This is a genomic window from Mycobacterium sp. PTI7, assembly GCF_056679845.1.
The window spans coordinates 2,501,784-2,558,587 of record NZ_CM155252.1 but is presented as its reverse complement, the minus strand read 5'-3'; the positions used below and the strand labels follow the sequence as shown (position 1 = coordinate 2,558,587).

Annotated in this window: 53 protein-coding genes and 2 tRNA genes (2 of these 55 cut by a window edge); 31 read left to right on the top strand and 24 right to left on the bottom strand. The window is 70.3% G+C overall.

What is annotated here, in order from left to right; translation table 11 throughout:
• The 3 genes from AC1MEY_RS12330 to AC1MEY_RS12320 all read left to right on the top strand — a co-directional run.
• On the top strand, positions 1-137 hold the final stretch of the coding sequence (locus AC1MEY_RS12330; protein ID WP_480230895.1) for a deoxyguanosinetriphosphate triphosphohydrolase. The gene continues 1,138 nt to the left of window position 1, outside the view; 137 of the gene's 1,275 nt are visible here — the last part of the coding sequence; its start codon lies off the left edge, out of view; it ends in the stop codon at positions 135-137.
• A 4-nt stretch (positions 138-141) separates the two neighbouring features.
• On the top strand, positions 142-2,046 hold the full coding sequence (gene dnaG / locus AC1MEY_RS12325) for a DNA primase (protein ID WP_480230894.1): 1,905 nt from the start codon (positions 142-144) through the stop codon (positions 2,044-2,046).
• Positions 2,047-2,111: 65 nt separating this feature from the next.
• Positions 2,112-2,426, top strand: coding sequence for a DUF7155 family protein (locus AC1MEY_RS12320; RefSeq protein ID WP_480230893.1), 315 nt, complete (start codon positions 2,112-2,114; stop codon positions 2,424-2,426).
• On the opposite strand, the gene AC1MEY_RS12315 is transcribed toward AC1MEY_RS12320, so the two are convergent.
• Positions 2,427-2,672 (bottom strand): hypothetical protein, encoded by a 246-nt coding sequence (locus AC1MEY_RS12315; protein ID WP_480230892.1) that lies wholly within the window; start codon positions 2,670-2,672, stop codon positions 2,427-2,429.
• A 159-nt stretch (positions 2,673-2,831) separates the two neighbouring features.
• Between AC1MEY_RS12315 and AC1MEY_RS12310 the strand changes: the two genes are divergently transcribed.
• Both AC1MEY_RS12310 and AC1MEY_RS12305 read left to right on the top strand, forming a co-directional pair.
• Positions 2,832-2,907 (top strand) — tRNA-Asn (locus AC1MEY_RS12310).
• Positions 2,908-2,924: 17 nt separating this feature from the next.
• Positions 2,925-3,401: an LppP/LprE family lipoprotein gene (locus tag AC1MEY_RS12305; RefSeq protein WP_480230891.1), complete on the top strand. Its 477-nt coding sequence runs from the start codon at positions 2,925-2,927 to the stop codon at positions 3,399-3,401.
• Positions 3,402-3,483: 82 nt separating this feature from the next.
• Here AC1MEY_RS12305 and AC1MEY_RS12300 read toward each other — a convergent pair whose 3' ends face one another.
• Positions 3,484-5,454 carry an acyl-CoA dehydrogenase family protein gene (locus AC1MEY_RS12300; protein WP_480230890.1) on the bottom strand — a complete coding sequence of 657 codons (1,971 nt, stop codon included), beginning with the start codon at positions 5,452-5,454 and terminating at the stop codon, positions 3,484-3,486.
• Positions 5,455-5,555: 101 nt separating this feature from the next.
• On the opposite strand from AC1MEY_RS12300, the gene AC1MEY_RS12295 reads away from it, so the two are divergent.
• The gene (locus AC1MEY_RS12295) at positions 5,556-6,287 is read left to right on the top strand and encodes a VIT1/CCC1 transporter family protein (RefSeq protein WP_480230889.1); all 732 of its coding nucleotides are present in this window, start codon (positions 5,556-5,558) and stop codon (positions 6,285-6,287) included.
• Here the strand turns inward: AC1MEY_RS12295 and AC1MEY_RS12290 are convergent.
• Both AC1MEY_RS12290 and AC1MEY_RS12285 read right to left on the bottom strand, forming a co-directional pair.
• On the bottom strand, positions 6,284-7,495 hold the full coding sequence (locus AC1MEY_RS12290) for an MFS transporter (protein ID WP_480230888.1): 1,212 nt from the start codon (positions 7,493-7,495) through the stop codon (positions 6,284-6,286). The two genes, AC1MEY_RS12295 and AC1MEY_RS12290, sit on opposite strands and share 4 nt — an antisense overlap.
• 102 nt (positions 7,496-7,597) lie before the next feature.
• Complete coding sequence (locus tag AC1MEY_RS12285) at positions 7,598-8,041, bottom strand: MarR family winged helix-turn-helix transcriptional regulator (protein ID WP_480230887.1); 444 nt, start codon at positions 8,039-8,041, stop codon at positions 7,598-7,600.
• 103 nt (positions 8,042-8,144) lie between these two features.
• Between AC1MEY_RS12285 and AC1MEY_RS12280 the strand changes: the two genes are divergently transcribed.
• Together AC1MEY_RS12280 and AC1MEY_RS12275 are read left to right on the top strand one after the other, a co-directional pair.
• Positions 8,145-10,181, top strand: coding sequence for an ABC transporter ATP-binding protein (locus tag AC1MEY_RS12280; RefSeq protein ID WP_480230886.1), 2,037 nt, complete (start codon positions 8,145-8,147; stop codon positions 10,179-10,181).
• Positions 10,178-11,011 carry an energy-coupling factor transporter transmembrane component T family protein gene (locus AC1MEY_RS12275; protein ID WP_480230885.1) on the top strand — a complete coding sequence of 278 codons (834 nt, stop codon included), beginning with the start codon at positions 10,178-10,180 and terminating at the stop codon, positions 11,009-11,011. Before AC1MEY_RS12280 ends, AC1MEY_RS12275 begins: the two co-directional genes overlap by 4 nt.
• Here AC1MEY_RS12275 and AC1MEY_RS12270 read toward each other — a convergent pair.
• The 3 genes from AC1MEY_RS12270 to AC1MEY_RS12260 form a co-directional block, all read right to left on the bottom strand.
• A complete protein-coding gene (locus AC1MEY_RS12270; protein ID WP_480231446.1) occupies positions 11,008-12,279 on the bottom strand; it encodes an extracellular solute-binding protein in 1,272 nt (423 codons plus the stop codon). The two genes, AC1MEY_RS12275 and AC1MEY_RS12270, sit on opposite strands and share 4 nt — an antisense overlap.
• An 89-nt stretch (positions 12,280-12,368) precedes the next feature.
• Positions 12,369-13,208 (bottom strand): carbohydrate ABC transporter permease, encoded by an 840-nt coding sequence (locus AC1MEY_RS12265; protein ID WP_480230884.1) that lies wholly within the window; start codon positions 13,206-13,208, stop codon positions 12,369-12,371.
• Positions 13,195-14,049: a carbohydrate ABC transporter permease gene (locus AC1MEY_RS12260; RefSeq protein WP_480231445.1), complete on the bottom strand. Its 855-nt coding sequence runs from the start codon at positions 14,047-14,049 to the stop codon at positions 13,195-13,197. The genes AC1MEY_RS12265 and AC1MEY_RS12260 overlap by 14 nt, the downstream gene beginning before the upstream one ends.
• A 112-nt stretch (positions 14,050-14,161) precedes the next feature.
• Between AC1MEY_RS12260 and AC1MEY_RS12255 the strand changes: the two genes are divergently transcribed.
• From AC1MEY_RS12255 to AC1MEY_RS12240, 4 genes are all read left to right on the top strand, one after another.
• Complete coding sequence (locus AC1MEY_RS12255; protein ID WP_480231444.1) at positions 14,162-15,634, top strand: TldD/PmbA family protein; 1,473 nt, start codon at positions 14,162-14,164, stop codon at positions 15,632-15,634.
• Complete coding sequence (locus AC1MEY_RS12250; protein WP_480230883.1) at positions 15,634-17,001, top strand: metallopeptidase TldD-related protein; 1,368 nt, start codon at positions 15,634-15,636, stop codon at positions 16,999-17,001. Before AC1MEY_RS12255 ends, AC1MEY_RS12250 begins: the two co-directional genes overlap by 1 nt.
• 227 nt (positions 17,002-17,228) lie before the next feature.
• Positions 17,229-18,014 carry a class I SAM-dependent methyltransferase gene (locus AC1MEY_RS12245; RefSeq protein WP_480230882.1) on the top strand — a complete coding sequence of 262 codons (786 nt, stop codon included), beginning with the start codon at positions 17,229-17,231 and terminating at the stop codon, positions 18,012-18,014.
• Positions 18,015-18,066: 52 nt separating this feature from the next.
• Positions 18,067-18,140: transfer RNA gene (locus AC1MEY_RS12240), tRNA-Ile, on the top strand.
• Positions 18,141-18,143: 3 nt separating this feature from the next.
• On the opposite strand, the gene AC1MEY_RS12235 is transcribed toward AC1MEY_RS12240, so the two are convergent.
• Entirely contained in the window at positions 18,144-19,517 is a 1,374-nt protein-coding gene (locus AC1MEY_RS12235) for a hypothetical protein (RefSeq protein WP_480230881.1), read from the bottom strand.
• A gap of 184 nt (positions 19,518-19,701) precedes the next feature.
• On the bottom strand, positions 19,702-20,787 hold the full coding sequence (locus AC1MEY_RS12230; protein ID WP_480231443.1) for a GGDEF domain-containing protein: 1,086 nt from the start codon (positions 20,785-20,787) through the stop codon (positions 19,702-19,704).
• A gap of 178 nt (positions 20,788-20,965) precedes the next feature.
• On the opposite strand from AC1MEY_RS12230, the gene AC1MEY_RS12225 reads away from it, so the two are divergent.
• A complete protein-coding gene (locus AC1MEY_RS12225) occupies positions 20,966-22,501 on the top strand; it encodes an FAD-binding protein (protein WP_480230880.1) in 1,536 nt (511 codons plus the stop codon).
• On the opposite strand, the gene AC1MEY_RS12220 is transcribed toward AC1MEY_RS12225, so the two are convergent.
• Positions 22,498-23,217: a TVP38/TMEM64 family protein gene (locus AC1MEY_RS12220; RefSeq protein WP_480230879.1), complete on the bottom strand. Its 720-nt coding sequence runs from the start codon at positions 23,215-23,217 to the stop codon at positions 22,498-22,500. The two genes, AC1MEY_RS12225 and AC1MEY_RS12220, sit on opposite strands and share 4 nt — an antisense overlap.
• 93 nt (positions 23,218-23,310) lie before the next feature.
• Between AC1MEY_RS12220 and AC1MEY_RS12215 the strand changes: the two genes are divergently transcribed.
• The 3 genes from AC1MEY_RS12215 (at position 23,311) to AC1MEY_RS12205 (ending at position 24,925) form a co-directional block, all read left to right on the top strand.
• Positions 23,311-24,336, top strand: a complete 1,026-nt coding sequence (locus tag AC1MEY_RS12215) for a zinc-binding dehydrogenase (RefSeq protein WP_480230878.1) — start codon at positions 23,311-23,313, stop codon at positions 24,334-24,336.
• A 64-nt stretch (positions 24,337-24,400) separates the two neighbouring features.
• A complete protein-coding gene (locus AC1MEY_RS12210; protein WP_480230877.1) occupies positions 24,401-24,553 on the top strand; it encodes a hypothetical protein in 153 nt (50 codons plus the stop codon).
• 141 nt (positions 24,554-24,694) lie between these two features.
• The gene (locus AC1MEY_RS12205) at positions 24,695-24,925 is read left to right on the top strand and encodes a hypothetical protein (RefSeq protein ID WP_480230876.1); all 231 of its coding nucleotides are present in this window, start codon (positions 24,695-24,697) and stop codon (positions 24,923-24,925) included.
• A 6-nt stretch (positions 24,926-24,931) separates the two neighbouring features.
• On the opposite strand, the gene AC1MEY_RS12200 is transcribed toward AC1MEY_RS12205, so the two are convergent.
• From AC1MEY_RS12200 to AC1MEY_RS12170, 7 genes are read right to left on the bottom strand one after another with little or no spacing between them, the layout of a single operon-like run.
• Positions 24,932-25,795, bottom strand: coding sequence for an LLM class flavin-dependent oxidoreductase (locus AC1MEY_RS12200; protein WP_480230875.1), 864 nt, complete (start codon positions 25,793-25,795; stop codon positions 24,932-24,934).
• Complete coding sequence (locus tag AC1MEY_RS12195; protein WP_480230874.1) at positions 25,792-26,307, bottom strand: hypothetical protein; 516 nt, start codon at positions 26,305-26,307, stop codon at positions 25,792-25,794. The genes AC1MEY_RS12200 and AC1MEY_RS12195 overlap by 4 nt, the downstream gene beginning before the upstream one ends.
• A gap of 28 nt (positions 26,308-26,335) precedes the next feature.
• Positions 26,336-27,820 (bottom strand): sodium:solute symporter family protein, encoded by a 1,485-nt coding sequence (locus tag AC1MEY_RS12190; protein WP_480230873.1) that lies wholly within the window; start codon positions 27,818-27,820, stop codon positions 26,336-26,338.
• Between the two features lie 39 nt (positions 27,821-27,859).
• Positions 27,860-29,470: a thiamine pyrophosphate-binding protein gene (locus AC1MEY_RS12185; protein ID WP_480230872.1), complete on the bottom strand. Its 1,611-nt coding sequence runs from the start codon at positions 29,468-29,470 to the stop codon at positions 27,860-27,862.
• A complete protein-coding gene (gene speB / locus AC1MEY_RS12180; protein ID WP_480230871.1) occupies positions 29,467-30,423 on the bottom strand; it encodes an agmatinase in 957 nt (318 codons plus the stop codon). The genes AC1MEY_RS12185 and speB overlap by 4 nt, the downstream gene beginning before the upstream one ends.
• Entirely contained in the window at positions 30,420-32,006 is a 1,587-nt protein-coding gene (locus AC1MEY_RS12175; RefSeq protein WP_480230870.1) for a purine-cytosine permease family protein, read from the bottom strand. The genes speB and AC1MEY_RS12175 overlap by 4 nt, the downstream gene beginning before the upstream one ends.
• Positions 32,003-32,254: a nuclear transport factor 2 family protein gene (locus AC1MEY_RS12170; protein ID WP_480230869.1), complete on the bottom strand. Its 252-nt coding sequence runs from the start codon at positions 32,252-32,254 to the stop codon at positions 32,003-32,005. The genes AC1MEY_RS12175 and AC1MEY_RS12170 overlap by 4 nt, the downstream gene beginning before the upstream one ends.
• A gap of 395 nt (positions 32,255-32,649) precedes the next feature.
• Here AC1MEY_RS12170 and AC1MEY_RS12165 point away from each other — a divergent pair, with 395 nt between their 5' ends.
• From AC1MEY_RS12165 to AC1MEY_RS12135, 7 genes are all read left to right on the top strand, one after another.
• Positions 32,650-33,543 (top strand): Lrp/AsnC family transcriptional regulator, encoded by an 894-nt coding sequence (locus AC1MEY_RS12165; protein WP_480230868.1) that lies wholly within the window; start codon positions 32,650-32,652, stop codon positions 33,541-33,543.
• Positions 33,544-33,579: 36 nt separating this feature from the next.
• A complete protein-coding gene (locus AC1MEY_RS12160; RefSeq protein WP_480230867.1) occupies positions 33,580-35,103 on the top strand; it encodes an ABC transporter substrate-binding protein in 1,524 nt (507 codons plus the stop codon).
• Positions 35,100-36,086 (top strand): ABC transporter permease, encoded by a 987-nt coding sequence (locus AC1MEY_RS12155; RefSeq protein ID WP_480230866.1) that lies wholly within the window; start codon positions 35,100-35,102, stop codon positions 36,084-36,086. The genes AC1MEY_RS12160 and AC1MEY_RS12155 overlap by 4 nt, the downstream gene beginning before the upstream one ends.
• Positions 36,083-36,958 carry an ABC transporter permease gene (locus AC1MEY_RS12150; RefSeq protein WP_480230865.1) on the top strand — a complete coding sequence of 292 codons (876 nt, stop codon included), beginning with the start codon at positions 36,083-36,085 and terminating at the stop codon, positions 36,956-36,958. The genes AC1MEY_RS12155 and AC1MEY_RS12150 overlap by 4 nt, the downstream gene beginning before the upstream one ends.
• On the top strand, positions 36,955-38,565 hold the full coding sequence (locus AC1MEY_RS12145; RefSeq protein ID WP_480230864.1) for a dipeptide ABC transporter ATP-binding protein: 1,611 nt from the start codon (positions 36,955-36,957) through the stop codon (positions 38,563-38,565). Before AC1MEY_RS12150 ends, AC1MEY_RS12145 begins: the two co-directional genes overlap by 4 nt.
• A 185-nt stretch (positions 38,566-38,750) precedes the next feature.
• On the top strand, positions 38,751-40,517 hold the full coding sequence (locus tag AC1MEY_RS12140; RefSeq protein ID WP_480230863.1) for a hypothetical protein: 1,767 nt from the start codon (positions 38,751-38,753) through the stop codon (positions 40,515-40,517).
• A gap of 28 nt (positions 40,518-40,545) precedes the next feature.
• Positions 40,546-41,205, top strand: coding sequence for a M15 family metallopeptidase (locus AC1MEY_RS12135; RefSeq protein WP_480230862.1), 660 nt, complete (start codon positions 40,546-40,548; stop codon positions 41,203-41,205).
• Positions 41,206-41,213: 8 nt separating this feature from the next.
• Here the strand turns inward: AC1MEY_RS12135 and AC1MEY_RS12130 are convergent, their stop codons facing one another.
• From AC1MEY_RS12130 to AC1MEY_RS12115, 4 genes are read right to left on the bottom strand one after another with little or no spacing between them, the layout of a single operon-like run.
• Positions 41,214-41,726, bottom strand: coding sequence for a hypothetical protein (locus tag AC1MEY_RS12130; RefSeq protein ID WP_480230861.1), 513 nt, complete (start codon positions 41,724-41,726; stop codon positions 41,214-41,216).
• Positions 41,727-41,734: 8 nt separating this feature from the next.
• The gene (locus tag AC1MEY_RS12125; RefSeq protein WP_480230860.1) at positions 41,735-42,196 is read right to left on the bottom strand and encodes a DUF5078 domain-containing protein; all 462 of its coding nucleotides are present in this window, start codon (positions 42,194-42,196) and stop codon (positions 41,735-41,737) included.
• A gap of 23 nt (positions 42,197-42,219) precedes the next feature.
• A complete protein-coding gene (locus AC1MEY_RS12120) occupies positions 42,220-45,132 on the bottom strand; it encodes an MMPL/RND family transporter (protein ID WP_480230859.1) in 2,913 nt (970 codons plus the stop codon).
• The gene (locus AC1MEY_RS12115; protein WP_480230858.1) at positions 45,129-45,560 is read right to left on the bottom strand and encodes an MmpS family transport accessory protein; all 432 of its coding nucleotides are present in this window, start codon (positions 45,558-45,560) and stop codon (positions 45,129-45,131) included. The genes AC1MEY_RS12120 and AC1MEY_RS12115 overlap by 4 nt, the downstream gene beginning before the upstream one ends.
• 211 nt (positions 45,561-45,771) lie before the next feature.
• Here AC1MEY_RS12115 and AC1MEY_RS12110 point away from each other — a divergent pair, with 211 nt between their 5' ends.
• Positions 45,772-46,191, top strand: a complete 420-nt coding sequence (locus AC1MEY_RS12110; protein WP_480230857.1) for a DUF732 domain-containing protein — start codon at positions 45,772-45,774, stop codon at positions 46,189-46,191.
• Position 46,192: 1 nt separating this feature from the next.
• Here AC1MEY_RS12110 and AC1MEY_RS12105 read toward each other — a convergent pair whose 3' ends face one another.
• Positions 46,193-47,392 (bottom strand): cytochrome P450, encoded by a 1,200-nt coding sequence (locus AC1MEY_RS12105; protein WP_480230856.1) that lies wholly within the window; start codon positions 47,390-47,392, stop codon positions 46,193-46,195.
• 139 nt (positions 47,393-47,531) lie between these two features.
• Here AC1MEY_RS12105 and AC1MEY_RS12100 point away from each other — a divergent pair, with 139 nt between their 5' ends.
• Positions 47,532-48,152 (top strand): TetR family transcriptional regulator, encoded by a 621-nt coding sequence (locus tag AC1MEY_RS12100; protein ID WP_480230855.1) that lies wholly within the window; start codon positions 47,532-47,534, stop codon positions 48,150-48,152.
• A 35-nt stretch (positions 48,153-48,187) separates the two neighbouring features.
• On the top strand, positions 48,188-49,084 hold the full coding sequence (locus AC1MEY_RS12095) for an LLM class flavin-dependent oxidoreductase (RefSeq protein WP_480231442.1): 897 nt from the start codon (positions 48,188-48,190) through the stop codon (positions 49,082-49,084).
• On the opposite strand, the gene AC1MEY_RS12090 is transcribed toward AC1MEY_RS12095, so the two are convergent.
• Positions 49,081-51,579, bottom strand: coding sequence for a glycogen/starch/alpha-glucan phosphorylase (locus tag AC1MEY_RS12090; protein WP_480230854.1), 2,499 nt, complete (start codon positions 51,577-51,579; stop codon positions 49,081-49,083). The two genes, AC1MEY_RS12095 and AC1MEY_RS12090, sit on opposite strands and share 4 nt — an antisense overlap.
• 68 nt (positions 51,580-51,647) lie before the next feature.
• Positions 51,648-52,388, bottom strand: coding sequence for an SDR family NAD(P)-dependent oxidoreductase (locus AC1MEY_RS12085; protein WP_480230853.1), 741 nt, complete (start codon positions 52,386-52,388; stop codon positions 51,648-51,650).
• An 18-nt stretch (positions 52,389-52,406) separates the two neighbouring features.
• On the opposite strand from AC1MEY_RS12085, the gene AC1MEY_RS12080 reads away from it, so the two are divergent.
• The 5 genes in view from AC1MEY_RS12080 to AC1MEY_RS12060 are tightly spaced (at most 59 nt apart) and all read left to right on the top strand, a layout consistent with a single transcriptional unit that may run on beyond the window.
• On the top strand, positions 52,407-52,994 hold the full coding sequence (locus tag AC1MEY_RS12080) for a hypothetical protein (RefSeq protein WP_480230852.1): 588 nt from the start codon (positions 52,407-52,409) through the stop codon (positions 52,992-52,994).
• The gene (locus AC1MEY_RS12075; protein WP_480230851.1) at positions 52,985-53,194 is read left to right on the top strand and encodes a hypothetical protein; all 210 of its coding nucleotides are present in this window, start codon (positions 52,985-52,987) and stop codon (positions 53,192-53,194) included. Before AC1MEY_RS12080 ends, AC1MEY_RS12075 begins: the two co-directional genes overlap by 10 nt.
• A 59-nt stretch (positions 53,195-53,253) precedes the next feature.
• On the top strand, positions 53,254-53,994 hold the full coding sequence (locus tag AC1MEY_RS12070) for a potassium channel family protein (protein WP_480231441.1): 741 nt from the start codon (positions 53,254-53,256) through the stop codon (positions 53,992-53,994).
• Positions 53,991-55,064, top strand: a complete 1,074-nt coding sequence (locus AC1MEY_RS12065; protein ID WP_480230850.1) for an NAD(P)H-dependent amine dehydrogenase family protein — start codon at positions 53,991-53,993, stop codon at positions 55,062-55,064. Before AC1MEY_RS12070 ends, AC1MEY_RS12065 begins: the two co-directional genes overlap by 4 nt.
• Before the next feature lies 1 nt (position 55,065).
• Positions 55,066-56,804 carry the 5' portion of an Hsp70 family protein gene (locus AC1MEY_RS12060; protein ID WP_480230849.1) on the top strand. The gene runs 25 nt beyond the window's last position, so only the first 1,739 of its 1,764 coding nucleotides appear in the window; it begins with the start codon at positions 55,066-55,068; the stop codon falls past the right edge of the window.

The following is a 56,804-nucleotide window of genomic DNA, read 5'->3' as shown; positions in this document are numbered from 1 at the left end:
CCCGGTTCGCACCCGACTTCGACGCCGCCGAGGACGACGGGGCGCGGCTGCGCGTCGTCATCGATCAGATCGCCTCCTACACCGAGGGGCGGCTGGAAAGAGTCCACGAGGCGCGCTCGCCGCGGCCACTAGACTGACCCGGTGGCCGGCCGCATCCCAGATCGCGACATCGCGGCCATTCGTGAACGCATTCGCATCGAGGACGTCGTCGGCGACTACGTACAGCTGCGCCGCGCGGGCGTCGACTCGCTGAAGGGTCTCTGCCCCTTCCACGACGAGAAGTCGCCGTCGTTCCACGTCCGGCCCAACCACGGCCACTTCCACTGCTTCGGCTGCGGCGAGGGCGGCGACGTCTACGCCTTCCTGCAGAAGATCGAACACGTCAGCTTCGTGGAGTCGGTGGAGATGCTGGCCGACCGGATCGGCTACACCGTCACGTACACGGGCGGGTCGACCACCAACGTGCAGCGCGACCGCGGCAGCAGGAGCCGCCTGATCGCCGCCAACGCCGCCGCGCAGGAGTTCTACGCCGAGACGCTCACGTCGGCGGAGGCCGCGCCCGCCCGGCAGTACCTGCTCGACCGGAACTTCGACGCCGAGTCCGCGAAGCTCTTCGGTTGCGGCTTCGCCCCGTCGGGCTGGGACACGCTGACCAAGCACCTGCTGCGCAAGGGTTTCGAGTTCAAGGAACTCGAGGCCGCCGGCCTGTCCCGCGAGGGCAAGCGGGGTCCGATGGACCGCTTCCACCGACGGCTGCTGTGGCCCATCCGCATCTCGACCGGTGAGGTCATCGGCTTCGGCGCCCGACGGTTGTTCGACGACGACCACATGGAGGCGAAGTACGTCAACACGCCGGAGACGGTGCTCTACAAGAAGTCGAACGTGCTGTTCGGCCTGGACCTCGCCAAGCGGGACATCGCGCGCGGGCACCAGGCGGTGGTGGTCGAGGGCTACACCGACGTGATGGCGATGCACCTCGCGGGCGTGACGACGGCGGTGGCGTCCTGCGGCACCGCGTTCGGCGACGAGCACCTGTCGATGCTGCGCCGACTGATGATGGACGACAACTTCTTCCGCGGCGAACTCATCTACGTGTTCGACGGCGACGCCGCGGGCCGTGCGGCGGCGGTCAAGGCGTTCGAGGGCGAGCAGAACCTGGCCGGTCAGTCGTTCGTGGCGGTCGCCGAGGACGGCATGGACCCCTGCGACCTTCGGCTCAAGTCCGGCGACGGCGCCCTGCGCGACCTGGTGGCCCGGCGAACCCCGTTGTTCGAGTTCGTCATCCGCACCGCCCTCGCCGAGCACGACATGGACAGCGCCGAGGGCCGCGTGTCGGCGCTCCGGCGCTGCGTGCCGATGGTGGCCAAGATCAAGGACCCCTCGCTGCGCGACGAGTACGCCCGGCAGCTCGCCGGGTGGGTCGGCTGGGAGGACGTCGCCCAGGTGATCGCCCGCGTCCGCGAGGACGCCGGCCGTTCCGGTGGCCGCCCGTCCGGTCGCCGCGGCGAGACGACCACCCGCGCGCGGCCCACGGTGACGCCGGTGTCGCGGCCCGACCCGCGCGACCCGACGCTGTGGACGCAGCGGGAGTCGCTGAAGGGGGCGCTGCAGTACCCGGCGATCGCCGGCCCGGTCTTCGACTCGCTGACCCCCGAGAGCTTCACCCATCCCGCGTACGTCGGGGTGCACGCCGCGATCCGCGCCGCGGGCGGCACCTCCACCGGGCTGTCGGGCGCCGACTGGATCGAGGCGGTCCGCGAGAAGGTCCCGACCCCGGAGTTGTCGAGCCTCATCAACGAGCTGAGCGTCGAGGCCATCAACGTCGTGGACGACGAGCGGCTGGTCCGCTACATCGGCGGCGTGCTGGCCCGTCAGCAGGAGGTCTGGGTGGGCAGGCAGATCGCGGAGATGAAGTCGAAGCTGCACCGCATGTCGTCGGTGGACCACAGCGACGAGTTCCACGCGCTCTACGGCGACCTGATCGCGCTGGAGACGTATCGCAAGAGCCTCATCGAACGGGCGAGCGGCGACGACCTCACCGCGTAACGCCGGTGCAGGTCCGCGACGATCACGTTAAGGTGAACCTGCTGTCGTCCACTGGAAGGTCATCCATGAGCATCCGTGCACCCCGCCTCGTCGCCGCTGGCGCACTCGCCGTCGCCGCCGTGGCCGCACCGATCGCCGTCGCACTGACCAGTGTCGAGGCCACCGAGTCCGCAGGACCGCCGTGCCTGTCGTGGTACGGCAACAAGGAGGACGGCATCTGCCTGTCCTACTCGAACGGCAACGGCGTCAACGTCGGCACACCCGACCTCGGCATCTACGGCCCCAACGCGGGCAGCCTGCCCGGCGGCGGCATCGGCGTGACCACCGGCAGCCTGCTCCCGGGCACCACCTGGACGCAGGGCATCGGGTCCAGCCGCTAGTCAGCGACGGCTGGGATCCTCGGGTTCCAGCACCGAGGTGGTGGCGTCGATGGGCGTCATCTTCACCATCTGCGGGTCGGGCGACAGACGCTCGGCCACCTTGCGGCGACCCGCGTCGATGACGGCCTTCGTCTTCGGACTCTCGGTGACGGCCCGGTACGTGCCGGAGATCTGCTCGTAGCGGCGTCGGCCCGCCTTCGAACCCAATACGTAGCCGGCTGCCAGCACGGCGGCGAAGCGGATCACGTGACTCCTTTCGGGACGGGGCGTCGGTTTCCATCCTGCCTCACATCGCCAACTGCGGTCGGCCCCAGGTGTTCCACCTCCCCGATGTCTACGATCGGCGCCTCGTGCGCTAGAGTCATGCCTCGGTTCGCGGGCAGATTCGCCCGCTCCGACGGGTAGTCCCCTGTAGCTCAATTGGCAGAGCTTCCGACTGTTAATCGGACGGTTCCTGGTTCGAGTCCAGGCGGGGGAGCCACACGTAGGCTCGCGGTCATGCGAGCCCTTCGATCGATCGCCGTGTCGTCCGCGGCACTGGTGGTCGCCGGGTGCGGCTGGAGCCCCCCGAGCGGCAACCAGGCCGAGCCCAACACCTGTACGGCCGCCGAGGGGCCGCCGCGCGCCGTCGTCGAGGCGGCCATCGGAACGCTGCCGGCGGATGCGCAGTGGCGGGAGTCGGCGCGCGGCAACACCACCGACTGCCGGCTGTACTGGGTGCAGGTCGCCTCGTCCGCGCCGGCCGCCGACGCGCCCGGCCAGGTGCTGTTCTTCGACCACCAGACGCCCATCGGCACGCCCACGCCGGACCCACGGCCCTACATCGCCGTGGTGACCTCCGGCACCGACACCGTCACCGTGCAGTACCAGTGGCGCCAGGGCGGCGATCAGGCCTGCTGCCCGACCGGAATCGGCACCGTGCGGTTCCGGGCGGACGACGGGCTCGTGGCCCTGGACCCGATCCCCGGCCCCTGATCGTCCCCACGACGCGACACTGCGGCCAGGCCGCGAATCCCGTGGGGATCGCGATCTGACCGCAGTGTGGACGTGCTGAGGGCTACTTCGCCTCGATGGTGCCGGAGCTGACGGCGTCCATCTCCTGGTGCTCGTCGGCGTCCGGGATGTGCTCGGGGTGCAGCATCTCGGCGTAGCGCAGCTGCTCGGGGATGCCGAAGCCCTCGACGAGGAGCTGCGCGTGCGGCCGGAGCTTGCGGCACCGGTCGTTGATGCCGCGGGTGACGGCCTTCGCCCGCTCGGTCGACAGGAAGCGGTGCTCCACGAACCACGCCTTGTCGGCCTCGATCACCGTGAGCGCGTAGAGGTCGCAGACCAGCTCGAGGACCTCGCGGGCCTTGTCGTCCTCACACGTCGCGATGCCGGCGACGAACGCCTCGAGGATGATCCGGTCGATGTGCACCTCGGCGGTGTGCAACACGTGGTCCTGGACGGAGTTGAACGCGTCGAAGGGGGACATCTCCTTCGACTTGTTTTGCAGCCGTCGGGCCACCGAGGCGAGCATGTACTGCTCGCGGTCCTCGAACATCTTCACCTGGGTGCCGCGGTTGAACAGCGACCCCTCTTCCTCGTTGTCCTCGCGGGTGTCGACGATCGTCTGCATGATCGTCTGCGCCGCGGTGCGCTTCATCACGCGCTCGCCGGCGAAGTTGGCGGCGAAGCGCACCCACTCGACGGGGCTCATGCTCTTGACGTCGTCGGCGTAGGCGGTGAGCAGCTCCTTGGCGACGAGCTGCGTCAGCACGTGGTTGTCACCCTCGAACGTGGTGAACACGTCGGTGTCCGACTTCAGCGCGATAAGCCGGTTCTCGGCGAGGTAGCCGGCGCCGCCGCACGCCTCACGGGCCTCCTGGATGGCACGGGTGGCATGCCAGGTGTTGGCGGCCTTTAGGCCCGCAGCGCGGGACTCCAATTCGCGCTGCTCCTCGGCGTCCGGGTCGTCGGAGGTCTGCAGTTCGTGGCACTTGGCCACCAGCTCGTTCTGGGCGAACTGCAGCGCGTACGACTTCGCGATCAGCGGGAAGAGCCGGCGCTGGTGGACGAGGTAGTCCATGATCAGCACCTCCTCCTCGGCGCCGGGTGCCTCGAACTGCCTGCGCTCCAACGCATACCGAGTCGCGATGTCGAGTGCCACGCGCGCTGCCGCGCCGGCGCTGCCGCCGACGGTGACGCGCCCGCGGATCAGGGTGCCGAGCATCGTGAAGAAGCGGCGGCCCGGGTTCTCGATGGGGGACGTGTAGGTGCCGTCCGCCGCGACGTCGGCGTACTTGTTCAGCAGGTTGTCCCGCGGGATGCGCACCTGGTCGAACTGGATGCGCCCGTTGTCGACGCCGGGCAGGCCGCCCTTGTAGTGACAGTCCGACGTCGTGACGCCCGGCAGGTCGTTGCCCTCGTCGTCGCGGATCGGCACCACGAAGCAGTGCACGCCGTGCCCCTCGCCCTGGGTGATCAGCTGCGCGAACACCGCTGCGACCCTTGCGGTCTCGGCCGCGCCGCCGATGTAGTCCTTGCGCGACGACGGGGTGGGGGAGTCGATGACGAACTCGCCGGTCTCCGGGTCGTAGGTGGCGGTGGTCTCGAGCGCTTGGACGTCGCTGCCGTGGCCGGTCTCGGTCATCGCGAAGCAGCCGAGCACCTCGAGGTCGATGAGCTTCTTGACGTAGGCCTCGTGGTGACGTTCGGTGCCGAGGTTCTCGATGGCACCACCGAACAGGCCCCACTGCACCCCGGCCTTGACCATCAGGGAAAGGTCCGACATGGCCAGCATCTCGATCTGGGTGACGGCCGCGCCGACGTCGCCGTTGCCGCCGTGCTCCTTCTTGAAGCCGTCCTCGGCCGCACCCTTGCTCGCCATGATCCGCATCTGCTCGCCGACCTTCGTGCGGGCGATGACGGTGTTCGGCGTGTAGTGCGGTTTGAAGACGTCGGTGGACAGCTCTTGGCGCATGCGGTTCTTCATGTCGCGCCAACGGCCGTCGAGTGCGTTGCGCAGGTGGTCCGCAGTGGTCGTCATACCTCAATTTAGCCCTCCCGGCGCGCCGGGAAACTGTGATGTGGCAAACGCAGGTGAACCTCATCGATTCAGTCGGTTCCGCGGGGCGTTGAATCAAGGCCATGACTGAGCAGGACGGTCCGCCGACGGTCGGCGGCATGCCCCACCAGATCGATCACCGGCACGCCGACGTGTCGGGCGGCTGGCTGCGCGCGGCGACGTTCGGGGCGATGGACGGCCTGGTGAGCAACACCGCGCTCATCGCCGGCGTCGCGGCGAGTGCGAGCGTGCACACCGTGGTGCTGTCGGGCGTGGCCGGCCTGCTCGCCGGGGCGTTCTCGATGGGGCTCGGCGAGTACACGTCCGTGACGACGGCGAACGAGCAACTCGACTCGGAGGTGCGCGTCGAACGCCGGTCGTTCCTGCGCTACCCGCAGGAGGAACGGGCAGAGTTGGTCGCCACGTTGGTCGAGATGGGCATGACGACCGAGACGGCGACCCGGGCGACCGAGGAGATCCACCGCGACGAGAGCCGGGCGCTCAACTTCCACCTGGTGCAGGAGCTGGGCGTCGATCCGAGCGACAAGCCGTCGCCGTGGGTGGCCGCGGGCTCGTCGTTCGTGATGTTCGCGATCGGGGCGATCGTCCCGCTGATCCCGTACCTGCTCGGCTACGGCTCGCTGTGGCTGGGTCTGGCGTGCGGTGGCGTCGGACTGCTCGTCGCCGGCGGTGTGGCGGCGAGCTTCACGCGCAAGGGGATCCTGCGAGGATCGTTGCGCCAGTTGACCTTCGGTGCCGTCGCGATCGCCGCGACGTACGTCGTCGGCCACCTCATCGGCGCCGCGGTGGGCTAGGTCTCGCTGCCCACGGTCACCGCGGTCGCCTCGTCGGTCAGCTCGTCGACCGGATCCTCCTCGGCGTCCACGCCGGCCAGATGCCCACGGGCGGCGAACAGGACGGCCGCGCCCAGCAGCACCGCGCCCGCACCCACCCAGAACGGCAGGTGCACGCTGACCTGCTCGCCGAGGACGCCGGCGAGCCATGGCGCGACGGCCGCACCGCTGAACCGCATGAAGCTGTACGCCGCCGACGCCGTCCCGCGCTCCACGGGTGAGGCCTTCATCACCGTCTCCGTGATCAACGTGTTGTTGACGCCGATGAACAGCCCGGCGATCACCACGCCGGTCGCCAGGACGGGCTTCGAATCGGTGCCCAGCGCCATCACCACGAGCGTCAGGCTGAAGAAGAGCAGGTTGACGATCAGCACGCGGATGGTGCCGAACCGGTGCTGCAGCCGCGGCGCGACCACCACCGACGTGAAGGCCAGTGCCACGCCCCACCCGAAGAAGATGAGCCCGATCTGGTGGGCGTTCATGTCGAGGGGGAACGGCGTGAACGCCAGCAGCGTGAAGAAGCCGAAGTTGTACAGCAGGGCGGTCAGCCCCACGCCGAACAGGCCGCGGTGCCGCAGCGCGCGGAACGGGTCGGCCAGCGTGGTGGCGCGGGCGGGGCGCGGGGTCTCGGGCAGCAGGAACGCGGTGATGACGAGTGCGACGGCCATCAGCACCGAGACGCCGAAGAACGGCCCGCGCCAGGAGATCGACCCCAGCACGCCGCCCACGAGCGGACCGACGGCGATGCCCAGGCCGAGGGCGGCCTCGTAGAGGATGATCGCCTGGGCCACCGACCCCTTGGCCGAATTCACGATGGTGGCGAGCGCGGTGGCGATGAACAGCGCGTTGCCCAGCCCCCAGAGGGCGCGCCAGCCGACGATCTCCATGACGGATCCCGACATCCCGGCCAACCCGGCGCCGGCGATGATGATCACCAGTCCGATGAGCAGGGTGCGCTTGGGTCCGATCCGGCTCGACACGACGCCGGTGACGAGCATGGCGACGCCCATCACGGCCATGTAGCTGGTGAACAGCAGCGACACCTGGGACGGCGAGGCGTCGAGGTTGTCGGCGATCGGCTTCAGGATCGGGTCGACGAGACCGATGCCCATGAAGGCGACGACGGAAGCGAACGCGACGGCCCACACGGCTTTGGGTTGACGCCACATCGGGCGGATCCTCCTCATTCGATCGGGAAGCAGACTGGATTCATTGTATAGGGTAACTATGCATAGCGGCGTACGGGGGCGGAGCCAGACGGACAACTGGGGTCAGCGGTGCTGGGCGTCCTCGAGCAGCGCGCGCATCACCCGCACGGCGTCGACGAGCGTGCGACGGTCGGCGTCGTCGAGCCGCGCAAGATAGGGGTCGATCACCGCGCCGCGGTCGGACCGGACCGTCGCGAGCGCTTCGACGCCCTCGGGCGTGATGCTGATGAGCACGGCGCGTGCATCGGCGGGATCGGCCGTCCGCGACACCAGGCCGGCGTCCTCCAGGCGTCGGACCTGCGTCGTCATGGTCGGTTGCGAGCAGTGGTCCAGGGCGGCCAGGTCGGAGATCCGGGCGGCGCCCTGGTCCTCGATCACCGCCAGCAGCCTCGCCTGGGCGAAGGGGAGCGCGAGTCGGACCCGCTGATTGGCCAGGCGGTTGATCCTGGCGACGACGGAGAGCAGGTCCGACGACAGCGTGGTGTGGGCCGAGGTGGAGGGGGCCATGCCGACATCTTACATAGGTTGACTATGCGAAGTGCTCGGCGCGCGTGTCCATGGTCACATACCGCCGGAGAAGTTCTCGGTCGGCGGCTGGCAGTATTGAGAAATGGCTGTGACCGGTGCGAGCGACCTTCGGCGCACCGGTGCCGTCCAACCGGCCGAACTGGCCCATGCGGCGGTGATGGCCGCACTGTGCGCCGCGACGGCGATCATCGCCGTGGTCGTCCCGTTCGCCGCCGGACTGTCCATGCTCGGCACCGTCCCGATGGGCCTGCTCGCCTATCGCTACCGCCTGCGGGTGCTGGTGACCGCCACCGTCGCGGGCGCCGTCATCGCGTTCCTCATCGCCGGCATGGGCGGATTCATGACGGTGGTCAACTGCGCCTACATCGGCGGGCTCACCGGCATCGTCAAACGACGCGGGCGTGGCACGCCCACGGTGTTCGTGGCCGCCATCGTCGCCGGCGCCGCCTTCGGCATCGCAGCGGTCGGAGCGCTCGCGCTGCTGTCGCGGCTGCGCAACCTCATCTTCGACAGCATCACCGCCAACGTGACGGGCACGGCGCGGGTGCTCGAGCGCATCCCCGGCTTCGAACCGCTGGCCCAGCAGATGCGCGACGGTCTCGAGACGCTGCTCGGCTACTGGCCGCTGCTGATCCTGGTGTCGGGCATCTGGAGCATCCTGTTCGTCAGCATGGTCGGGTGGTGGGCCCTGTCGCGCGTGCTGGGCCGGCTGTTCGGCGTCCCGGACGTGCACAAGCTCGACAGCCTGCCCGGCGAGCCCGCGCCCGGACCGCTGCCGGTCCGCCTGCGCGACGTGCGCTTCCGCTACCCCGGCACCGACCACGACGCGCTCGGGCCGGTGTCCCTGGAGGTCGTGCCCGGCGAGCACGTGGCCGTCACCGGAGCCAACGGCTCCGGCAAGACCACGCTCATGCTCGTGCTGTCCGGCCGGGAGCCCACCGCGGGCAGCGTCGAACGTCCCGGTGGCGTCGGCCTCGGCCGGGTCGGCGGCACCGCCGTCGTCATGCAGCACCCCGAGAGCCAGGTGCTGGGCACCCGGGTCTCCGACGACGTCGTATGGGGTCTGCCCGCGGGCACCCGGGTCGACGTCGAGCGGCTCCTGTCCGAGGTGGGTCTCGACGGACTGGGCGAACGCGACACCGGCGGGCTGTCGGGTGGCGAACTGCAGCGCCTCGCCGTCGCCGCCGCACTGGCGCGCGACCCCGGCCTGCTGATCGCCGACGAGGTCACCAGCATGGTCGACCAGCAGGGCCGTGACGCGCTGATCGGCGTCCTCGCCGGCCTGACCGACCGCCACCGGATGGCACTGGTCCACATCACGCACTACAACGACGAGGCCGACTCGGCCGACCGGACCATCAAGCTCACCGGCAGCTCGGCGGACAACCTCGAGATGGTGCCCACCGCACCGGTTCCCGACGCCAGCGCCGCCGCGCACCCGTCGGGCACGCCGCTGCTGGAGGTGCGCGGGGTGGGCCACGAGTACGGCAGCGGCACGCCGTGGGCGTCGACGGCGTTGCGCGACATCGACTTCGTGGTCAACGAGGGCGACGGTCTGCTGATCCACGGCCTCAACGGCTCGGGCAAGTCGACGCTCGCATGGATCCTCGCCGGTCTGCAGGTTCCGACGACGGGTGAGTGCCTGCTCGACGGCAAGCCGGTCTCGGATCAGGTGGGTGCGGTCGCGATCTCCTTCCAGGCCGCCCGTCTGCAACTCATGCGCGGCCGCGTCGACCTCGAGATCGCCTCCAGCGCAGGCTTCGACTATCACGACCACCGCAAGGTGGAACGGGCCCTGGCCATGGTCGGACTCGACCGCTCGCTGGGCCTGCGCCGCATCGACCAGCTCAGCGGCGGCCAGATGCGTCGCGTGGTCCTCGCCGGACTGCTCGCCCGCTCGCCGCGCGCGATCATCCTCGACGAGCCGCTCGCCGGGCTCGACGCCGAGAGCCAGCGCGGCCTGCTGTCGGTGCTCGAGGACCTGCGCCGCACCACTGGCCTGACCGTGGTGGTCATCTCGCACGACTTCTCCGGCCTCGAGACGCTCTGCCCGCGCACGCTGCACCTGGCCGGCGGCGCACTCGCGCAGGCCCCCACGACGACGGGAAACATGACGTGAGCCCGCGCGCGAACAAGCAGCGCCGGCCCGTCGTGCTGTTGCGGCCGGTGCCCGGCCGCTCGGTGATCCACGACATGTGGGCCGGCACCAAGCTGCTGGTGGTAGCCGGCATCGGCGTCCTGCTGACGTTCTACCCGGGCTGGATCCCGATCGGCCTGGTGGCGCTGCTCGTCGTCGGCACCGCGTGGCTCGCGCACATTCCGCGCGGCACGCTGCCGTCGGTGCCCACCTTCCTGTGGGTCCTGATCCTGCTCGGCGGTGTGACCGCCACGTTCGCCGGCGGCACACCGGAGGTGACGATCGGCTCGCTGACAGTCGGCCTCGGCGGCCTGCTGAACTTCCTGCGCCTCACGGTGCTGTCGATCGTGCTGCTCGGCCTGGGCGCGCTGGTGTCGTGGACCACCAACGTCGCCGAGATAGCGCCCGCCGTCGCGAAGCTCGGGCGACCGCTGAAGGCGCTGCGCGTGCCGATCGACGACTGGGCGGTGGCCATCGCGCTCGCCCTGCGCGCCTTCCCCATGCTGATCGACGAGTTCCGCGTGCTGTTCGCGGCACGTCGGCTCCGACCGCGCGAGCAGGTCGAGGGCGGCCGCGCCCGCCGGTGGGGCGTGGAGGTGGTCGACCTGCTGGCGGCGGCCATCACCGTCTCCCTGCGCCGCGCCGACGAGATGGGCGACGCGATCACCGCACGCGGTGGCACCGGCCAGATCTCGGCACTGCCCGCCGGCCCCAAGCTGCGCGACACCGTCGCGATGTCCGTCGTCCTCGCGCTCTGCCTGGTGTCGCTGTACGTGGAACTGCTGACGCCGCTCGCGACCAGCAAGACCTAGCGCCGGCTCGCGGCGTTGGCTGCCGCCTGCGCGTCCGCCAGGCTGCCCGCCACGGCGCGCCGGCCGAGGAACATCTCGTCGAAGTACGGCTTGAGCGCCTGGAACCCGGCGGCGAATCCGGCGCCACCGGGTGCCGGGATGCGTGGGCCGTCGAGGACGCGGAAGAAGGGCGTCACGTCGACGCCGCGGCTCGCCCAGTAGCGGAAGTACACCGGCTGGGCGGCGATCACCGCCGGGATGGCGGCACCCCCGGCACCCACGTACTGGTTGCCGCGCGCGCTGCCCAGCCACGCCAGCACCTCCCGCACCGCACCGGGGTGCTTCGTCGCCGAGTTCGCCGCAACCGCAATCCCGTTGGTGACGCTCACCCGCCCCGACGGCCCGCTCGGCAGCATCGCCACGCCCCACCGGAACGTCGCACCGTCGGCGATCGCCGCGAGGTTGTAGGTGCCGGACTGGAACAGGCCCATCCGGCCCGCCAGGAACTGGTTGCGGGAGAAGTCGCCGTTGTCGTTGGTGTCGGATGCGGGCGGGGCGACGTGCTCGGCGTTGATCAGGCCGACGAGGTAGGTGAAGGCCTGTGTCGCCGCGGCGTTGTCGAACGTGAACCGGTCCCCGTCGGAGAACGCGCCACCCGCGGAGCCGATGTAGTTCAGGTAGATGCCCTGCAGGTCGTTGGCGGCGTTGTAGCCCCACTGCCGCACGCGGTCGGGATCGAAGGCCGCCGTGCCGGCGCGGTTGCCGTCGGCGTCCACGGTGAGCCGCCGCAGCAGGGGCAGCAGGGTGTCGCCGCCGCGGGGTGACCAGCGCAGCCCGAGCATCTCGACCAGGTTGACGCCCGCCTCGTCGAGCAGGTCGGCGTTGAAGTACACCGCGATCCCCGCGTCGGTGAGCTGCGGTACGCCCCACAGCGTGCCGTTCCGCGTGAACTGGCGGACCACCGACTGGTCCCACGCCCGCGCCGCGCCCGGGCCGAGGGTGCGACCGACGTCGAGCAGCCTGCCGTTGTCGGCGTAACCCGCGAAGTAGGCGTTCGACAGCCAGAACAGATCGTCCGCGCCGCCGCCCGCGACGTCGGTGCGGAGCGTGTCGAAGTACGACGAGTAGGCGACCACGTCGACGCGCACCTCGATGTCGGGGTGCTCGCGGCCGAACTCCTCGAACGACGTCCGGTAGGCGGCGGCCACCTTCTCGTCCCACAGCCTGACGGTCACGACCGTCCGGCCGCCCGAGCCGGTCGAATCGGCCAGCAGCAGCGACGCACTCATCAGCACCGCGAGCAGCAGCGCCACGCCCGCCACGAACACGGTCGACGTCCTCGGCCGCAGCCGTGCGTACCAGCGCACCCGGGGCAGACTCACTTGAGTCCCGTCACGACGATCGACCTGGTGATGTGGCGGCCCAGCGCCACGAACAGGACGATCAGCGGCACGATCGCGACGGTGGTGGCCGCCATGACCAGCGTCCACTGCGCGTCGAAGCGGGACTGCAGACCGGCGGTCGCGACCGTCAGCACCCGCCAGGTGTCGCCGCTGGTGATCACCAACGGCCACATGAAGTTGTTCCACTGCGAGACGACGGTGATGAGCGCCAGCGTCACCAGGATGGGCCTACTCGCCGGCAGCACGACGTGCAGGATGACGTCCAGGGTGTTGGCACCGTCCACCCGCGCGGCCCGGATCAGGTCGACCGGGATGGTGCGGAAGTACTCGCGCAGCAGGAAGATCGCGTACGGCGAACCGAACATGAAGGGCAGCACCAGCGCCCAGAAGGTGTTGCGCAGACCTGCCTCGGCCATCATCAGGTACAGCGGCACCACGGTCACGGTCGCAGGCACCATCAGCGTGGCCACGTACACCCAGAACAGCGCATCGCGACCGGGGAACTCGAGGCGCGCGAACGCGTACGCGGCGAGGACCGAGAACGTCAGCTGACCCACCAGGATCACCGCCGTGGTCAACGCCGTCACCACGATGGCGCGGCCGAAGCCGTGGTCGGCGAGGTCGGCGTAGTTGGCGAGCGTCGGCGGACTCGGCAGCCGCAGCGGCGAGCCGGTCGCGAACTGGCCGGCGGGGGTGACCGACACGAGCAGTCCGAGCCCGAAGGGCACCAGCGTGACGATCGCCCCGATCACCAACACCGGGTAGACGGCGACGCCCGAGGCTGCCCGGCGCAGCCGCGTCCTAGACCAGGTCATGCGTGATCCGCCCGCGGAAGTACCGCTGCTGCACGAGGGTGACGCCGACGAGCAGGACGAACAGCACGACCGCCATCACCGCGGCCCGTCCGATCGACGCCGCCTCGAACGCCTCGGCGTAGATGCGGTGGGCGACGAGATCGGTGCGGTTGCGGGGACCGCCTCCGGTGAGCGCGTACACGGTGTCGAATACCTGTGCGGCGCTGATGATTCCCGTGACCAGCACGAAGAACAGGGTGGGACGCAGCATGGGCCAGGTGATCCACCGGAACCGCTGCCACGACGTGGCGCCGTCGGTGCGGGCGGCGTTCTGCACGTCGCCGGGGATGTTGAGGATGCCGGCCAAGAAGAACAGCGTCACGTAGCCGACGTTGGTCCACACCGTCACCGCCGCCACCACGGGCAGCGCCAGCACCGGATCGGTCAACCACTCGATCCGCGTCCCGAGCACCGTGCCGACCGCGCCGTCGGTGGGTGCGAGGATCCACCGCCACAGCACGGCGATCGCCAGCGGCGAGCAGATCCACGGCAGCACGTAGAGGGTGCGGAAGAACCCGGTGCCCGGCAGGCCGTGGGCGAGCATCGATGCGGCGAACAGCCCCAGGGCGGTCTGCACCGGTATCACCAGCGCGATGAAGCCCACCGTGACGAGCAGCGAGACGCCGAACGTCGAGTCGGTCAGCACCGACCGCCAATTGTCCAGTCCGACAAAGGTGATGGGGCCGAGCAGATCCCAGCGGTGCACGCTCAGCCACGCCACGACCAGCATCGGCAGCAGCAGGAACGTCACCACCCCGAACAGGCTCGGCGCGAGCAGGGCGTACGCCCCTGCGTTCGCCATCAGCCGCCTGCGTCTCACCGGGCCATTAAAGCCCTTCCCGCCGCCGTGCCACTACGGTGGAGGCGTGACAGCGGACCGCCGTGTCGATGCCGACTTCCTCGCACTGCCCCGTATGGAACTGGCCGACGCCGCGCTGAGCGCCGCCGTCGCCGCCGGCGCCAGCCATGCGGACCTGCGCATCCACCGCATCACGACCGAGATCGTGCAGTTGCGCGACGGCGAGTTGGAGACCTCCGTTCTGACCCGCGAGATCGGGTTGGCGGTCCGCGTCATCGTCGACGGCACCTGGGGATTCGCCTCGCATGCGGAACTCGACGCCGGGGTGGCGGCCGACACCGCCCGACGTGCGGTCCGCGTCGCCAGGACGCTGGCGCCGCTGAACGCCGAGCGCATCGAACTGGCCGCCGAACCGGTGTACGCCGACGCGACGTGGGTCTCCGACTACCGGATCGACCCGTTCGAGGTCCCGGCAGCGGACAAGATCGGGGTGCTCGACGAGTACTCGGGCCGCCTGCTGGCCGCCGACGGCGTCGACCACGTGTCGGCGAGCCTCTACGCGGCCAAGGAGCAGGTCTTCTACGCCGACACGTTCGGATCGTCGATCACCCAGCAGCGCGTGCGCGTGCAGCCGAGCGTCGAGGCGGTGGCCGTGGACTCCGCGGCGGGCACCTTCGAGTCGATGCGGTCGCTGGCCCCTCCGACGGCGCGCGGCTGGGAGGCCGTCGTCGGTGACGACGTGTGGGACTGGACGGGCGAGCTGGCCGAGCTGCCCGCACTGCTCGCCGAGAAGATCAAGGCGCCCGGCGTCGTCGCCGGACCCACGGATCTGGTGATCGATCCGTCGAACCTGTGGCTGACCATTCACGAATCCATCGGGCACGCCACCGAGTACGACCGGGCGATCGGTTACGAGGCGGCCTACGCCGGTACGTCGTTCGCCACCCCGGACAAGCTCGGCACCATGCGTTACGGGTCGCCGGTGATGAACGTGACCGCCGACCGCACCGTCGACTTCGGCCTGGCGAGCATCGGATACGACGACGAGGGGGTGCGCGCGCAGAGCTGGGACCTGGTGCGCGACGGCGTCTTCGTCGGCTACCAACTCGACCGCGTCTTCGCGCCGAGGCTCGGCGAGGCCCGGTCCAACGGCTGCTCGTACGCCGACTCGCCGCACCACGTGCCGATCCAGCGGATGGCCAACGTGTCGCTCCGGCCGGCCGCCGAGGACGTGACGACCGCCGACCTGATCTCCCGGGTGGCCGACGGCATCTACGTCGTCGGCGACAAGTCGTGGTCGATCGACATGCAGCGCTACAACTTTCAGTTCACCGGACAGCGGTTCTTCAAGATCCGCGACGGCCGGCTCGACGGACAGCTGCGCGACGTCGCCTACCAGGCCGTCACGACCGACTTCTGGGGTGCGATGGAGGCCGTCGGCGGACCGTCGACGTGGCGCCTCGGCGGTGCCTTCAACTGCGGCAAGGCGCAGCCCGGCCAGGTCGCGGCCGTGAGCCACGGCTGCCCGTCGGCGCTGTTCCGGGGGATCAACGTGTTGAACACGCGCGAGGAGTCGGGTCGATCGTGATGAGCGCACCCGAGGTCGTCGACCTCGTCCTGACCGAGGCGGCCAGGCTGGGCGACGCCGACGAGACCATCGTGCTGGTCACCGAGCGCTCGTCGACGGCTCTGCGCTGGGCGGGCAACTCGATGACCACCAACGGCGACTCGCTGGGCCGCGACACGACCGTCGTGTCGATCCGCCGCAGCGGCGACGAGGCGTTCGTCGGATCGGTGCGGTCCAGTGAGGTGTCCGCCGCTGCGGTCACCGCGCTGGTGGCCGCCTCGCAGCAGGCCGCGGCGACCGCGCCCGCGGCCCGCGACGCCGCACCACCGCTGGCCGCGACGGGGGTTCCCGGGGACTGGGACGACCCCGTGCCGGTCACCGGCGCGGACGTCTTCGGCGGCGTGGCAACGGGATTGACGCGTGGCTTCCGGGGCGGCGACACGCTGTACGGCTTCGCCCGCCACGAACTCGAGACCACGTTCGTCGCGACGTCCGGCGGTCTCCGCCGCCGGTACACGCAGCCGACGGGCACCGTGGAGATCAACGCCAAGCGCGACGGCGCGAGCGCGTGGGCGGGGGTGAGCAGCCCCGACTTCATGGGCGTGCCCACCGATTCGATGCTCGCGGACCTGTCGACGCGGCTCGACTGGGCCCGCCGTCCGGTGGACCTGCCTGCCGGCCGCTACGAGACGCTGATGCCGCCGTCGACGGTGGCGGACATGATGATCTACCTGAGCTGGAGCATGGACGGCCGCGGCGCCCAGGAGGGCAGGACCGCGCTGTCGGCTCCGGGCGGGACGCGGGTGGGGGAGCGGCTCACCGACCTGGGGCTCAACCTCTATTCCGACCCCGGGGCACGGGGCCTCGAGTGTGCGCCGTTCGTGATGGCGACGAGTTCGTCGGAGCGTGCCTCGGTGTTCGACAACGGCATGGACGTCGGCAGGGTGGACTGGATCCGCGACGGCGCGGTGAACGCCCTCGCGTACCCGCGCGCGGCGGCAGCGGAGTTCGACGTGCCGGTGACCGTGGCGGCCGACAACCTGGTGATGACCGGTGGCACCGCAACTCTGGCCGACATGGTGGCGCAGACCGAACGCGGACTGTTGCTGACCACGCTCTGGTACATCCGCGAGGTCGATCCGACGGTGCTGCTGCTGACCGGCCTCACCCGGGACGGCGTGTACCTGATCGAGGACGGCGCGGTGACGGGCGCGGTCAACAACTTCCGGTTCAACGAGAGTCCGTTGGATCTGCTGCGGCGTGCCTCGCAGGCCGGGGTCAGCGAGGTGACGCTGCCCCGGGAGTGGGGTGACTGGGCGACCCGGGCGGCGATGCCGTCGCTGCGGATCCCCGACTTCCACATGTCGTCGGTGAGCCAGGCGCAATGATCGCCGGCGTGCGCGTTGCTCAGCAACTCGCTTAGACGTCGCCGTTGTACCGACATTCGCCTTTCGATGGCGGTGCCAAGATCAAATCTGCTGGCGGGACGCCGGATTCGGTGATCTTGTTCGGATTCTGGATTAGCTCTTGTGAACGGCGACTGGGCGTGTAGTTTGTCGGCGTAACGTCAATATTTGCTGATGACGTCGCGTCGGACTAGTCGAAGCGAGGGCACATGAGCTACAGCCGGTATCGCCACTACGGTCACCGCCGCGTCGGCGGTTACACCGAGTCGCAGGTGTTCGAGGTACTCGAGGTCCTCGATGCGGCCCAGCGTGCGCGGGGGGTCAGCGGCTCGGCCGTCGAGATCGGGGTCCATCACGGACGGCTGTTCATCGGCATGCACCTGCTGCAGCGCTCGGGCGAGCCGTCGGTGGCCATCGACCTGTTCGACGAGCAGGAACTGAACGTCGACCAGTCCGGTCTGGGTGACCGCGGCAAGTTCGAGCAGCACCTGGCGAAGTGGTCCACGCGGCCCGTCGTCATCCACCAGGGCGACTCCACCCAGCTCAAGTCCGGTGACATCGCGGAGATGTCCAATGCGCGGATGTTCAGCGTCGACGGCGGCCACACCGCCGGCATCGTCGAGTCCGACATGCGACTGGCTGCCGAGTGCCTGTGCGACGGCGGGATCATCGTGGCCGACGACGTCTTCAACGAGCAGTGGCCGGACGTGTGCGTGGGCACCCTGAACTACCTCGCGGACACCGACGTCGTACCGTTCGGCATCGGCTTCAACAAGACGCTGTTCGCACACCGCGACCACGCCCCCGCCTACGCCGAGGCGCTCGCCGACCACTTCGCCGACCGGTACCTGACCGCGGCGTTCCCGCACCGCACCTTCGCGGGCCACGACGTGGTCATCGTCATCCCGGTGCCCCGGACGCCCGCCCACATCGCCCGCCGCAGCGCACTGGCCCGAAAGGTGTACCACCGGGTGCTGGCGCTGGCACCGCACTGAACTCGGCCTAGGACGTTCGTGCGACCATTGCTACCGCGCGCATCGCGCACTGGGGGCGGTAGCTCAGTTGGTTAGAGCCGGGGACTCATAATCCCTTGGTCGCGGGTTCGAGCCCCGCCCGCCCCACCGTCAAACGATGACGCCGGTCAGTCGCAGGTCGCCGAGAGCCGCCGCCACTCGCTCGCGCAGGCAGTCCTTCGTGTTGACGATTCCGGGCTGGTAGCCGACGACGGTCATCGTCACCTTGCCGTCGAGCCGGCCGCACACCACCGTGAGCAGTCCGTGGCGCTCCTCGAGCACCCGTCGGGTGACGTGCTGGTCGACACCCCGCACGATCACCTGGTCGGCGACCGTCCCATCGAGTCGGGCCACGTCCACGGGCAGGTCACCGACGTTGGAGCACGACACCGGCTCGGCGGTGAAGCCGAACGCCAGATCCGCGGCGCCGCGGACGGCGGCCTTCGGGACGAACGGCGTCAACGGCAGCAGCGCGAGCGCCTCGTCGGGCTTCTCGCGCATCACCGCGAGCGCCTCGCGGATCGCGGTCCTGGTGCCGGTCAGGTCGGTCGCGACGTGCGTCGGGTCGACCCGGACGTAGGCGAGTGTCACGGCGTTGGCGCGGGTGTCCTCCAGGGTGCGGTCGTTGATCGGCACGATCAGGCCGACCGTCCCGTCGTCGTCCAGTCGACGGCCCTGACGCACGGCGAGCCGGGCGCAGAGCGCGGCGAGCAGCGCGTGGCCGTTCCCGCCGAGGGCGGCCGCCCGTTCGTCCCAGGAATCCGTGGGGATCATCACCGCGACCGCCGGGGCCACCACGGCGGCGTCGGGATCGACGGTCGTGGTGGCGGGAGCCGTGACGGCGCTCGAGGCCGGGGCCGCGCGCTTGGCGCGGAGGAACCGGGCCGCCGCGACGATGGTGCGTCCGAGTTCCGGTACGTCGCGGGCACTTTGACGGACGTCGGCGGCGACGGCCTGCTGCCACGTCCGGGACCGTGGTGCCGGGTAGCCGAACTCGCGACGGTGGCCGAGGACGGCTTCGTACACGGTCAACAGCGCGCCGCCACCGTCGGCGACGCAGTGCGATCCGACCAGGCTGACCGCGGTCGACCCGTCGGTCATGGGCAAAACACTCATGTGCCAGGACGGACCGAACTCGGGATCGATTGGCTGCTGGGCACTCTCGTCGATCCAGTCACTGAGTTCGGCGCGAGGCCGCGGCTCCGGGGCGATGCGCAACGGTGCGGCAGGTCCCGTCGACCGCACCCAGCGATGCCGCCCGAACGGCAGGATCGACGGTTCGATCAGCCGGGCCGCCATGCCGTAGCCCATGTCGTGGTGGAACCGCCGGACGCCCGCCATGTCAATGCCGTGCTCGTACACCCACACGATCTGCGTCACCGCCGACTGTCCGGTCGCGCGGAGACCCAGGTACAGCGCCTGGTCGACGAAGTCGAGCAGATTGTCGGACCGGTCGCCGGCTCGCGACGACGTCTGCGTCGTCACGGGTCCGACTGTTGCGTTCGGCATTCGGTTCTCTTCCGTGAATGAATCTCGGCCCCGGTGGGTCAGTATCGAGACTCAACTCGTGAAAACGAGGCCGGAAGAAGTGACGGGTTCATGACCACGGGTCGTCGGCGGCGAACCTCGTGATCGGCTGTGGGAATCCGGAGGATCGTCCCAGGCGAAACTAGTTCGGCACGAATCCGATTCGCTCGGCGGCGGCTGCGAGCACCGATCCCTCCGGCACCGGCCTGGCCCGCTTCTCCAGGTACATCAGCTCGTCGGCCCGCGCGAGGAGGTCGGCCACCGAACTCGCCTCCGAGGGCGGCACCGGCATCATCCCGATGCAGGCGGACAGGCGGTAGGGGCGCGTCTGCTCGTCGTTGAAGACCCGCATCGCCTCGAGGACGCGGTCCCGCAGTAGGGCAGGCGTCGCGCCCGTATCGGTGACGAGGATCCCGAACTCGTCGCCTCCCATGCGGGCGAGCACGTCGGACGCTCGCAGCGTGGCCTTCAGCACCGCGGCCATGTCGGCGATGAGGGCGTCCCCGACGCCGTGGCCCATCTCGTCGTTGACGTTCTTGAGACCGTCGAGGTCGATGAAACCCAGCACGCAGTGGCGTCCGTCGCGTCGCGCCGCGTGTAGGGCGGTCTCGGCGATCAGGTAGAAGCCGCGGCGATTGGTGATGCCCGTCAGGTCGTCGGTCACCGACACGCGCCGGATCTCCTCGTTGGCCCGCTCGAGGTCCTCGGTCCGGTCGCGCACCCGCCGTTCCAGCTGCTGATGGATCGAGACGTTCTCGAGCGCGACCGACGTCGCGTCGGCGAGGGCCTGCAGCAGCGAGACCTCGCGGTCGGACGGTTGGCGCTCGGTGGCCCAGTAGTTCCCGATCGCGCCGATCGGATCGAGCCGGCGGATCGGCACCATCACGAGGCTCTTGATGAAGGTGGGCCGATAGGCGGCGTGGGGGATGCGGTCGTCGCCGTACACGTCGGCGATGACCGCCGCGTCCCGGTTGCGCATCGCCCACCCGCCGATGCAGACGCCCATCGGGAAGCGGCTGCCCTTGAACAGGGGAGCGATCGCATCCTCGTCGGCGTAGTAGCACATGTCGTCCTCGCGCAGGACGAACGTCGCGCCGTCACAGCCGGTCAGCTCGCGCGCCGCGGTCCGGACGATGCGCTGGACGTCGGTGAGGCTGCGCGCGAGGGACAGGTGCTGAACCGCGAGCAGGAGGCGCTCCATGCCGACGACGTAGTCCTCGTCGGCCATGTCCGCGCTCACGTGGTACCTCCGTCGGACGCGCTGCCGACGTAGCTGTCAGTGCAGTCGTCCGACAGTACCGCCCGACGGACGTATTTGACGGCCGGGTGGACATTTGCCGAACGGCGCCGATCGGTGTATGCGAATCACCGGTCGGACCCGACCTCCCCGCGTAGGGTCACGTCTCGTGAAGGCTCTCGACGAGTCCGTGGACGTCCTGGTCGTCGGTTCCGGAGGTGGCGTGGCGGGCGCCTACACCGCTGCGCGAGAGGGACTCTCGGTCGCGCTCATCGAGGCGACGGACCGGTTCGGCGGAACGACCGCCTACTCCGGCGGCGGCGGCATGTGGTTCCCGTGCAACCCGGTGCTGAAGCGTGCCGGATGCGACGACACCCTCGAGGCGGCCCTCGCCTACTTCCGCGCCGTCGTCGGCGACCGCACCCCCGCCGCGCTGCAGGAGGCCTACGTCCGTGGCGGCGCCGCCCTCGTCGAGTACCTCGAGGCCGACGAACGCTTCGCGTTCAAGATCCTGCCGTGGCCGGACTACTACGGAGCCGTCGACGGCGCCCGTGCCGACGGCATGCGGCACATCGTCTCGCGGGCGATCCCGGACGACCGGCTCGGCAGGTTCGCGGGCCTGGTCCGCGGACCGCTCGACCACGAGCGCCTCGGGGCGCCCCGGCCGGACCTGCTCACCGGCGGACGCGCGCTCGTCGGACGGTTCCTCGCCGCCATGGCCGACGAGCCACGCGTGGCCGCCCACCTCGGCACCCGACTGGTCGAACTGATCGTCGACGACGGGCGGGTGATCGGCGCCGTCGTCGACCACCAGGGCGAGCGGCAGGTGATCCGCGCCCGACGCGGAGTCCTGTTGGCGGCGGGCGGATTCGAGCAGAACGCGGCGATGCGCGCCGAGTACGGCGTACCCGGCGCCACCGCCGACACCATGGGATCGCCGGCCAACGTCGGGCTGGCCCATCGGGCCGCGATGGCCGTCGGTGCCGCGACCGATCTGATGGACCAGGCGTGGTGGTCGCCCGGCCTGATCCACCCGGACGGTCGCGCCGCGTTCGCCCTCGGCATCACCGGCGGCATGTTCGTCGACCGCTCCGGCCGACGATTCGTCAACGAGTCCGCCGCCTACGACCGCTTGGGCCGCGAGATCCTGCGGGCCATGGCGGACGGCGGGGTCGAGTCGCCGTTCTGGCTCGTCTACGACAGCCGCGCGGGCGAGCAGCCACCGGTGCTGGCGACCAACGTGTCGTTCGCGCCCACCGACGAGTACCGATCCGCCGGACTGTGGCGCGAGGCGGACACCCTCGCCGAACTCGCGGAGGTGATCGGCGTCCCCGAGGACAGGCTCGCCGAGGCGGTGCGCCGCTTCAACGACCTCATCGCACGCGGTGTGGACGAGGACTTCGGCCGCGGCGGCGAGCCCTTCGACCTGGCGTTCACCGGTGGCGCGCCGCCGCTGACGCCCATCGACGTGCCGCCGTACCGCGCGGCGGCCTTCGGCGTCTCCGACCTCGGCACCAAGGGCGGGCTGCGCACCGACGCGCACGCCCGGGTACTCGACGCCGCCGGCGACCCGATCCCCGGTCTCTACGCCGCGGGCAACACCATGGCCGCGGTGTCGGGGGAGACCTACCCGGGCGGAGGCAACCCGATCGGGGCGTCGCTGCTGTTCAGTCACCTCGCGGCGCTGCACATGGCGGCCCGCTAGCCCTGCGCATCCGGGTCGGGTGATCGACCGGGACGCGTCCGTCCTCGCCAGGCCCGCCACCCGCGGTGCGCGGCGAACGCTCCGATGACGGCGGTCAGGCACCACACCGCGATGGCCGTGTACGCCAGCGGCGCCGACAGGTCGCCGATCGACGCCCCCAGTGCGGTGTACACGAACGCCCGCGGCGCCGAGCCGATGAACGCCCCGACGGCCATCTGCCACAACGGAACTCCAAACGCGCCGAAGGCGTAGGACGCCAGCGCGTCGGACACGCCGGGCACGAACCGCTGCCCCACCACGGCCCACAGGCCGCGCCGCTGGATATGCGCGTCGAGGCGGTCCGCGCGGTCGGCGCCGAGCAGCCCCCGCGCGCTGTCACGGCCCGCCCGCCGGCCGATGAGGCTGGTGATGGTGGCGGTGCCGACCGTCGAGCCCAGGGTCACGAAGGTCCCCAGCAGCGGGCCGAACAGCACACCGCTGCCCGCCGCGAGGATGGGGCCCGGAACGAAGATCGCACCGAGGCACGCAGACAGCACGACATAGGTGAGCGGAGCGGCAGGCCCGGTCGCGGCGACGGCGGCGCGGACGTCGTCCACGTCGATCACGCGCGTGACCGCGACGAGGTAGAACAGCCCGACCAGGAAGGCCGCGAACAGCGCCAGGCGCACCACGTGAGATCTGCGGGAGGGGGCCGGCGAACCGTCGATGTCGGTCATTCTGAGAGGAATTGTGCCGCACCGGCGGATCGCTCCACCCACCGATGAGAACCCGGCCCGGATCGACGACCGCCGACCATAGACTCGGCTGCCATGCGCACTGTGGTCATCGAAGCCCCCGGGGTCATCGCCGTCGTCGACCGGCCCGACCCCGAACTGCCCGGACCGGACGGGGCGATCGTCGCAGTCACGGCCACCGCCATCTGCGGTTCCGATCTGCACTTCTACGAGGGCGACTACCCACTGTTCGAGCCCGTCCCTCTGGGCCACGAGGCCGTCGGCACCGTGGTGGAGGTGGGTCCCGACGTCCGCACCGTCGCGGTCGGCGACCAGGTGCTGGTGTCCTCGGTGGCGGGCTGCGGCCACTGCGCGGGGTGCGCCACCAGGGATCCCGTGACCTGCGTGTCCGGTCCGCGCATCTTCGGGTCGGGCGCACTCGGTGGTGCGCAGTCCGACCTGCTGGCTGTGCCTGCTGCGGACTTCCAGCTGATGACGATCCCGGCGGGCGTCGGCACCGAGGCGGCGCTGCTCCTCACCGACAACCTCGCCACGGGGTGGGCCGGCGCCCAACGTGCCGACATCGCGCCCGGATCCACCGTCGTCGTCTTCGGACTCGGTGCGGTCGGGCTGTGCGCCGTGCGCTCGGCCATCGCCCAGGGCGCCGGGACGGTGTACGCCGTCGACCCCGTCGAGGGGCGCCGCGCCCGCGCGGCCGCAGCCGGCGCAACCCCGCTGCTGCCCGCCGACATCGGCGAGGTGCACGAGACCACCGGTGGGCGAGGTGCGGCATCGGTGATCGACGCCGTCGGCAACGACACCACGATGACGGCGGCGCTGACCTGCGTGCGGGCCGGTGGCACGGTCTCGGTGGTCGGCGTCCACGATCTGAACCCGTTCCCGTTCCCCGCCCTGATGAGCCTGGTCCGCAGCGTGACCCTGCGGATGACGACGGCGCCGGTGCAGCGGACGTGGCCGGAACTCATCCCGCTGCTGCAGTCCGGACGCCTCGACACGAGCGGAATCTTCACCGACACATACGCGTTGACCGACGCCGCCGCAGCCTACGCCGCGGTCGCGTCCCGGACCGGTGACTGCGTCAAGGTGTCACTCACCGTCTGAACGCTGCGGCCGCACGCCGAAAAATGGGTTGCACCGCAGGCACTCCGACGCCTTCAATCGACGCATGGGCGAGCAGCGGAGGACGTACGCGCGGGACTGGGGGCGACTCTGGCGCATCCCGCCGATGGCGCGCGACACCCGGCCGGCGCATGACTGGGATCGGTTGGCCATCAACGCCATCGGCTCGACGTGGGGTCGCGGCGACGTCCGGAGGTGACTACCGGGTAGCCGGTAGTCGGCAGTGCGGAATGCCGGAGCCGGCGATGGGTGCTCGCGTCGATGCCCGCGAGGCGCCCATCGGCGAATCTGGTTTCAGGCCCGAGACGGGCCCACGACCTCGACTCAGGAGACGGACATCATGACCTTCCAACCCACCCTCATCCTCACCGGACTGGCCGCGGGCGCGATCGCCGCGGGAATCGCCCTGGCGCCGAACGCCTCTGCGTCGCTGGGATCGCCGGCGTGCCAGGACGGCGTCCAGTCGTCGACCATCTGCCAGTCGCCGGGCAACTACCAGGGACAGTTCGAGCCCACCACCGAGGCGCCGTCGCAGTTCGAGTACCCGTACGGCTTCCTGTCGGGGATCTGACCGCGTCTAGCCGTGCAGCAGCGGCTGCACCTCGGTCGCGACGCTGCGGATGAAGTCCACGGCATCCACGCCGACGGGCGGCTGCAGCACGACCGTGTCGACGCCGGCGTCCACCCACCGGCGGACACCCGCCGCGATCCGCTCGGGGCCGCCGTGCACGATCAGGTCATCGGCCTCGTCCTCCGAGGACGCGCCGATCTCCGCCCGGGTGCGGGCCAGCGCATCGTCGTCGAGCGCGCACGCCACGTAGGACACCACCCGGTGCGGCCGATCGGCTTCCGCGCGGCGCCGGAGGATCGACACGGCCTCGCCGGTGGCGGTCGGCGACGTGTGCCCGGTGAGGACGGTGCCCGACGCCAGCTCGCTGCTCAGTTCGAGGGTGCGCGGACCGGTGGCGGCGAACAGGAGCTCGACCGGCGTGGTGGGCGGCCACCGGAGCTGGACGTCCGACAGCCGAACGTACCTGCCGTCGACCGTCACGGTGTCGCCGCGCAGCAGCGCCGAGAGCGCGGTGGCGTACTCGCGCAACAGCGTCAGCGGCGAGGCCACCCGCTCGCCCACCTGACCCATCCAATCCTGGACGCCGTGACCGATGCCGATCCGCAGGCGGCCGGGGAAGCTGCGCTCCAGCGCGGCGATCTCCATGGCGACGAGCGCGACGTTGCGCAACGGCACGGGCAGGACCCCGACGCCGACGGTCAGCCGGCTGCCGTTCGCGAGCGCGATCGCCGCGGCGGACAGGCCGCCGTGGAAGAAGCAGTCCTCCCACAGCCACAGCTCGTCGAGACCCGACTCGTCGGCGGCGCGTGCCGCCGCGGCGAGGTCCTCCGGCGGGTTCTCGGGCCGGAACACACATCCCACCCGCGTCACTGCCGCACCGTTCCGGTGAGCTGGTCGCCGCCGACGGACTGCAGCAGGCAGATGACGGTGCTGGGCAGGGGGATCGCGCCGGTCCGGTCCTGTTTGGAGTCGATGAGGTAGGTGACCGACAGACCGGCGCTGCTGCCCGCGTAGGCCCCGACACCCGCGGCGCACTCCCGGTCCGCGACGTCGGCGATCGCCGCGTTCACCGCGACCGGCGCGAGCAGGTACACCTCGGCGCGGTGCGGCGTCGCGCAGTCGACGACCGTGACGGTGGCCTCACCGACGTCGACGGCGGGAACCTCGGCGACGCACTCGCCCACGGTGAGGTCGACCCACTGCTTCGTGACCGCCCGTGGCGCGGGAGGCGACGCCGGCGTCGCCACCGCGGAGGCGGACGACGTCGGCGGGGTGGCGGGCTCGGCGGTCGCGTCGACGCTGGGTGCCGTGGTCGACGAGCACGCGACGAGCGCCGAGAAGGCAAGCGCCGCAACGGGCGCGTACGTCACCGGGCGGACCATCCCGCGAGTGTAGGCCGCCGGTCGCCGGTCAGGTGGCGATCTGCTCCTCGGCCACCGGGTCGCGTCCGGCCAGCCTGCTCTCCCAGACCTCGAGGACCGCGGCGGGCGTGCGCTGGGTGGTCAGGCTGCCCACGACGTAGGCGACGAGGCTGGCGGCCAGACCGTAGTAGATGGGCTCGTTGGCCAGCACGTCGCCGACGGCCACCATGGTGCCGAGCGTGACGACGGTGCCCGCGATCATCGACCACAGGGCGCCGGTGCCGGTCGCCCGCTTCCAGAGGAACCCGCCGAGGATCGACACCAGCAGGCCACCCACCAGGATGTCGTAGGCCACGGTCAGGGCGGCGACGACGTCGTTGAGGAGTGCGGCGATCACGATCACCACGATGCCCAGCACCACGACGTAGAGACGGTCGGAGTGCAGGTCCGTGCCACGCTCGTCGCGGTCGCTCCGATCGGCGTCGTCGCTGCGGCCGATCAGCCTGCCCAGCAACGGCTTCACGTCGGTGCGCGCCACGGTGGCGGTCGCGATCAGCGCGCCCGACGCCGTCGACATCATGGCGGCGACGGCTGCGGCGAGCACGATGCCGCTGATGCCCACCGGCAGGATCGACTCGGCGATCTGGGCGTAGACGTCATCGCTGGCCTCCACGTCGGGCAGGAACGTCGAGGCGGCGGTGCCGATCAGGGCACCGGCCACGCCGTACAGCAGGCAGTAGATCGCAGCAGCCGTACCGCCCCACTTCGCGACCTTGGGCGAGCGGGCGGTGAAGACGCGCTGCCAGATGTCCTGGCCGATGAGCATGCCGAAGCTGTAGACGACGAAGAACGTGATGATCGTCTGGGTGCCGATCGTGCCGAGGTCGAAGGCGGCGTCACCGGCCCGCTCCCGGATGCCGTCGAACCCGCCCGCCCTGTTCCAGGTGAACGGCAGGAGCAGGAAGAAGATGCCGATGGTCTTGAGGATGAACTGCACCATGTCGGTCAGGGTGATCGACCACATGCCGCCGATCGAGGAGTACAGCATGACGATCGCGCCTCCGATGATGACGGACACCGTGCGGTCGGTGCCGAACAGCACGTTGAACACCGTGGCGTAGGCGATGGTGGAGGTCACCGACAGCATCAGCGTGTAGGCGACCATCACGATGCCCGACGTGGACGTCGCGTCCACGCCGTAGCGCAGCTTGAGCATCTGGGCCACGGTGTAGACCCGTAGCCGCTGGATGCGCCCGGCGAAGGCGACCGACAGCAGCAGCAGGCCGACCGCGATGGCGACGACGAGCCACATGCCCGAGATGCCGTACCGGTAGCCAAGTCCCACGCCGCCGACGGTGGACGCGCCGCCGAGGACCACGGCCGCCATCGTGCCGGTGTAGAGGGCCGGGCCGAGCCGCCGGCCCGCGACGAGGAAGTCGGCGGAGTCCTTGGTGCGCGACTTGCCCCAGAACCCGAACGCCAACATCGCGGCGAGGTAGACGACGACGATCGCGACGTCGAGTGGCTTGCCCATGGTGCGCTCCTGACTGGGTGGACTGACGGGGTGGTGGGGCTAGGTGAGGGCGAACATCCGGAGTACGGCGGGGAGGACGACCACTGCGGGACCCGTGGTGGCGAACGTGGCCGCGACCACGTCGCCGACGTCGTCGAGTGTCGCGGCGTGGGCCGGTACGCCGAAACTCGCTGCCAGCGCGACGAAGTCGGGCCGGGCGAGTTCGGTGGCGGTGGCCTGGCCGAACGCGTCGGTCATGTACTCGCGCAGGATGCCGTACCCGCCGTCGTCGACGACGAGCCACGTGACGTCGGCGTCGTGCTGGCGCGCGGTGGCGAGTTCGGCGATCGAGTACATGGCGCCGCCGTCCCCAGAGACCGCGAACGTGCGCGCCCCCGTGCCCATGGCCGCGGCGATGGCGGCCGGGAAGGCGAAGCCGAGTCCGCCCGCGCCCTGCGCCGAGTGGAACTCGCCGTCGCACGGATCCCATGCCGACCAGGCCCAGTAGGCGGCGATCGTCATGTCCCAGAACGTGTGCGCCGCCGACGGGACGGCGCGGCGGAGATCGCGCATCAGCCCGAGTTCGGACGCGAGGTCCTGACCGGCGAGCCGCTCCTCCACCGACCGGCGGAGGTCCGCGGCGACACGCGCACCGTCGCCCGGATCGCGGTGGTGCACCCGATCGGCGATGGCGCGCAGGGCCGCCGCGGCGTCGGCGTGGATCGCCAGTGCCGGGTGGTTGGCCTCGAGCACGCGGGGTTCGGCGTCGACGTGGATCAGTCGGCCGCGGGGGGTGAACGTGAAGTAGTTGCTCGTCACCTCGCCCATCGCGGTGCCGACGGCGAGCAGGACGTCGGCGTCGGCCAGCAGGTCGGTGGTGTGGCGGTCCTCGATCCAGGACGCGGCGGACAGCGGGTGGTCGAACGGGATCGCGCCCTTGCCGCCCACGGTCGACACCACCGGGGCGTCGAGTCGCTCGGCCAGGGCGACCAGCGCTGCCGGGCCGCCGGGGGAGCGGCGGACGCCACCGCCGGCGAGGATCACCGGCCGTCGAGCATCGTCGAGCAGTTCGGCTGCGGCGGTGACCAGTTCGGCGCGCGGCGGGCGTTCGGCGACGGCCGTCACCACCGACGTGACCGGCGGCTGGTGGACGGGATCGAGCAGTACGTCCTGCGGGATCTCCACCCAGGTGGGCCCGGCGGGTGCGGACCGGGCGAGGCTCCACGCGTCGGCGAGTGCGCCGGGGATCTCCGCGGCGCCGCGCACGACGGCAGTGCTCTTGGTGACGTTGACGGCGCTGCGCTGCTGGTCGTCGAGCTGGTGGAGCATGCCGCGGCGCAGGCCGAGTCCCGAGCGCGGGACCTGGCTGGTGATGACGAGCAGCGGTACCCCGCTGGCGTAGGCCTCCTGCAGTGCGCCGAGCGCGGTGAGGGCGCCGGGTCCGGTGGACAGGAACAGCACCCCGACCTCGCCGGTGGCCCTGGCGTATCCGTCGGCGCCGAACGCGGAGTTGTTCTCGACGCGCGAGCTGACGAACTGCAACGGGCTGCGGCGGATGGCGTCGAACAGCCCGAGTGCATGCTGGCCGGGAATGCCGAACACGTGCGAAACGCCCAGTGCGGTCAGCGTTTCCACGACGACGTCACCGCCATTTCTGCCGTCACTCGTCACGGGCGCGTGCGCTCCTCGTGGCGGAGGGCCAGCAGCGACACCAGGTCGTAGGCGACGTGCGATGCCGCGACACCGGTGATCTCGGCGTGGTCGTAGGCCGGGGCGACCTCGACGACGTCGGCGCCGACGAGGTTCAGGCCGCGGAAGCCGCGCAGGATCTCCAGCAGTTCGCGGCTGGTCATCCCGCCGGCCTCTGGGGTGCCGGTGCCGGGTGCGTGGGCGGGGTCGAGGACGTCGATGTCGACCGACACGTATACGGGCCGGTCGCCGAGGCGCTGCCGCAGCTTGTCGACCACCTCCCGGACGCCCTGGTAGTACACGTCCGAGGAGGTGACGATGCCGAAGCCGAAGCGGCGGTCGTCCTCGAGGTCCTTCTTGCCGTACAGCGGTCCGCGGGTACCGACGTGCGAGAGCGCCTCGGTGTCGAGGATGCCCTCCTCCACGGCCCGTCGGAACGGCGTGCCGTGGGTGTACTCCGCGCCGAAGTAGGTGTCCCACGTGTCGAGGTGGGCGTCGAAGTGCACCAGCGCGACGGGGCCGTGCTGGGCGGCGGCGGCCCGCAGCAGCGGCAGCGCGATCGTGTGGTCGCCGCCGATGGTCACCAGCCTGGTGCCGTCGGAGGTGAGGTCGACGGCCGCGGCCTCGATGGTCTCGATGGCCTCGTTGATGTTGAAGGGGTTCACCGCGATGTCACCGGCGTCGGCGACCTGCGCGACGTCGAACGGCGACACGTCGAGACCGGGGTTGTAGGGCCGCAGCAGGCGTGAGGACTCCCGCACGTGGGTGGGCCCGAACCGTGCGCCCGGGCGGTAGGAGACCCCGGAGTCGAACGGCACGCCGGCGACGACGACGTCGGCCTTGGGCACCTGGTCGAGGCGGGGGAGGCGGGCGAAGGACGCGGGCCCGGCGAAGCGGGGGGTCTTCGACGCGTCGATCGGTCCGATGGTGCTCATGTCGTCGACTCCTTGATCGTGGCAACGGGTTCGAGATCGTCCACCGAGGTGATGGGGATGTTCGCGGCCGGTCCGGCGGGGACCAGGCGTGGCCCGGCGGGGCCGAACGCGTCGGCGGGCTCGGGGACGACGAACAGCAGCAGCGGGTACAGCACCGCCGCGAGGCCGAGGCCGACGGGGATGGACAGGTCGATGCCGGCGGCGAGATCGCCGAGGGGACCGACGAACTGGCCCGGGGAGTTGACGAAGCAGAGGCTCAGCGCCGCCGACACCAGCCACGCGCCGAGGCCGCGCCAGTTCCAGCCGTGCGAGAACCAGTACCGGCCGCCCCGCTGGCGGCGGTTGAACACCTGCAGCGCGTCCGAGTCGTACCAGCCGCGGCGGACCAGCCAGCCGATCATCATGACCACCATCCACGGCGCCGTGCACGTGACGATCAGCACCGCGAACGTCGAGATGCTCTGCACCACGTTGAACGCGAACTTGCCGACGAAGATGAAGGCGATCGCGATGGCGCCGATGAACACGGTCGCCTGCACGCGGCTGAAACGCGGGAAGACGCTGGAGAAGTCGAGGCCCGTGCCGTACAGCGCCGTGGTGCCCGTCGACATGCCGCCGATCAGCGCGATGAGGCAGACCGGCAGGAAGTACCAGTCGGGTGAGACCGCGAGCAGCCCGCCGACGTAGTTGCCCTCGTCGATGAACGCCGGCGCGGTCGACGCCACGACGGTCGCGGTGACGAGTCCGAACAGGAAGGGGACCAGCGTGGCGATCTGGGCGCCGAACGCCGCGGCCATCGACTTCCACGCCGGCGTCTCACGCGGGATGTACCGCGCCCAATCGCCCAGGAACGCACCGAAACTCACCGGGTTCGACATCACGATCAGTGCAGCGCCGACGAACGACGGCCAGTACAGCGCATTGGTCGCTGCGTCCGCGCCGGGGCCGAAGATGCCGGCGTACCCCGCGTCGAACGTGCCGCCGAAGGCGACGATGCCAAGCAGGAACAGCAGCGTGGCCGCGATGACCGCCACCTTGTTCACCAGCAGCATGAACCGGAAGCCGTAGACGCACACGACCAGGACGAGCAGCGCGAAGACGCCGTAGGCCACGGCGATCGCCACGCCGTTCGGGGCGGCATCGGGTGCTCCGCCCAGGGCGCGGGTGGCTCCGCCGACGAGGACGTCGCCGGACGTCCACACCGAGATCGAGAAGAACGCAATGGCGGTCAGCAGCGAGAGGAACGACCCGACGACCCGGCCGTGCACCCCGAGGTGCGCCGACGACGACACCGCGTTGTTGGTGCCGTTGCGCGGTCCGAACAGCGCCATCGGGGCCAGGATCGCCGCGCCGAGCACCAGGCCGAGCAGCGTCGCGAGCAAACCGTCGCGGAACGACAGCCCGAACACGATGGGGAAGGTGCCCAGCACGACGGTCGCGATGGTGTTGGCCCCGCCGAACACCAGACGGAAGAGGTCCAGCGGCGTGGCCGTGCGCTCGTCGTCCGGGATGGGTTCGACGCCACGGACCTCGACGTCGGTGACCCTCGGCGGCGCGGCGGGTCCCGCGGCCCCGTCGGTCACGACGGGCCCTGCCCGTCGGTGATCTCCGGGGTCGACGACAGGTGCTCGTGGACGGCGAGCAGGCGGTCGCCGTCGAGCGCGAAGACGATGGTCTCGCGTTCCCGGGTGGCGGTCTGCTCACCGTCGACCGCGGTGACGGTGTCGACGGTGTGGGTCAGCACGGCGACGTCGCCGAGGATCTGCACCAATCTGTCGCTGCTGCGGCAGGAGACCACGCGCCACCCGCTGCGGATCCAGCCGTCCCACACCGCTTCGTAGGCGGCCGGTCGTCGAGCCGGGCGGGCTCGGAGTGGAAGACGAAGGTGGCGTCGACGGCGAAGCTGCCGAAGTATGCGGCGGTGTCGGTAGCCCCGAAGGCCGCCACCACCTCGTCGGTCGCAGTCAACACTCGATCGCTGGTCAGCGTCGCCATGAGATGCCCGGTCCGTCCGTCGTGGTGGTCGATCTGTGGTGCAGGTCACGATAGGACCGACCCTCGGGTGCTGCAAGCAGTTCGTTCGTTACGTCGACGTTTCCGATCATGATCTGCCGGTGGATGGGGGACAATCGCGACTGACGGGCTTTGGAAGAGTCCGTCGACGCACGATGTGTTGCGTCACAGGGGCGAAAGAATTTCGAACGAAGTTTCCGCAGAGGAGCGCACGTGGACGAGATCGACGAGGCCATCGTGGCCCTGCTCGAGGTGGACGGCCGCCTCACGCACCGCGAGATCGCCCGCAGGGCGGGGCTGTCGCGATCGGCCGCCGCCGTCCGCGTGCAGCGGCTGATCTCGAGCGGTCAGGTCGTGGTGCGCGGCGTCGTCCACCCGGCGGTGATCGGTCGTGGCGCGCTCGCCCACGTCGGTCTGACGCTGAACGGCCCGGCCGCGCCGGTCGCCGCCCTGATCGCACCCCGCGCCGACGTGCCCTTCCTCTCCCTGACCAGCGGCCCGCACGGACTGGTGGCCGAGGTGCGCGCGGAGTCGCCCGCCGAGATCGACCGGACCATCGCTCAGCTGCGCGCGCTGCCCGGCGTGGTCGGCGTCGACACGCTCACCTACGTCGAACTGGTCCGCGACGTCGTCGGTCCCGTCGGGACGGTCGGCATCGACGTCGACGACGTCGACATCGCCCTGCTGCGGGGACTGCAGGAGGACGGTCGCGCGTCGTACGTGGAACTCGCTGCGGCGGTGGGTTTGTCGGCCGCCGGGGCGCGTCGGCGGGTCGTCCGGCTGCTCGACGCCCGCGTGGTCCGCATCGGCGCCGTCGTCCGGCACTCCGGTCAGGATCGGCAGAGCGCCATGGGTTTCGGCATCCGGTTGACCGGTGACCACCACGACGTCATCGCAGCCCTGGCCGACATGCCGTCGGTCATCTTCGTGGCCCGCACCCTCGGCCGGTTCGACGTGCTGGTCACCGTGCGCGCATTCTCGGCGGCGCAATTGGTCGGCCTGCTCGACACCGTTCGTGCGCTGCCGGGGACCAGCGCTCTCGAGAGCTGGGCGCACCTCGAGGTGGTCAAGGAGTCCTACGCCTCGGGTCTCGACACCGTCGCCTGAGGTGTCTTCGGGCCGACGAGTGGGTAACCGTGCCGGATGCGCTGGTCCGGGAGCGTCCTTGCCGCGGTGTGTGCTCTCCTGTTGACCGTGTCGTGCGCTCCTGCGCAACGCGTCGACCTGGGGGATTCGGCGGGCAACCTGATCGCCGCGATAGCCGGCGAACCCGATCAGCTCGACCCGCAGAAGACGAGTTCGTACTTCTCCTTCGAGGTGCTCGAGAACGTCTTCGACACGCTCGTCGAGCCCGACGAGAACCTCGAGATGCGTCCGGCGCTGGCCGAGTCGTGGACCGTCTCACCCGACCAGCTCGCGTGGACGTTCCGGCTGCGGCCCGGCGTCACGTTCCACGACGGCAGCCCGTTCACCGCCGACGACGTCGTCTACTCCTACCGGCGCATCATCGACGAGAAACTCGCGCAGGTCGACAAGTTCAGCGCCGTCACCGACGTGACGGCCCGCGATGATCGCACCGTCGTCATCCGGCTCGCCAAGCCCACCCCCAACCTGCTGACCAACCTCGGCGGCTTCAAGGGCATGGCGATCGTCTCCCGCGCCAACGTCGACAGCGGCGAGATCGCCACGCGGCCGGTCGGGACCGGCCCGTTCGCCTTCGCCTCGCAACGCAGCGGCGACTCGATCACGCTGCGGGCCAACCCCGGCTACTGGGGCGGCGCCCCGAAGATCCCCGGCGTGACGTTCCAATTCATCTCCGAGCCGTCGACGGCGCTGTCCGCGCTGCAGGCCGGCGAGGTGGACTGGACGGATTCGATTCCGCCGCAACGCGTCACGCAGCTCGAGGGCGACGACTCCGTCCGCCTCGCGGTCACCCCGAGCAACGACTACTGGTATCTGGCGCTCAACGAGGCGCGGGCCCCGTGGAACGACGTGCGGGTGCGGCAGGCGATCGCCTTCGCCATCGACCGGGACGCCATCGTGCAGGCGACCAGTTACGGCACCGCCGCGGCCAACCAGCTCGCGATCCCCGAGGGCAACCCCTGGTACATCGGCTACGACCGCTACCGGTACGACCTCGGGGAGGCGAAGCGCCTGCTCGCCGAGGCCGGCGCCGCCCCCAGCAGCCTCGACATGCTCGTCACCAACGAATACCCGGAGACGGTGACCGCCGCCCAGGTGATCGCCGACAACCTCGCCCCGCTCGGCATCGAGGTGAAGATCCGGACCGTCGACATGGCCACCTGGCTCGACGAACAGAACTCCGGCAACTTCGACATGCTGATGATGGGCTGGCTCGGCAACATCGACCCCGACGACTTCTACTACGCCCAGCACCACACCGACGGGACGAGCAACGCCCAGAAGTTCTCCGACCCCGAGGTGGACAGGCTGCTCGACGCCGGACGCGTGCAGACCGCACGGGACGCCCGCGCCGACGACTACGCCAAGGCGGCCACGCTGATCGCCGACGGCGTCAGCTACATCTACCTGTACAACCCGTCGGTGATCCAGGCGTGGACGCCGCGACTCACCGGGTACGACGCGCGGCGCGACGGCGCGGTCAGATTCCGCACCGCGGCGCTGAGCGAGGTGGACGCCCGGTGACCGCCGCGACGGCACCGGCGGCGTTCATCGGCCACCCGGTGGTCCGCTTCCTCGCCCGGCGGGTGGCCTACTCGCTGGTGGTCCTGCTGGGCGTCCTGGTCGTGGTGTTCGCGCTCGTGCAACTCGTGCCCGGCGATCCCGTGCGCATCGCGCTCGGCACGCGGTACACCCCCGAGGCCTACGAGGCGCTGCGGTCGGCCAGCGGGCTCGACCGGCCGATCCTCTCGCAGTTCTTCGGCTACCTCGCCGGCGCCGTCCGGGGCGACCTCGGCGTCAGCTTCCGCAACGGGGATCCGGTGTGGGACATCCTGATCGAACGTCTCCCCGCCACCGTGTCACTCGCCGTCGTGGGCATCGTGATCGCGCTGCTGATCGCCCTGCCCGCCGGCATCTTCTCGGCGCTGCGCGAGGGCCGGGTCAGCGACGCCGTCGTCCGCGTGACCAGTCAGTTCGGCGTCTCGATCCCCGACTTCTGGATGGGCATCCTGCTCATCGCGCTGTTCTCCACCACCCTGGGCTGGTTCCCGACGTCGGGGTATCGGCCGCTGTTCGGTGATCCGGTGGGCTGGTTGTCGCACGTCGTGTTGCCCGGCCTGACGGTCGGACTGGTGGCCGGCGCCATCATGACCCGCTACGTCCGATCGGCCGTACTCGACGTCGCCGCAGCGGGTTACGTGCGAACGGCGCGCTCGAAGGGGCTGCCGCCCAGGGTGGTCACCTTCCGCCACACGGTGCGCAACGCCCTGGTGCCGATCCTCACCATCACCGGCATCCAGTTGGCCACCATCCTCGGCGGCGTCATCGTCGTGGAGGTGGTGTTCGCCTGGCCGGGGTTGGGCCGCCTCGTGTTCAACGCCGTCGCGTCCCGCGACTACCCGGTGATCCAGGGGGCGGTGCTGCTGATCGCGGTGCTGTTCCTGCTCATCAATCTCGTCGTCGACCTGCTCTACGCCGTCGTCGACCCCAGGATCCGGCTGTCATGACCGAACCCGACCGCACCCGCGTCGCGTCCTGGCGGCTGCTGCTCGGCAAGCCCGTCACGGTGGTGAGCAGCGCGCTGCTGCTCGTCGTGGCGGTCGTCGCCCTCACCGCACAGTGGCTGGTGCCCTACGGCATCAACGACGTCGACGTCCCGAGCGCGTTGCAGGGTCCGAGCGGCGACCACTGGTTCGGCACCGACGAACTCGGCCGCGACGTGCTGTCGCGGGTCCTGGTCGCGGTGCAGGCCTCGATGCGGGTCGCGGTGGTGAGCGTCGCGTTCGCCGTGGTGGTCGGCGTCGCGATCGGTGTCGTGGCGGGCTACCGCGGCGGCTGGGCCGACACGGTGTTCATGCGGATCGTCGACGTGATGTTCGCGTTCCCGGTGCTGCTGCTGGCACTGGCCATCGTCGCGATCCTGGGTCCCGGCGTCACCACCACGATGCTCGCGATCGGCATCGTCTACACCCCGATCTTCGCGCGGGTGGCCCGGGCCAGCACCCTGTCGGTCCGGGTGGAGCCGTACGTCGCGGTGTCCCGCACGATGGGCACCGGCCACGGCTACATCCTGATGCGACACGTCCTGCCGAACATCGCGGGACCGCTGATCGTGCAGACGTCGCTGTCGCTGGCATTCGCGATCCTCTCGGAGGCGGCGCTGTCGTTCCTCGGCCTGGGCATCCAGCCGCCCGAGCCGTCGCTCGGCCGGATGATCTTCGACTCGCAGGGGTTCGTCACCCTGGCCTGGTGGATGGCCGTCTTTCCGGGGGCCGCCATCTTCGTGATCGTCGTGGCGTTCAACCTGTTCGGCGACGGACTGCGCGACGTCCTCGACCCCAAGCAGCGCACCATGGCCGAGGCGAGGAGGCAGCAGTGAGCGGGCCGGTCCTCGACGTCACCGACCTGCGGGTGCGGATAGGTCGTCACGAGATCGTCCGGGGCGTCTCGCTGAGCGTCGAGCCCGAGCAGACGATCGGCATCGTCGGCGAATCCGGCTCGGGAAAGTCGATGACGGTGCTGGCGGCCACAGGCCTGCTCGACGCGCCCGCCGCGGTCGTCACCGGATCGAGTGTGCTCGGCGGCCACGCCGACGCGGGGTCCACACAACTCGTCGGGGCGTCGGCGCGCACGCTGCGCGGCGTGCACGGCGGCCGCATCGGCTTCGTGTTCCAGGACCCCGGGACGTCGCTGAACCCGATGCTCACGGTGGAACGCCAGATCACCGAATCCCTGGAGGCGCACCGTCGGGCCACGCGCCGCGAGGCGCGGGCCCGGGCCCTGGAGCTGCTCGACGCGGTGGGCCTGCCGGACCCCGAGAACCGCCTCGGCTCCTATCCGCACCAGCTGTCGGGTGGGCAGCGGCAGCGCGTGATGGTGGCGATCGCGCTCGCCTGCGACCCCGAACTCCTCGTCGCCGACGAGCCCACCACGTCGCTCGACGTGACGACCCAGGCGCAGATCATCGAGCTGGTGCGCACGCTGCAGCGCGACTTCGGCACCGCGGTGATCTGGATCAGCCACGACCTGGGCGTCATCGGTCAGGTGGCCGACGAGGTCACCGTCCTGCGGGCGGGCGACGCCGTGGAGCAGGCGCCGATCCTCGACGTCTTCGACCGGCCCCGCAACGAGTACACCCGTGAACTGCTCGCCGCGCGCCCGGTGCTCGGCGTCACGGCGCCCGCACCCGCGGCCACCGATGCGCCGGTGCTGCTCGACGTGACCGGCCTCGACGTCCGGTTCCCGGTGACGACGCCCACCGGCCGATCCACCGTGCACGCCGTGCGGGACCTGTCGCTTCAGATCCGCCGGGGCTCGACGCTGGGTCTGGTGGGGGAGTCGGGGTCGGGCAAGTCGACCGTCGCGGCCGCGCTGACCGGCCTGGTGCGCCCCGACGCCGGCACCGCCACCCTCGACGGTGCGGACCTGCTGGCCCGCCGCGTCGACAGGGCGCTGCGCCGACGTGTGGGTCTGGTGTTCCAGGACCCCTTCTCGTCGCTGGACCCGCGGACGCCGGTGGGCACCGCGATCGGTGAGCCGCTGCGGGTGCACCGCCTCGCCGCCGACCGTGCGGGACGACGGGCCCGGATCGCCGAGCTGCTTGACCTGGTGGGTCTGCCCGCGGACTTCGCCTCGCGCTACCCGCACGAACTGTCCGGCGGTCAGCGCCAGCGCGTCAGCATCGCCCGGGCACTGGCGATGGAACCCGACCTGCTGATTCTCGATGAGTCCACCGCGTCACTCGACGTGTCGGTCCAGGCGCGCGTCCTCGACCTGCTGACCGATCTGCAGGCGGAGCTGACGCTGACCTACCTGTTCATCGGCCACGACCTGGCGGTGATCCAGCGGATGAGCCATGACGTCCTCGTCATGCGCGACGGCCGGGCGGTGGAACACCGACCCGCTGCCGAGCTGTTCGCCGACCCCAGCGACGAGTACACCCGCCGGCTGCTCGCCGCCGTCCCCCCGGAGCGTCCGCGGGTGTAACGGAATCAGCGCACCGGCGATTGACTTGTAGAGGTACGGATGGATGGGTTCGGCCGTTGTCAGGGCGATCGAACCGAGAACGAGGCGTTGGGCGCTGCGGAACCAGGTTCCGTGTCGGGGGAGTCGGCTGCGCAGGGCAGCCGTGACGGCGACGTCACGCTCCTGGAATCAAGGAGTCGATGTATATGGATGCACGAGTCGTAGTCGGCCGGAAGCGGATCACCGCCGCGCTGGCCACCGGAATGATCGTGTCGATCACGGCGCTCGTCGCCGGTGTGTCGCCCGCGCTCGCGGAACCGGGAGGCGGTGGATCCGGTCCGACGACCACGGTCGTGGTGCCCGAACCCAAGGCCGAACCCAAGGGCGAGCCGAAGGCCGAACCCGCCGAGCAGGCGGAGCAGGCGCCGGCCCGCGAGGCTCCCGCAGCCGAGCCGGCCGCCCCGAAGCAGGCCGAGGCGCCTGCCGTGACCCAGGCACCCGCCGCCGAGGCGCCCGCCGTCGAGGCGCCGCCGGTCAGCCAGGCACCCGCCGCCGCGGAGCCCGAGCCCCGGACCCAGGCCCCCAGGCCGCAGACCCAGGCGCCGAAGCCCGCACCCGCCGCGCCACCGGCGAGCAGCACGACCGCCACCAAGGCGCCGGCACCGTCGGCCACGCCGTCGCCGGCCACCACCGCCGCCGAGCGTCCCGCGCCGTCGGAGTCGTCGGCACCGCAGTCCAACGCACCGGACGCGGCGGCGCCGGAGGGCAGGACGCCCCGGACCGAGGCGCCGAAGAGCACGACACCGGAGAGCCGGGCACCGGAATCCGGTGTGCCGCCGACCGAGTCGACGTCGCCGAGCGAGTCGGCCGCACCGTCGGACGGCAGTGCGCCGACCACCCAGCCCGCCGAGCCGACGGATCCGAGCACGTCTGAGACCGCCGAGCCCAGCGAGGGCCGGACGTCGGGCACCGAGACGGGCGACCCCGACGAGCAGACCGCCACCTCGAGCGTCTCGCAGGCCGCCCGCGCCATCGAGACCGCCGAACCCGAGACGCTCGTCGCGCCGGTCGAGGACGTCGCGGTGGCCAAGACCGCCAAGGTGGTCGAGCTGCCCGACCCGGCGCCGGCGCCCAAGGAGGAGATCGACCAGATCGCACGGTTGATCGACCTGCCGAACGTGCCGCGCGACCTGCCCGGTCTCGACCGCGCCCGCGACGAGGACCGCACGTACGACGTCCGCCGCGCGGGCGCCTGGGACCGCAACGTCCGGCAGTGGAGTCCGGACTGGGTGGAGTACGACGACTACTACCGTCCGGTGCTGAGCAATCCGTACCGCGACCCGGTCCGCATCGTCTACGTCTACGAGAACCGGCCGCGCATCGCGCACATCCCGCCGCTGTCGCGGATCGTGCTCGAGGTCGCGCAGTACGCGGCGTACAGCTTCACGGCCATCGTGGAGAGCGCCGTGAGCACCGTCGTGAACACCGCGCTGAACGTGGCGGTCGGCAGCTTCTTCGGTGGCGGCTTCTTCCCCGGCATCGGCCTGCCGTTCCCCGCGCCGCCGCCCCCGCTGCTGCGCTACGACAACGTGCCGGTGTTCGTGAACTACCAACGCGCGCAGTACGAGCCGTTCCGCGTGCAGCGCATCGTCGACGTCGGCAACGACGCGCGCTTCGGCGAGCGCAAGGTGCTGCTCGACGGCGTCACCCCGGCCTGGGGTGAGTGGACGCAGACCCCGGCCGGCGAGCGGCAGTTCGAAGTGCACCGCACGCAACAGTTCCCGGGCCTCGACCAGCCCAGCGAGGCGCCGCTGCCCGGTGACTACCAGCTTCGGCTGCTGTCCGACGAGTCCCCGTCCGCGGGGCTCAACCGGCGCGACGTCTACCTGATGACGGCCGCGGGGCTCTGCGCCATCCTCAGCGTCGGCGCCGTGCTGGTGGCGATGGCGATGGGACGCCGGAGAAACGCCTAGTTCGCGCACTCGCAGGACCCTGGCGGTCGTGACCTCGGTCGCGGCCGCCACGGTCGTGGTGCAGTGCCCGTCGCCCGAGCCCACGACCGCGCCGTCGGTGTCGTCGACCACCCGGCCACCGGCCGAGCCGGATCCGGCGCGTCCCGCGTCGATCCATCCGGTGACGACGGCCGAGCTGGGGCCGACGTGGCGACCGGGATGCCCGGTGCCCGCCGAGCGGCTGCGTCGAATCGACCTGCCCTACCGCGGATTCGACGGCCGCACCCACCGCGGCGAACTCGTCGTCGACGAAGCACTCGCCGCCGACGTCGTCGACGTGTTCGGCGAGCTGTACCGGCAGTGGTTCCCGATCGAACGGATGCGGACGGTGGACCGGTATCCGGGTGCCGACGACGAGACGTCGATGCGCGACAACAACACGTCGGCGTTCAACTGTCGCGCACTGCCCAGCGGCCGGTGGTCGCTGCACGCACTCGGCCGCGCGATCGACGTCAACCCGCTGCTGAATCCCTACGTCTCGGCATCCGAGCTGCAACCCGCGACGGCAGGCCCGTACCTCGACCGGCGCCGCACCGACCCGGGGGTGCTACACGCCGACGATCCGGCCGTCGGCGCGTTCCTCCGGCGTGGCTGGCGGTGGGGCGGCAATTGGCGCGCACCCAAGGACTACCAGCACTTCGAGCGCTGACACCGGCGCTACCTACAGAGGTCGATGATCTTGGCGTTGAGCGCGTCGGCGTCGCGCAGACGTCCGGCCTGGGTGGCATCGGTGTTGGGGATGCCCGCCGTCGCGGCCGCACCCACGTCGGTCAGGACATCCGCGAAGCGCTTGACCGCCTCGCCCAGTTCGGGCGGCGTGGCCGGGGTGACCTTCGCGTACAGGTACTGGCCGCCGGCGAGCAGCGACACCCGCGCGTTCGCGGCGACCGCCAGGGTGCCCGAGACGTCGCCCTCACCGCCCGGCGGCGCGATGTTGGTGTTGCGCGAGACGCCCGTCCGCACCGTGTCGAACGCGGCGCAGACCCGCTGCTTGTCCTCGGCGCGCTGCTGGTCGGTGACGTCCGACCCGCTCGACTGCGCCGAGGAGTCCGACCGCGCGGGGCTGCGGAAGTCCCAGACGGCGAGTCCGAGAGCGGCGACGGCGATCACCAACGCCGCCAACGACACCCACTTCGAGCTGGTCGACCCCGTCGTCGACGTGTGTGTCACGATCGCCGCTACGGCGTGACCGGCCAGGCCCACACGGACATGTCGCCGCGCGGGTAGTTCATGCAGACGTCGGTGGCCTTGGCCACCACGCCCTTGTTGTTGAAGAAGACCTTGGCCCAGTTGCCCCAGCGGGTCGCCACCTGCTCGTAGTACACGTTGGTGGCGGTGTCCTCGGAGTACTGCCGACGGGCAGTGGGGCTCAGCGAGTAGAACCAGTGGATCCGGTCGACCGCGGCCTGCTGCACGTCGGCCGGCCGGTTGTTCTTGTCGATGATGTAGCGCTCGAAGTACACCGGGCTGGTGTCGCGGGCGGCGGCGAGGTACTGCTCGGCGTCGCACTGCGTCTGGATCTGGCGCCGCGGGATCGGGAAGTCGTCGGTGGAGTCGGCTGCCGCGGGGACGACGAAGGTCGTCGCCGCGATGCCGACGGCTGCCGCGACGAGGCTCCCGCGGCGCGTGAGGGTGCGCATGCTCTTCATGATGCTCCTAGTGCTCAGGCGGTGGGTACGGGTTGGTCGACCTTGGACGTCGGCGGGGGAGGCGTCGGCCACGGCGAGGGCAGTGGCCGGGTCCGGACGTTCTGCGGCCACCAGAACCAGCGGCCGAGGAGTGCGGCGATCGACGGCATCATCAGGGAGCGCACGATCAGGGTGTCGAACAGCAGGCCCAGTCCGATCGTCGTGCCCACCTGCCCGATCACGGTCAGCTCACTGACCGCCATCGACATCATCGTGAACGCGAAGACCAACCCCGCCGAGGTGACCACCGACCCGGTGCCACCCATCGAACGGATGATGCCGGTGTTGAGCCCGGCGTGGATCTCCTCCTTGAAGCGGGCCACCAGCAGCAGGTTGTAGTCGGCGCCCACGGCGAGCAGGATGATCACCGCCATCGCCATGACCATCCAGTGCAGCTCGATGCCCAGGATGTGTTGCCAGATCAGCACCGACAGGCCGAACGAGGCGCCCAGCGAGAGCACGACCGTGCCCACGATCACCGCCGACGCCACGACGCTGCGGGTGATCAGCAGCATGATGATGAAGATCAGCGCCAGCGCCGAGATCCCCGCGATCAACAGGTCGTAGTCGTTGCCGTCGGACATGTCCTTGAACACGGCTGCGGTACCGCCGAGGTACACCTTCGAGCCCTCGAGCGGGGTGCCCTTGATGGCCTCCTTGGCCGCGTCCTTGATCTTGTCGATCCGCGCGATTCCGTCGGCCGACATCGGGTCGCCCTCGTGGGCGATGATGAAGCGCACCGACTTCCCGTCGGGTGAGATGAAGTTCTTCATGCCGCGCTTGAAGTCCTCGTTGTCGAAGATCTCCGGCGGCAGATAGAACGAGTCGTCGTTCATCGACGCGTCGAACGCCTCACCCATCGCGGTCGCGTTCTCCGAGCCCGCGGTCTGCTGATCCTGCATGCCCTTCTGCGTCGCGTACTGGGTCAGCAGCATCGTCTTCATGGTCTTCATCGTCGAGATCATTTGCGGCATGAGCGCCGTCAGCTGCGGCAGCAACGAATCGAGTCGCTCGAGTTCCGGGAGCAGCGCCTGGATGTCCTCGGTCAGCGTGTTGACGCCGTCGAGCGTGTCGAACACCGAGCGGATCGCCCAGCAGACCGGGATGTCGTAGCAGTGCGGTTCCCAGTAGAAGTAGCTGCGGATCGGACGGAAGAAGTCGTCGAAGTTGGCGATGCTGTCGCGCAGCTCGGCCGTGTGGACCGCGGTGGTCTTGAACTTCTCGACCATCGAGTGGGTGACGTCGGCCATCTGTTCGGTCAGGCCCGACATCGTGGTCATCGAGTCGATGGTCGTCTGCATGTCGTCGGCCTGCTTGCGCAGGTTGACCATCATGTCCTGCATGTACTTCTCGTTCAGCTTCTGCGTGGTGCCCTGCATGCTGATCAGGAAGGGGATCGAGGTGTGCTCGATCGGCTTGCCCTCGGGGCGGGTGATCGTCTGGACGCGGGCGATGCCCTCGGTGCGGAACACCGCCTTGGCGATCTTGTCGACCACCAGGAAGTCCGCCGAGTTGCGCAGGTCGTGATCGCTCTCGACCAGCAGCAGCTCGGGGTTCATCCGGGACTGCGAGAAGTGCCGGTCGGCCGCCGCGTACCCCTCGTTGGCGGGGAGGTCGGCGGGCAGGTAGTTGCGGTCGTTGTAGTTGGTCTGGTAGCCGGGCAGCGTGAGCAGACCGACGAGGGCCAGCGCGACCGTGCCGATCAGGATCGGTCCGGGCCACCGGACGACGGCGGCACCGATCTTCCGCCAGCCCCGGGTGCGCAGCGCGCGCTTGGGCTCGAGCAGACCGAATCGGCTCGCGACGGTGACGATGGCCGACCCCAGCGACAGGGCGGTCAGCACGCAGACCACCATGCCGATGGCGAGCGGGACGCCGAGTGTCTGGAAGTAGGGCAGCCGGGTGAAGGACAGGCAGAACGTGGCGCCGGCGATGGTCAGGCCGGAGCCGAGCACGACGTGGGCGGTGCCACCGAACATCGTGTAGTACGCGCGTTCCCGGTCCTCGCCGAGGCTGCGTGCCTCCTGATATCGGCCGATCAGGAAGATGGCGTAGTCGGTGGCGGCGGCGATGGCGAGGGTGACCAGCAAGTTGGTCGCGAACGTCGAGAGGCCGATGATCTCGTGGTAGCCCAGGAACGCGACCACGCCGCGCGACGCCGACAGCGACAGGACCACCATGACGAGCACGATCAGGATGGTGGCGATCGACCGGTAGACCAGCAGCAGCATCACGATGATGACGCTGAAGGTGGCGATCTCGATCATCGTCATGCTGCGGTCGCTGGCGATGTGCTGGTCGGCGGCCAGTGCGGCGGGACCGGTGACGTAGGCCTTCACGCCGTCCGGGGCAGGGATGCTGTCGACGATGTCCTGGACCGCGTCGATCGACTCGTTGGCCAGCGTCTCGCCCTGGTTGCCCGCGGTCTTCACCTGGACGTAGGCGGCCTTGCCGTCGGAACTCTGCGAGCCGGTCGCGGTGAGCGGATCGCTCCAGAAGTCCTGGATGGACTGGACGTGCTCCGGGTCGGCCCGGAGCTTCTCGATCATCTGGTCGTAGTAGGCGTGCGCCTCGTCGCCGAGGGGCTGCTCGCCCTCGAGGACGATCATGGCCGAGCTGTCGGAGTCACCCTCCTCGAACACCTGGCCGACGCGCTTCATCGCGATCATCGACGGGGCGTCCGCGGGGCTCATCGACACGGCGCGCATCTGCCCGACGGTCTCGAGCTGCGGCGTCACCGCGGGGATGTTGACGATCGCGATCAGCAAGATCCAGCCGAGGATCACCGGAAGCGCGAAGGTGCGGATGATGCGCGGGACGAGCGGTCGTGCGTACTGCGGGGTGGCCGGGAACGCGTCGGTGTTCGCGTCCGAGGTCGGGTGGGTCATGCAGACTTCACCAGGCAGAACGTCTGGGCGGCGACGCCGGTCGACGTGCGCTCGTCCTTCACCTCGTCGTCGACGGTCACCCTGCACGTGATGGAGGTGCCGTCACCCTGGGCCACGATGTTCGGCTGGGCGGCGGGGGCGGTGGTGCTCAGCGTCAGCGACCACGGCAGCATGGCGCCGTCGACGCGCTGCGGCTTGGCGTCGAGATCCAGGTAGTTGATGTCGGCGTAGGCGCCGGGATCGCCGAAGATCTCGTATTTCACGACCTTGGGGTCGAACGGCTCGGGATCGTCGGCGAACTGCACGGGCGTGACGGTGATGCCTTCGGCGCCGAAGAACGTGCGGATGCGGGAGACGGTGAACCCTGCGATCAACACCACCACGAGGATCAGGATGGGGATCCACGTCTTCTTCAACACGCCGGTCACGGCGCCACCTCATTCATCGTGTGTGCGATCACTTTTCTCATCAGCCTCACAGGTTAGCCAATGTAACTGATAGATTAGCCTGGTTAAGTTGTTGATGGCGACCCCCACTCCCGGCGCCAGTGTGTGACGGGGACCACTGCCCGATGAGGGCAGGTCACGGGGTTGCGAGACCAGTCAATCACGTCGCTCGTCGGATAGGGTAAGTCCACAAATGGGTACATACGGAAACCGCTGGATGCGCGCGGGCATCCTCGCGACGCTCGGCGCAGCGACCATCACGTTCGCGGCACCGGCGAGCGCCGACGTCGACACCGACTTCACCAATCAGCTGCACACCTACGGTATCTACGGCGGCAAGGACTACAACGCCTGGATCGGCAAGATCGTCTGCAAGCGGATGCGCACCGGTCTCGACGCCAACGCCTACGAGGCGGCCACGTTCCTCAAGCTGAACCTCGACAAGGACAGCACCGAGCAGCAGGTCTACCAGTTCCTCGGCGGCGCCATCCAGTTCTACTGCCCCGACCAGCGTCCCGTCCTCGAGCGACTGGCGGGCCAGCCCGCCGGCACGGCACCCGTCGACGAGGCCGATCCCGGCCCCGCCGGGCCGCCGCTGCCGTCCGAGCGCTGAGTCAGACCCGCGCGGGCATCCGGTCCCAGCCGCGCACGGCGGCGGTCGCGACCAGGGTCGCGCCGGTCAGGTCCACGTCCCACTCCGGGAACCGCTTGAGGATCTCGTCGAGCGCGATCCTGCCCTCCAGCCGCGCGAGCGCCGACCCGAGGCAATAGTGCGCGCCCACCCCGAATGCGAGGTGGGCCCGCGCCTCCCGGTGGATGTCGAAGACGTCGCCGTCGGGCGGGAACTGCCGGTGGTCGCGGTTGGCGGCGCCGGTGAGCAGCAGCATCGCGCTGCCGGCGGGCACCGTCGCGCCGTGGTACTCGACGTCGCGGGTGACGTACCTGCCGACGTTCTGCGCGGGCGGCTCGAATCGAAGCAACTCCTCGATGGTCTGCGGTATCAGTGACCGGTCCGCCGCCACCTGGCTGCGCTGGTCGGGATGCTCGGCGAGCACCTTGCCCGCGAACCCGATGAGCCGGGTCGAGGTCTCGTTGCCCGCGGTGGCGACCACGTTGAGGTACATCAGCAGCTCGTCGCGGGTGAGCCTGCGCGTCACCCCGTGCTCGTCGGTGAACTCGACGGTCAACAGGTCGGTCATGATGTCGTCGGACGGATGCCGGGCCCGCCACTCGATGTAGTCGGCGAACATCTGGCCCGCGTCGAGGCCGTCGGCGGCCAGCTTCATGGGTTCGCCCGCCTCGGTCTTCATCTGCTCGTTGCCGTGGTCGCGGATCGACTCCTGGTCGGAATCCGGGATGCCCAGCAGCAAGCTGATCGTCTTCATCGGCATCTGCGCCCCGAGATCGGTGACGAAGTCGAAGTGCCCCGTGCCGACCAGCGGGTCGAGGCTCTGCGCGCAGAACGCCCGCACGCGATCCTCGAGTTCGGCGATCTTGCGCGGGGTGAACATCCGCGCCACCAGCTTGCGGTGGATGTCGTGGACCGGTGGGTCCTCGAAGACCAGTGTGCCCGGCGGGATCTCGATGTCCGCCTTGATCAGTTCGAGGATCACCCCCCGCGCCGAGCTGAACGTCCGGTGGTCGACGAGTGCCTTGCTGACGTCGTCGTAGCGGGTCAGGGCGTAGAAGTCGTACCGCTCGTCGTAGTAGAGCGGCGCCTCCTCGCGCAGTCGCGCGAGCATCGGGTAGGGGTCGGCGTTGAGCGTCTGGTCGTACGGGTCGTACCGGAGGCCCTCGGAGTGGGTGACCGTCATGGGAACCATCGCTTCCGCTGCGCCGACTGGGGACCGTGCACTGACAACTGTCAGTGCGGCGCTGACGAATGTCAATGCTCGACTGACGGACGTCAGCCATCCGCGACCGCGCGGAGCCCGCGGGTGTGACAATGGCCGGGTGACGCGATCGGTGCCGAAGGACGGCCTCAAGCCCAGGGCCGCGGACCTGCAGCGCCGCCAGACCCACGAGCGCATCTTCCGCGCCGCCATCGCGGAGTTCAAGCGCGCCGGCATGGCCGAGGCCGACATCGGCGCCATCGTCACCGCCGCCGGCGTCGCCCGCGGGACGTTCTACTTCCACTTCCCCTCCAAGGAGCACGTGCTGCTCGAACTCGAACGCCGGGAGGAGAAGCGGATCGCCGCGGAGATGACGCGGTTCGCCCAGACCACGGACGTCCTGGTGGACGTGCTCGCCGACGTGGTCCGCGTGGTGACCGCGGCCGAACGCCGCCTCGGGCACCGCCTGTTCAAGGACGTTCTGGCCGTGCACTTCTCGCCGTCCCGACCACCCGACGACGAATGGACCGACCACGAGATCATCGTCGTGCTCGTCGGTCGGCTCGAGGCCGCCCGCGCCCGCGGCGACGTGGACCCGTCCGTGGACGCCAGCCTGTCCGCGATGTACTTCCTGCTGGGCCTCTACGCGCTGCTCACCACCACGCAGCGATCGAGTGCACTGCGCACCTTCATGCTCGACGACTTCGTGGCGCAGTTCTGGCGGGGGATCGAGGCGCGGTGACCACGGATTTGGACGTCGGCGTCTACGTCCCGCAGATGGGCTTCACCTACGCCGACGTCCTGCACCGCGCGATGCGCTGCGAGGAACTCGGCATCCGCTCGCTATGGCTCTACGACCACATGTACGGCCCCGGTGTGCCGACCATCCCGTCGCTGGAGGCATGGACCCTCGCCACCGCGCTGCTGGCCCGCACGACGCGGCTACGGGTCGGCCACATGGTGCTGTGCAACGGGTTCCGCCATCCCGCGGTCCTGGCCAAGATGGCCACCACGCTCGACCAGATCTCCGGTGGGCGTCTCGAAATCGGCATCGGCAGCGGCTCGATCGAGGACGAACACGTGCGGATGGGTCTGCCGTGGGGCACCTTCCGCGAACGGTCCGAGCGCCTCGGGGAGACCCTCGAGATCCTGACCCAGGCGTTCGCCGACGGCGTCGTCGACTTCGAGGGCGTGCACCACCGCGTCCGCGACATGCCGATCGTGCCGGGTCCGGTCCAGACGCCGCGGCCGCCCATCGTCGTCGGCGGCGTCGGCGAGAAGTACACGCTGCCGCTGGTCGCCCGCTACGCCGACGTCTGGAACGTCCCGACCTACGCCCTCGACGACCTCGAACGCAGGATCGACCTCCTCCGGTCGGCGTGCGCCGACGTGGGCCGCGACGCGGGTGAGATCGTGCTGTCGATCGAGGCCGTCATGGGGCTCGCCGCCGACGACGCCGAGCTGCCCGAGGTGCGCGCCCGCACCGAGAAGCGGTTCGGCGCGCCCGGATTCGGACTCCGCGACGGCGGGCTGGTCGGCACGCCCGGCATGGTCGTCGACCGCATCGCCGAACTCCGGTCGCTGGGCTTCGGTCAGATCGTGCTCTTCACCCACGACCGCGCCTCCGACCGCACGCTCGACCTGCTCGCCGACCGGGTGATCGGCGAACTCTAGTCGTCGGTGACCGTCACCGTGACGGGGCCGACGTTCCAGATGTCGTCGCAGTACTCCGTGATCGCGCGGTCGGACGAGAACTTGCCGCTGCGCGCGGTGTTGAGGATCGACATCCGCGACCAGGCGTCCGGATCCTGCCAGGCCGCCGCGACCCGGTCCTGACACTCGACGTACGCCCGGTAGTCGGCCATCACCAGGAACGGGTCGTCGTGGACGAGGTTGTCCACCAGCGGACGGAACACCTCGATGTCGCCGTGCGAGAACTGACCCGACGAGATGAGCCCGAGCACCGCCTGGAGTTCGTCGTCGGCGTCGACGTACGCGCCCGGGCGGTACCCGTCGCGCTTGACCTGCTCCACCTCCGACTCGGTCAACCCGAACAGGAAGAAGTTCTCGTGCCCGGCCTCGTCGCGGATCTCGACGTTGGCCCCGTCCAGCGTGCCGATCGTCAACGCGCCGTTCAGCATGAACTTCATGTTGCCGGTGCCCGACGCCTCCTTGCCCGCCGTCGAGATCTGCTCGCTGAGGTTGGCGGCCGGGTAGATCAGGTGTGCGCTCTGCACGTTGAAGTTGGGGACGAACACCACCTTCATGAGCCGGCTGACCTCGGGATCGTTGTTGACCGTCTCGCCGACCGCGTTGATCAGCTTGATGATCCGCTTGGCCATGACGTAGCCGGGCGCGGCCTTGCCGCCGAACACGTAGGCGCGCGGGGCGAGGTCGATGCCGGGGTTCTGCTTGATGCGCAGGTACTGGCGGATGATGTGCAGCACCGACAGGTGCTGGCGCTTGTACTCGTGGATGCGCTTGACCTGAATGTCGAACATCCACGTGGGGTCCAGTTCCACCCCCACGGTCGAGAGCAGGTAGTCCGACAGCCGGGACTTGTTGGCCCGCTTGACCTCCCGCCACTCGCTGCGGAAGGCGGGATCGTCGACGAAGGCCTCCAGCCCGCGCAACCGGTCGAGGTGGGTGAGCCACCCGTCGCCGATCGTGCGGTCGAGCAGCCCCCGCAGGCCCGGATTGGACAGCGCGAGGAAGCGCCGCGGAGTGACGCCGTTGGTCTTGTTGGAGAAGCGTTCCGGCCACAGCTCGTAGAAGTCCTTGAGGACGCTGGCCTTGAGCAGGTCCGAGTGCAGGGCCGCGACGCCGTTGATCGCGTGGCTGCCGACGGTGGCGAGATGCGCCATCCGCACGGTCTGACCGCCGTCCTCACCGATCAGCGACATCCGCCGGACCCGCTCGACGTCGCCGGGAAAGTGCGACCGGACCTCGTCGAGGAAGCGGCGGTTGATCTCGTAGATGATCTCGAGGTGCCGCGGCAGGGACTCGCGGAACAGGTTGAGCGACCACTTCTCCAGCGCCTCGGGTAGCAGCGTGTGGTTGGTGTAGCCGAACGTCGCCACGGTGATGCGCCAGGCGTCGTCCCAGTCGAGGCGCCGCTCGTCGACCAGGATCCGCATCAGCTCCGCGACGCCGATCGAGGGGTGGGTGTCGTTGAGCTGCAACGCGAAACGCTCGGGTAGGTCGTGCAGCGAGGCGTCGGCGAGGTCGTCCATGATGTGCACGACGTGCTGCAGTGAGCACGACACGAAGAAGAACTGCTGCAGCAGCCGCAGGCGCTTGCCGGCCTCGGGCTCGTCGTTGGGGTAGAGCACCTTGGTGACGGTCTCCGAGGTCACCTCCTCCTCGACGGCCTTGTAGTAGTCGCCGGTGTTGAACGCCGCGAGCGCGAACGACTCGACGGCGCGGGCGCTCCACAGCGTCAGCACGTTGCACGTGTGCACGCCGTAACCCTGGATCGGGGTGTCGTACGCGACGCCCTTGATCACCTGCTTGGGCCACCACCGCACCCGGGCGACTCCGTGATCGTCGACGTACTGCTCGGTGTGACCGCCCCAGTTCACCAGGTAGTTGACGTCGGGCTTGGCGATCTCCCAGGGGTTGCCGTTGGCCAGCCAGTTGTCGGTGAGTTCCACCTGCCAGCCGTCGGAGAACTCCTGCCGGAAGATGCCGAACTCGTAACGGATGCCGTATCCGATCGCCGGCCGCTCCAGCGTCGCCAGCGAGTCCAGGTAGCACGCGGCGAGCCGGCCCAGGCCGCCGTTGCCCAGTCCCGGCTCGGGCTCGCAGGCCAGGACCTCCTCGACGTCCTGCCCGAGCGAGGTGAGCGCCTCCGCCGCGGCAGCCTCGATGCCGAGGTTCAGCAGGTTGTTGCCCAGCTGCGGTCCCATCAGGAACTCCGCCGACAGGTAGCAGGTGACCTTCTTGCCGAGGTCCAGGGAGGTCTGGGTAGACGCCACCCGGTTGTCCTGCATGCGGTCGCGGACCGCCAGCGCGAGCGCACGGTAGTAGTGCTCGGGCTTCAGCGCCGCCACCGGCCGGCCGATCGAGTACCGCAGGTGGTCGGTGATGGCCTCCCGCAGATCGTCGGACTCCAATCCGGATCGCAGGTGCGATGCTTCGGCTGCCGCTGTGTTCGCTAGGTCGGTCACCGCGCGATTGTGGCAGTGATGCGTGCACTCGGCAGGCCGAACAGGCGACCACGAGGTGAACGCGGAGGTCAGCCGGCTCCCTTGCCGTTGTCGACCCGGTACACCGCCCCGTGGACGGCTGCCGCCTCGTCGCTGGCGAGGAAGGCGATCACGTTGGCCACGTCGGCCGTCGCCATGAACCCCCGCGGCGAGGCGATCCGCATGATGAGGTCCCAGTCGGCGCCCTCGGGCGCGGCGAACTCGGTGGTCTGCGCGGTCGGCATGCCGCCCGGGCACACCGCGTTGACCCGCAGTTGCGACTTGGTGAACTCGACCGCCAGCGCGCGGGTCAGCCCCACCAGGCCGTGCTTGGCCGAGCAGTACCCCGCCGAGTACACCTCGCCCTCCACCCCGGCGATCGAGCTGACGTTCACGATGTTGCCCGCGGTCTCCAGCAGGTGGGGCAGTGCGGCGCGGCACAGGAAGAACGGACCGTTGAGGTTGACGGCCAGGTCGCGCTCCCAGTCCTCGTCGGTCATCGACGAGGTGTGTCGCATCTGGTGGAAGCCCGCCACGTTCACCAGCACGTCGAGCCGGCCGAACGCCGCGACGCAGTCGTCGACGGCCCGCCGGCATTCCGCCGACGAGGTCACGTCGACCGACGCGTACCGGCCGCCCGGGACGTCGGCGAACACCTCCGCCATCCGGTCGGCGTCGCGCGCGATGCCGAACACCGAGGCGCCGCGTCCGGCGAAGAGCTGAGCCGTGGCGGCGCCGAGCCCCGCCGAGGTACCGGTGATCAGGGCGACCTTGCCCTCGAGTCCACTCATCCCCGCACCTTCTCACGAATGAAATGGCAGACGCTGCCCGACTTCGCTGCGATACTGCTGGACATGTCGATCACCCGTGCCCTCGCCGTGGCCGCCACCGCCGTCTGCGCGACGGCCACAGCGGCACTCGGGTTCGCCGGACCCGCCCAGGCCGACCAGGTGATGGAGGGTATCTACAGCTACACGCAAGGCGACGTGACCGCGGAGTGGACCATCTTCCCGAGTTGCGTGCCCACCGTCGGCGACCTGCGCGCCAACCTCGAGTTGCCGGTGGCGTGCCGCCTGCACGTGGCGCCGAGCAACACCCGCGTGGCCGGCGGCGACGCGCGCCTCGCCGGCAACGTCTGGAAGTTCTCGACCACCAAGAAGAACGGCATGACGTGCCCGGACGGCGTCACCAAGGCGCCGATCATGGAGACCTACGAGTTCGACGACATCACGATGAGCGGCACGCGGACGGTGTCCTTCGCCGACGCGTGCGACGGGCAGGTGCTCGGCGACCTCGTCACCTATCCGTTCACCCTCGCCTACAAGGGCCCACTGTCCATCCCGGTCGACCGGTACCCGCTGTACTGCGAGCCCGGCGGCCTGAAGAGGTGCTTCTGAGCCTCGAGCCGATCGTCTGTCAGCACTGCGGTGGACCGACCGAGTTCCGCCGCTGGGGTGACGCCGTGGAGTTCAGCGGCGACGACGAGCTGGTGACCTACCGCGCCGTCTGCGTGGGCAGGTGCCCGGGATTCCAGCAGACCGCCGAGTCGACCATCGACCCGGACGGCGAGTACTCCGTGTGGGAATCCCGGTACTGACCGCCGGTGCGGAATAGGGTCGGCCGGTGACGTCCCCGGTCGCCGAACCCACCCGGCTGATGCACTACCAGAGCAGGACCGAATGGTGGCTCGCGGTGATGGCGCTGGCCTTCCTGGCGCTGTACTCCGTCGACGTCCTCGAACGACCCGGCGGGGACGCCGGCGTCTGGCTCGATCGCGCGATGGTCGTCATCTGGGCGTGCTTCGGCGTTGACTTCCTGATCCGGCTGTACCTGGCGTCGCCGCGGGGCAGGTGGCTGCTGTGGCACCTGCCCGAAGTCGTGATCCTCGTCCTGCCGGTGCTCCGCCCGCTGCGGCTGCTGAGCCTGACGATCGTCATCGGCTACCTGCAGCGCGCGATCGGCCGCACCATCCGCGGCCGCGTCACCGTGTTCACCTCGTGCGGAGCGGTGCTGCTCATCTACGCCGCGGCGCTCGCGATGCTCGACGCCGAACGGGATCACAACGGCGACATCGCCAACTTCGGCGACGCGCTGTGGTGGTCGTTCACCACGGTGACCACCGTCGGGTACGGCGACACCGTGCCCGTCACGGTGGTGGGCCGACTGATCGCGGTCGCCCTCATGGTGGCCGGTGTCAGCCTGCTGGCGGTGGTCACCGCGACGCTGGCGTCGTGGATCGTCGAGCGCGTCGCGGCGGAGGACACCAGGAGCCGGGCGGCGACGGCGGCCCAGATCGACGAACTCCGCGACGAGGTGCGCAAACTCGGGGAGTCGTTGCGGACCGCCGCATATGGTGAGTCGACCGACGGGCGGACCGACGCGAAAGAGGTGACATGACCAAGCGAGTCGTGGTCTGGGGAACGGGCTTCGTGGGCAGGATGGTGATCGCCGAGATCGCGCGGCACCCCCTCTTCGAGCTGGTCGGCGTCGGCGTGTCCAACCCCGACAAGGTCGGCCGCGACGTCGGCGAGATCTGCGGCCTGGACCAACCGCTCGGACTCGCGGCCACCGACGACGTCGACGCGCTGATCGCGCTGCGGCCCGACGCGCTGGTCCACTACGGGCCCACCGCGGCACGGGCCGACGACAACATCGCACTCATCACCCGGTTCCTGCGCGCGGGCATCGACGTGTGCTCGACCTCGATGACGCCGTGGGTGTGGCCGGCGATGTCGCTGAACCCGCCGAACTGGATCGACCCGGTCACCCAGGCCTGCGAGGCCGGCGGGTCGTCGTGCTTCACCACCGGCATCGACCCCGGCTTCGCCAACGACCTGTTCCCCATGACGCTGATGGGCCTGTGCGGCGAGGTCCGCAGCGTGCGCGCGTCGGAGCTGCTGGACTACACCAACTACGAGGGCGACTACGAGTTCGAGATGGGCATCGGCAAGCCGCCCGAGCACCGGCCGTTGCTGGAGAACCCGGACATCCTCGTCTTCGCCTGGGGCGCAACGGTTCCGATGATCGCGCACGCCGCGGGCATCGAACTCGACGAGATCACCACCAGCTGGGACAAATGGGTGACCCCGGTCGAGGTGAAGACCGCCAAGGGCGTGATCCCACCGGGGAACGTCGCCGCCGTGCGGTTCACCATCAACGGCGTCTTCCGGGGTGCGCCCCGCATCGTGCTCGAGCACGTGAACCGGGTGGGCGAGGGGTCGGCGCCGGACTGGCCGACCGGCACCGACGACGACGTCTACCGCGTCGACATCGAGGGCAGTCCGAGCATCTCCCAGGAGACCAAGTTCCGCTTCACCGACGGGTCCGGACGCGATGCCGCTGCCGCCGGATGTCTGGCCACCGGACTGCGCGCGCTGAACGCCGTCCCCGCCGTCAACGACCTGCCGCCCGGCTGGGTGACGGCACTGGATCTCCCCCTCATCGCGGGAGCGGGCACAATTCGTTGACGTGACGGATGGACGAGGGCTCTCGATCGGTGCCGCAAACCTCAGGGCGGTAGCCGTCGGACGTGCGGCCGTCCGCCGGACCGCGGTACTGACCACGTTCGGGCACCGGCCGGCCGAGGTGGGGGTGCCCGGCGAGAATCCCGGCCTGAACGAACGCGGACTGGTCATCAGCGACTTCGTCGACCGGGTGGGCGACCCCGTCGCCCTGCTGGCGTCCGACGGCTCCGCCCACCGCGCGGACGCCCTGCTCGCCGACGCGCTCCGCGCGATGCTGCACACGCTGGGGCAAAGGCCGCCCTCCGACCCCGTCGGCGTCGCCCACCCTGCGCACTGGCGGCCCGCCACGGTCGAGGCGCTACGCGGTGCCCTCGCCGACCTGCCCGACTTCCGCACACCGCGACCCCTGCTGCTCGTCTCCGACGCCACGGCCGCCCTGACCGCGGTGCAGCAGGATCCCGGCGTTCCCTCCCGCGGCGTGATCGCGCTGTGCGACTTCGGCGGCACCGGCACCACCATCACGCTCGCCGACGCCGCCTCGGGCTTCGCGCCGGTGGCACCGTCCGTCCGCCACCTCGACCTCTCGGGCGACCTCGTCGACGCGGCACTGCTCCGACACGTGATCGCCGGGTTGTCCGACGCCGGTCCGGTGGACGTGACCGGCACGTCGGCGATCGGCTCGCTCACCCGGCTGCGGGCCCAGTGCCGCACGGCCAAGGAGCGGCTGTCGACGACGCCGGTGGCGGCGCTGGCCGCCGACCTCCCCGGACGCCACGGCGAGATCCGGGTGACGCGCCGGGAACTCGACGAGGCCATGCACCAGCCGCTCGCCGGGTTCGTCGCCGAGCTGCAGGATGCGCTGCAGCGCAACGGCGTTCGCCCCGGCGATCTCGCCGCAGTGGTGACTACCGGCGGCGGCGCCCGGATACCGCTGGTCACGACCATGCTCTCGGAGCACTTCCGGGTGCCCGTGATCACCGCACCGCACCCCGAACTGGCCGCCGCGATCGGCGCGGGGGTCGGTGCGGCGCGGGGCACGGTCGTCGACGGCCTCACCTCGGTGGCCCCCGCCGCGGGTGTCGTGGCGGCGGCGTCGGCGCCCACGGGTCTGGCCCCGGCAGCCATCCCGCCCCCACCGCCGGGCGCCGGCGCGGCGCCGGCGCTGGCCTGGTCGGCCGCCGACGACGACATCCCCGACGTGGTGCCCGGACCCGACTACGACCCCGACGCCGGGTTGGGTGACGACGCCCGGCCGGCGATCGCGTTCGCCGACCCCGAGCCGCCCGAGGAGGAGCCCCGACCCTGGTATCGCGGCCCCTACGTCCTCGTGGCGATCGGGCTCGCGCTCGTCCTCCTGGCCGTCGGCGTCGCACTCGTCGTGGTGCTCGGTGACGACGAGGAACCGGCAGGCACCGAGACCGCGACCACGACCGCCACCACGACCGCGGTGCCCCCGCCCGGCGTCGAGCCGCCGGCGGCAACCGAACCGGCGCCCGCGCCGGAGACCGCCGCGCCCCGGCAGGCCCCGCCGCGGGCGACGGTCACCGAGCAGGCCCCGCCGCCCGAGGCGAGCAGCCAGCCGCCCCCGCCGCCCCCGACCACCGAGGCACCCCCGCCACCTGCGACGACCGAGGCGCCCCCACCGCCGTCGACCACGCAGGCGCCGCCGCCGTCGACCACGCAGCCGCCGGTGATCCCCACGCTGCCGTACCAGACCATCCCCGGTCTGCCGTTCGTTCCGTC

Coding starts and splice junctions, on each gene's coding strand:
- AC1MEY_RS12250 (WP_480230883.1), top strand. CDS start 15,634: ATGAGCGCACCCGAGGTCGTCGACCTCGTCCTGACCGAGGCGGCCAGG.
- AC1MEY_RS12105 (WP_480230856.1), bottom strand. CDS start 47,392: ATGACGGTCACCCACTCCGAGGGCCTCCGGTACGACCCGTACGACCAG.
- AC1MEY_RS12125 (WP_480230860.1), bottom strand. CDS start 42,196: ATGCGCACCCTCACGCGCCGCGGGAGCCTCGTCGCGGCAGCCGTCGGC.
- AC1MEY_RS12220 (WP_480230879.1), bottom strand. CDS start 23,217: ATGACCGACATCGACGGTTCGCCGGCCCCCTCCCGCAGATCTCACGTG.
- AC1MEY_RS12150 (WP_480230865.1), top strand. CDS start 36,083: ATGACCGAACCCGACCGCACCCGCGTCGCGTCCTGGCGGCTGCTGCTC.
- AC1MEY_RS12080 (WP_480230852.1), top strand. CDS start 52,407: ATGAAATGGCAGACGCTGCCCGACTTCGCTGCGATACTGCTGGACATG.
- AC1MEY_RS12245 (WP_480230882.1), top strand. CDS start 17,229: ATGAGCTACAGCCGGTATCGCCACTACGGTCACCGCCGCGTCGGCGGT.
- AC1MEY_RS12190 (WP_480230873.1), bottom strand. CDS start 27,820: ATGGGCAAGCCACTCGACGTCGCGATCGTCGTCGTCTACCTCGCCGCG.
- AC1MEY_RS12230 (WP_480231443.1), bottom strand. CDS start 20,787: ATGGCCGACGAGGACTACGTCGTCGGCATGGAGCGCCTCCTGCTCGCG.
- AC1MEY_RS12285 (WP_480230887.1), bottom strand. CDS start 8,041: ATGGCCCCCTCCACCTCGGCCCACACCACGCTGTCGTCGGACCTGCTC.
- AC1MEY_RS12195 (WP_480230874.1), bottom strand. CDS start 26,307: ATGGTCCGCCCGGTGACGTACGCGCCCGTTGCGGCGCTTGCCTTCTCG.
- AC1MEY_RS12095 (WP_480231442.1), top strand. CDS start 48,188: ATGGGCTTCACCTACGCCGACGTCCTGCACCGCGCGATGCGCTGCGAG.
- AC1MEY_RS12205 (WP_480230876.1), top strand. CDS start 24,695: ATGACCTTCCAACCCACCCTCATCCTCACCGGACTGGCCGCGGGCGCG.
- speB (WP_480230871.1), bottom strand. CDS start 30,423: ATGAGCACCATCGGACCGATCGACGCGTCGAAGACCCCCCGCTTCGCC.
- AC1MEY_RS12160 (WP_480230867.1), top strand. CDS start 33,580: ATGCGCTGGTCCGGGAGCGTCCTTGCCGCGGTGTGTGCTCTCCTGTTG.
- AC1MEY_RS12140 (WP_480230863.1), top strand. CDS start 38,751: ATGGATGCACGAGTCGTAGTCGGCCGGAAGCGGATCACCGCCGCGCTG.
- AC1MEY_RS12305 (WP_480230891.1), top strand. CDS start 2,925: ATGCGAGCCCTTCGATCGATCGCCGTGTCGTCCGCGGCACTGGTGGTC.
- AC1MEY_RS12320 (WP_480230893.1), top strand. CDS start 2,112: ATGAGCATCCGTGCACCCCGCCTCGTCGCCGCTGGCGCACTCGCCGTC.
- AC1MEY_RS12260 (WP_480231445.1), bottom strand. CDS start 14,049: ATGGCGAACGCAGGGGCGTACGCCCTGCTCGCGCCGAGCCTGTTCGGG.
- AC1MEY_RS12120 (WP_480230859.1), bottom strand. CDS start 45,132: ATGACCCACCCGACCTCGGACGCGAACACCGACGCGTTCCCGGCCACC.
- AC1MEY_RS12300 (WP_480230890.1), bottom strand. CDS start 5,454: ATGACGACCACTGCGGACCACCTGCGCAACGCACTCGACGGCCGTTGG.
- AC1MEY_RS12270 (WP_480231446.1), bottom strand. CDS start 12,279: ATGAGTGCGTCGCTGCTGCTGGCCGATTCGACCGGCTCGGGCGGCCGG.
- AC1MEY_RS12255 (WP_480231444.1), top strand. CDS start 14,162: ATGGAACTGGCCGACGCCGCGCTGAGCGCCGCCGTCGCCGCCGGCGCC.
- AC1MEY_RS12070 (WP_480231441.1), top strand. CDS start 53,254: ATGCACTACCAGAGCAGGACCGAATGGTGGCTCGCGGTGATGGCGCTG.
- AC1MEY_RS12265 (WP_480230884.1), bottom strand. CDS start 13,208: ATGACCTGGTCTAGGACGCGGCTGCGCCGGGCAGCCTCGGGCGTCGCC.
- AC1MEY_RS12295 (WP_480230889.1), top strand. CDS start 5,556: ATGACTGAGCAGGACGGTCCGCCGACGGTCGGCGGCATGCCCCACCAG.
- AC1MEY_RS12065 (WP_480230850.1), top strand. CDS start 53,991: ATGACCAAGCGAGTCGTGGTCTGGGGAACGGGCTTCGTGGGCAGGATG.
- AC1MEY_RS12210 (WP_480230877.1), top strand. CDS start 24,401: ATGGGCGAGCAGCGGAGGACGTACGCGCGGGACTGGGGGCGACTCTGG.
- AC1MEY_RS12110 (WP_480230857.1), top strand. CDS start 45,772: ATGGGTACATACGGAAACCGCTGGATGCGCGCGGGCATCCTCGCGACG.
- AC1MEY_RS12280 (WP_480230886.1), top strand. CDS start 8,145: ATGGCTGTGACCGGTGCGAGCGACCTTCGGCGCACCGGTGCCGTCCAA.
- AC1MEY_RS12085 (WP_480230853.1), bottom strand. CDS start 52,388: ATGAGTGGACTCGAGGGCAAGGTCGCCCTGATCACCGGTACCTCGGCG.
- AC1MEY_RS12215 (WP_480230878.1), top strand. CDS start 23,311: ATGCGCACTGTGGTCATCGAAGCCCCCGGGGTCATCGCCGTCGTCGAC.
- AC1MEY_RS12290 (WP_480230888.1), bottom strand. CDS start 7,495: ATGTGGCGTCAACCCAAAGCCGTGTGGGCCGTCGCGTTCGCTTCCGTC.